The organism is Rhizobium sp. NLR10b (assembly GCF_019685435.1).
Lineage (GTDB): Bacteria > Pseudomonadota > Alphaproteobacteria > Rhizobiales > Rhizobiaceae > Rhizobium.
This window is the reverse complement of record NZ_JABDWV010000018.1, coordinates 56,102-112,524: the sequence shown is the minus strand read 5'-3', so window position 1 is coordinate 112,524 and position 56,423 is coordinate 56,102. Positions and strand designations below refer to the sequence as shown.

The 56,423-nt window shown below is 62.0% G+C and carries 53 protein-coding genes, 1 other RNA gene and 1 pseudogene (2 of these 55 running past the window's edge); 17 read left to right on the top strand and 38 right to left on the bottom strand.

Annotation, left to right across the window (positions count from 1 at the left end; translation table 11 throughout):
• Positions 1-395, bottom strand: the 5' portion of a protein-coding gene (gene rimP, locus HJB91_RS26135) for a ribosome maturation factor RimP (RefSeq protein WP_088396888.1). 211 nt of this gene lie to the left of the window's left edge; 395 of the gene's 606 nt are visible here — the first part of the coding sequence; it begins with the start codon at positions 393-395; its stop codon lies off the left edge, out of view.
• A 244-nt stretch (positions 396-639) separates the two neighbouring features.
• Between rimP and HJB91_RS26130 the strand changes: the two genes are divergently transcribed.
• Complete coding sequence (locus HJB91_RS26130; RefSeq protein ID WP_210629653.1) at positions 640-2,271, top strand: MFS transporter; 1,632 nt, start codon at positions 640-642, stop codon at positions 2,269-2,271.
• 8 nt (positions 2,272-2,279) lie between these two features.
• A complete protein-coding gene (locus tag HJB91_RS26125) occupies positions 2,280-2,735 on the top strand; it encodes a GNAT family N-acetyltransferase (RefSeq protein WP_221147662.1) in 456 nt (151 codons plus the stop codon).
• Between the two features lie 6 nt (positions 2,736-2,741).
• On the opposite strand, the gene HJB91_RS26120 is transcribed toward HJB91_RS26125, so the two are convergent.
• Positions 2,742-3,980 (bottom strand): lytic murein transglycosylase, encoded by a 1,239-nt coding sequence (locus tag HJB91_RS26120; protein WP_221123519.1) that lies wholly within the window; start codon positions 3,978-3,980, stop codon positions 2,742-2,744.
• An 11-nt stretch (positions 3,981-3,991) separates the two neighbouring features.
• Positions 3,992-4,597: a recombination mediator RecR gene (recR, locus tag HJB91_RS26115; protein WP_210629650.1), complete on the bottom strand. Its 606-nt coding sequence runs from the start codon at positions 4,595-4,597 to the stop codon at positions 3,992-3,994.
• Between the two features lie 57 nt (positions 4,598-4,654).
• On the opposite strand from recR, the gene HJB91_RS26110 reads away from it, so the two are divergent.
• Positions 4,655-5,272, top strand: coding sequence for an MOSC domain-containing protein (locus tag HJB91_RS26110; RefSeq protein WP_221156107.1), 618 nt, complete (start codon positions 4,655-4,657; stop codon positions 5,270-5,272).
• Positions 5,273-5,356: 84 nt separating this feature from the next.
• Here HJB91_RS26110 and HJB91_RS26105 read toward each other — a convergent pair whose 3' ends face one another.
• The 3 genes from HJB91_RS26105 to ffs form a co-directional block, all read right to left on the bottom strand.
• Entirely contained in the window at positions 5,357-5,680 is a 324-nt protein-coding gene (locus HJB91_RS26105; protein ID WP_221156106.1) for a YbaB/EbfC family nucleoid-associated protein, read from the bottom strand.
• Between the two features lie 22 nt (positions 5,681-5,702).
• Positions 5,703-7,568 (bottom strand): DNA polymerase III subunit gamma/tau, encoded by a 1,866-nt coding sequence (locus HJB91_RS26100; protein ID WP_210629647.1) that lies wholly within the window; start codon positions 7,566-7,568, stop codon positions 5,703-5,705.
• A 46-nt stretch (positions 7,569-7,614) separates the two neighbouring features.
• Positions 7,615-7,711, bottom strand: an RNA gene (gene ffs / locus HJB91_RS26095) — signal recognition particle sRNA small type.
• A gap of 89 nt (positions 7,712-7,800) precedes the next feature.
• Between ffs and HJB91_RS26090 the strand changes: the two genes are divergently transcribed.
• From HJB91_RS26090 to HJB91_RS26070, 5 genes are all read left to right on the top strand, one after another.
• Positions 7,801-8,211: an HIT domain-containing protein gene (locus HJB91_RS26090; RefSeq protein WP_210629646.1), complete on the top strand. Its 411-nt coding sequence runs from the start codon at positions 7,801-7,803 to the stop codon at positions 8,209-8,211.
• Positions 8,208-9,167, top strand: a complete 960-nt coding sequence (gene nudC / locus HJB91_RS26085) for an NAD(+) diphosphatase (protein ID WP_210629645.1) — start codon at positions 8,208-8,210, stop codon at positions 9,165-9,167. Before HJB91_RS26090 ends, nudC begins: the two co-directional genes overlap by 4 nt.
• Positions 9,168-9,171: 4 nt before the next feature.
• Positions 9,172-9,867, top strand: coding sequence for a YafY family protein (locus HJB91_RS26080; protein WP_210629644.1), 696 nt, complete (start codon positions 9,172-9,174; stop codon positions 9,865-9,867).
• 142 nt (positions 9,868-10,009) lie between these two features.
• Entirely contained in the window at positions 10,010-10,270 is a 261-nt protein-coding gene (locus tag HJB91_RS26075; RefSeq protein WP_210629643.1) for a hypothetical protein, read from the top strand.
• A 132-nt stretch (positions 10,271-10,402) separates the two neighbouring features.
• Positions 10,403-10,771: a VOC family protein gene (locus HJB91_RS26070; RefSeq protein WP_210629642.1), complete on the top strand. Its 369-nt coding sequence runs from the start codon at positions 10,403-10,405 to the stop codon at positions 10,769-10,771.
• Between the two features lie 19 nt (positions 10,772-10,790).
• On the opposite strand, the gene HJB91_RS26065 is transcribed toward HJB91_RS26070, so the two are convergent.
• Positions 10,791-11,645: a prephenate dehydratase gene (locus HJB91_RS26065; protein WP_221156105.1), complete on the bottom strand. Its 855-nt coding sequence runs from the start codon at positions 11,643-11,645 to the stop codon at positions 10,791-10,793.
• A 10-nt stretch (positions 11,646-11,655) separates the two neighbouring features.
• Complete coding sequence (locus HJB91_RS26060; RefSeq protein WP_210629640.1) at positions 11,656-12,411, bottom strand: 3-deoxy-manno-octulosonate cytidylyltransferase; 756 nt, start codon at positions 12,409-12,411, stop codon at positions 11,656-11,658.
• Positions 12,412-12,564: 153 nt separating this feature from the next.
• On the opposite strand from HJB91_RS26060, the gene HJB91_RS26055 reads away from it, so the two are divergent.
• Positions 12,565-13,128, top strand: coding sequence for a cytochrome c family protein (locus tag HJB91_RS26055; protein WP_210629639.1), 564 nt, complete (start codon positions 12,565-12,567; stop codon positions 13,126-13,128).
• Positions 13,129-13,249: 121 nt separating this feature from the next.
• Here HJB91_RS26055 and HJB91_RS26050 read toward each other — a convergent pair whose 3' ends face one another.
• Positions 13,250-14,197 (bottom strand): AEC family transporter, encoded by a 948-nt coding sequence (locus tag HJB91_RS26050; RefSeq protein WP_210629638.1) that lies wholly within the window; start codon positions 14,195-14,197, stop codon positions 13,250-13,252.
• A 524-nt stretch (positions 14,198-14,721) separates the two neighbouring features.
• On the opposite strand from HJB91_RS26050, the gene HJB91_RS26045 reads away from it, so the two are divergent.
• A complete protein-coding gene (locus tag HJB91_RS26045; protein WP_221156104.1) occupies positions 14,722-15,714 on the top strand; it encodes an adenosine kinase in 993 nt (330 codons plus the stop codon).
• On the opposite strand, the gene HJB91_RS26040 is transcribed toward HJB91_RS26045, so the two are convergent.
• Entirely contained in the window at positions 15,707-16,246 is a 540-nt protein-coding gene (locus HJB91_RS26040; RefSeq protein WP_210629636.1) for an SH3 domain-containing protein, read from the bottom strand. The two genes, HJB91_RS26045 and HJB91_RS26040, sit on opposite strands and share 8 nt — an antisense overlap.
• A gap of 185 nt (positions 16,247-16,431) precedes the next feature.
• Between HJB91_RS26040 and HJB91_RS26035 the strand changes: the two genes are divergently transcribed.
• Positions 16,432-17,433, top strand: coding sequence for a D-glycerate dehydrogenase (locus HJB91_RS26035; RefSeq protein ID WP_210629635.1), 1,002 nt, complete (start codon positions 16,432-16,434; stop codon positions 17,431-17,433).
• Positions 17,434-17,466: 33 nt separating this feature from the next.
• On the opposite strand, the gene HJB91_RS26030 is transcribed toward HJB91_RS26035, so the two are convergent.
• Genes HJB91_RS26030 through recF form a run of 3 tightly spaced genes read right to left on the bottom strand, consistent with a single transcriptional unit; the run spans position 17,467 to position 19,891 of the window.
• Positions 17,467-17,940, bottom strand: coding sequence for a GNAT family N-acetyltransferase (locus HJB91_RS26030; RefSeq protein WP_210629634.1), 474 nt, complete (start codon positions 17,938-17,940; stop codon positions 17,467-17,469).
• Entirely contained in the window at positions 17,937-18,770 is an 834-nt protein-coding gene (locus HJB91_RS26025) for a molybdopterin-synthase adenylyltransferase MoeB (RefSeq protein ID WP_405048799.1), read from the bottom strand. The genes HJB91_RS26030 and HJB91_RS26025 overlap by 4 nt, the downstream gene beginning before the upstream one ends.
• Positions 18,767-19,891, bottom strand: a complete 1,125-nt coding sequence (recF, locus tag HJB91_RS26020) for a DNA replication/repair protein RecF (protein WP_221156103.1) — start codon at positions 19,889-19,891, stop codon at positions 18,767-18,769. The genes HJB91_RS26025 and recF overlap by 4 nt, the downstream gene beginning before the upstream one ends.
• Positions 19,892-20,271: 380 nt before the next feature.
• On the opposite strand from recF, the gene HJB91_RS26015 reads away from it, so the two are divergent.
• Positions 20,272-20,637 carry a helix-turn-helix domain-containing protein gene (locus HJB91_RS26015; protein ID WP_210629632.1) on the top strand — a complete coding sequence of 122 codons (366 nt, stop codon included), beginning with the start codon at positions 20,272-20,274 and terminating at the stop codon, positions 20,635-20,637.
• A 124-nt stretch (positions 20,638-20,761) separates the two neighbouring features.
• Here HJB91_RS26015 and HJB91_RS26010 read toward each other — a convergent pair whose 3' ends face one another.
• From HJB91_RS26010 to HJB91_RS25985, 6 genes are all read right to left on the bottom strand, one after another.
• Positions 20,762-20,962 carry a hypothetical protein gene (locus HJB91_RS26010; protein WP_085776534.1) on the bottom strand — a complete coding sequence of 67 codons (201 nt, stop codon included), beginning with the start codon at positions 20,960-20,962 and terminating at the stop codon, positions 20,762-20,764.
• Positions 20,963-21,324: 362 nt separating this feature from the next.
• Positions 21,325-22,452 (bottom strand): molecular chaperone DnaJ, encoded by a 1,128-nt coding sequence (dnaJ, locus tag HJB91_RS26005; RefSeq protein ID WP_221147667.1) that lies wholly within the window; start codon positions 22,450-22,452, stop codon positions 21,325-21,327.
• Between the two features lie 85 nt (positions 22,453-22,537).
• Positions 22,538-24,454 carry a molecular chaperone DnaK gene (dnaK, locus tag HJB91_RS26000; RefSeq protein WP_221147668.1) on the bottom strand — a complete coding sequence of 639 codons (1,917 nt, stop codon included), beginning with the start codon at positions 24,452-24,454 and terminating at the stop codon, positions 22,538-22,540.
• Between the two features lie 282 nt (positions 24,455-24,736).
• Entirely contained in the window at positions 24,737-27,064 is a 2,328-nt protein-coding gene (locus HJB91_RS25995; protein WP_221156102.1) for a transglycosylase domain-containing protein, read from the bottom strand.
• 542 nt (positions 27,065-27,606) lie between these two features.
• Complete coding sequence (locus tag HJB91_RS25990) at positions 27,607-28,299, bottom strand: SH3 domain-containing protein (RefSeq protein WP_221156101.1); 693 nt, start codon at positions 28,297-28,299, stop codon at positions 27,607-27,609.
• A gap of 372 nt (positions 28,300-28,671) precedes the next feature.
• Positions 28,672-30,060 (bottom strand): M20/M25/M40 family metallo-hydrolase, encoded by a 1,389-nt coding sequence (locus HJB91_RS25985; RefSeq protein ID WP_210629627.1) that lies wholly within the window; start codon positions 30,058-30,060, stop codon positions 28,672-28,674.
• 211 nt (positions 30,061-30,271) lie between these two features.
• Here HJB91_RS25985 and HJB91_RS25980 point away from each other — a divergent pair, with 211 nt between their 5' ends.
• Positions 30,272-32,659, top strand: a complete 2,388-nt coding sequence (locus HJB91_RS25980) for an EAL domain-containing protein (RefSeq protein ID WP_221156100.1) — start codon at positions 30,272-30,274, stop codon at positions 32,657-32,659.
• A 6-nt stretch (positions 32,660-32,665) separates the two neighbouring features.
• Here HJB91_RS25980 and HJB91_RS25975 read toward each other — a convergent pair whose 3' ends face one another.
• Entirely contained in the window at positions 32,666-33,082 is a 417-nt protein-coding gene (locus HJB91_RS25975; RefSeq protein ID WP_221156099.1) for a MarR family winged helix-turn-helix transcriptional regulator, read from the bottom strand.
• A 404-nt stretch (positions 33,083-33,486) separates the two neighbouring features.
• Between HJB91_RS25975 and polA the strand changes: the two genes are divergently transcribed.
• Positions 33,487-36,486 carry a DNA polymerase I gene (gene polA, locus HJB91_RS25970; RefSeq protein ID WP_221156098.1) on the top strand — a complete coding sequence of 1,000 codons (3,000 nt, stop codon included), beginning with the start codon at positions 33,487-33,489 and terminating at the stop codon, positions 36,484-36,486.
• Positions 36,487-36,656: 170 nt separating this feature from the next.
• Positions 36,657-39,026 (top strand): DNA translocase FtsK, encoded by a 2,370-nt coding sequence (locus HJB91_RS25965; RefSeq protein ID WP_221156097.1) that lies wholly within the window; start codon positions 36,657-36,659, stop codon positions 39,024-39,026.
• A gap of 58 nt (positions 39,027-39,084) precedes the next feature.
• On the opposite strand, the gene HJB91_RS25960 is transcribed toward HJB91_RS25965, so the two are convergent.
• The 4 genes from HJB91_RS25960 to HJB91_RS25945 form a co-directional block, all read right to left on the bottom strand.
• On the bottom strand, positions 39,085-39,873 hold the full coding sequence (locus HJB91_RS25960) for an ABC transporter permease (protein WP_210629623.1): 789 nt from the start codon (positions 39,871-39,873) through the stop codon (positions 39,085-39,087).
• A gap of 1 nt (position 39,874) precedes the next feature.
• Positions 39,875-41,044 (bottom strand): ABC transporter permease, encoded by a 1,170-nt coding sequence (locus HJB91_RS25955; protein ID WP_221156096.1) that lies wholly within the window; start codon positions 41,042-41,044, stop codon positions 39,875-39,877.
• Positions 41,041-42,114 (bottom strand): ABC transporter ATP-binding protein, encoded by a 1,074-nt coding sequence (locus HJB91_RS25950; protein WP_210629621.1) that lies wholly within the window; start codon positions 42,112-42,114, stop codon positions 41,041-41,043. Before HJB91_RS25950 ends, HJB91_RS25955 begins: the two co-directional genes overlap by 4 nt.
• A 110-nt stretch (positions 42,115-42,224) precedes the next feature.
• Complete coding sequence (locus tag HJB91_RS25945) at positions 42,225-43,274, bottom strand: ABC transporter substrate-binding protein (protein WP_221156095.1); 1,050 nt, start codon at positions 43,272-43,274, stop codon at positions 42,225-42,227.
• 538 nt (positions 43,275-43,812) lie between these two features.
• On the opposite strand from HJB91_RS25945, the pseudogene HJB91_RS31185 reads away from it, so the two are divergent.
• Positions 43,813-43,974 (top strand): annotated as a pseudogene (locus HJB91_RS31185) (LysR family transcriptional regulator); the annotation flags it as partial.
• Between the two features lie 27 nt (positions 43,975-44,001).
• On the top strand, positions 44,002-44,712 hold the full coding sequence (locus HJB91_RS25940) for a LysR substrate-binding domain-containing protein (RefSeq protein ID WP_311044190.1): 711 nt from the start codon (positions 44,002-44,004) through the stop codon (positions 44,710-44,712).
• A 50-nt stretch (positions 44,713-44,762) separates the two neighbouring features.
• Here the strand turns inward: HJB91_RS25940 and HJB91_RS25935 are convergent, their stop codons facing one another.
• The 14 genes from HJB91_RS25935 to phnH all read right to left on the bottom strand — a co-directional run.
• Positions 44,763-45,266 (bottom strand): GrpB family protein, encoded by a 504-nt coding sequence (locus HJB91_RS25935; protein WP_221124358.1) that lies wholly within the window; start codon positions 45,264-45,266, stop codon positions 44,763-44,765.
• A 20-nt stretch (positions 45,267-45,286) separates the two neighbouring features.
• Positions 45,287-45,883 (bottom strand): phosphonate metabolism protein/1,5-bisphosphokinase (PRPP-forming) PhnN, encoded by a 597-nt coding sequence (phnN, locus tag HJB91_RS25930; RefSeq protein WP_210629619.1) that lies wholly within the window; start codon positions 45,881-45,883, stop codon positions 45,287-45,289.
• A complete protein-coding gene (locus HJB91_RS25925) occupies positions 45,880-47,019 on the bottom strand; it encodes an alpha-D-ribose 1-methylphosphonate 5-triphosphate diphosphatase (protein ID WP_210629618.1) in 1,140 nt (379 codons plus the stop codon). Before HJB91_RS25925 ends, phnN begins: the two co-directional genes overlap by 4 nt.
• A gap of 13 nt (positions 47,020-47,032) precedes the next feature.
• On the bottom strand, positions 47,033-47,728 hold the full coding sequence (locus HJB91_RS25920; protein ID WP_210629617.1) for a DUF1045 domain-containing protein: 696 nt from the start codon (positions 47,726-47,728) through the stop codon (positions 47,033-47,035).
• A gap of 141 nt (positions 47,729-47,869) precedes the next feature.
• The gene (gene phnE / locus HJB91_RS25915; RefSeq protein ID WP_221156094.1) at positions 47,870-49,213 is read right to left on the bottom strand and encodes a phosphonate ABC transporter, permease protein PhnE; all 1,344 of its coding nucleotides are present in this window, start codon (positions 49,211-49,213) and stop codon (positions 47,870-47,872) included.
• 7 nt (positions 49,214-49,220) lie between these two features.
• Positions 49,221-50,180 (bottom strand): phosphonate ABC transporter, permease protein PhnE, encoded by a 960-nt coding sequence (phnE, locus tag HJB91_RS25910; RefSeq protein ID WP_221156093.1) that lies wholly within the window; start codon positions 50,178-50,180, stop codon positions 49,221-49,223.
• A 64-nt stretch (positions 50,181-50,244) separates the two neighbouring features.
• Entirely contained in the window at positions 50,245-51,150 is a 906-nt protein-coding gene (gene phnD, locus HJB91_RS25905) for a phosphonate ABC transporter substrate-binding protein (protein WP_210629614.1), read from the bottom strand.
• 86 nt (positions 51,151-51,236) lie between these two features.
• Positions 51,237-52,082: a phosphonate ABC transporter ATP-binding protein gene (phnC, locus tag HJB91_RS25900; protein WP_210629613.1), complete on the bottom strand. Its 846-nt coding sequence runs from the start codon at positions 52,080-52,082 to the stop codon at positions 51,237-51,239.
• A 118-nt stretch (positions 52,083-52,200) separates the two neighbouring features.
• A complete protein-coding gene (locus tag HJB91_RS25895) occupies positions 52,201-52,818 on the bottom strand; it encodes a DapH/DapD/GlmU-related protein (RefSeq protein ID WP_221123525.1) in 618 nt (205 codons plus the stop codon).
• Positions 52,815-53,522: a phosphonate C-P lyase system protein PhnL gene (gene phnL / locus HJB91_RS25890; protein ID WP_210629611.1), complete on the bottom strand. Its 708-nt coding sequence runs from the start codon at positions 53,520-53,522 to the stop codon at positions 52,815-52,817. Before phnL ends, HJB91_RS25895 begins: the two co-directional genes overlap by 4 nt.
• Before the next feature lie 24 nt (positions 53,523-53,546).
• The gene (gene phnK, locus HJB91_RS25885; RefSeq protein WP_221123527.1) at positions 53,547-54,323 is read right to left on the bottom strand and encodes a phosphonate C-P lyase system protein PhnK; all 777 of its coding nucleotides are present in this window, start codon (positions 54,321-54,323) and stop codon (positions 53,547-53,549) included.
• Positions 54,320-55,195, bottom strand: a complete 876-nt coding sequence (locus HJB91_RS25880; protein WP_221123528.1) for an alpha-D-ribose 1-methylphosphonate 5-phosphate C-P-lyase PhnJ — start codon at positions 55,193-55,195, stop codon at positions 54,320-54,322. Before HJB91_RS25880 ends, phnK begins: the two co-directional genes overlap by 4 nt.
• Positions 55,192-56,298: a carbon-phosphorus lyase complex subunit PhnI gene (locus HJB91_RS25875; RefSeq protein ID WP_221123529.1), complete on the bottom strand. Its 1,107-nt coding sequence runs from the start codon at positions 56,296-56,298 to the stop codon at positions 55,192-55,194. Before HJB91_RS25875 ends, HJB91_RS25880 begins: the two co-directional genes overlap by 4 nt.
• A gap of 4 nt (positions 56,299-56,302) precedes the next feature.
• A protein-coding gene (gene phnH / locus HJB91_RS25870) for a phosphonate C-P lyase system protein PhnH (RefSeq protein WP_221156092.1) crosses the window boundary here: on the bottom strand, positions 56,303-56,423 show its end. Its footprint extends 488 nt past the window's final position; the window shows 121 of its 609 coding nt (coding positions 489-609); its start codon lies off the right edge, out of view — the gene reads right to left on this strand; the stop codon is at positions 56,303-56,305.

Sequence of the window (56,423 nt, the reverse complement as noted above, 5' to 3'; positions counted from 1 at the left end):
CGGAAGCGTTTGCGGTTGCCGATCATGATCGACGTTTCGCACTTTACAAGGTGGCCCTGCCAGCGGACGAAATCGGATTTCCGCACCATCGGACGGTCGATGCCGGGCGAAGACACCTCGAGATGATACTCTTTATCGATCGGATCTTCCACATCGAGGACGGGAGAAATCGCCATCGAGACTTCTTCGCAGTCCTGAACCGTCATCGTGCCGTCATTGCGCTCGGCCATCACCTGCATCGTGGCGCCGTTCTGGTTCAGCATGCGCACGCGGATCAGCCGGAAGCCCATGCCGACGAGAACCGGTTCGATGATATCGGCAAGACGCTGGTCGAGCCCGGTTTCGGTAATCAGCCGCGGCTCAAGTTCGTTGTCTGCGTTTGTCATGTCCGACAAGCGGCGCTCCTCGCAATTTCAAGCTGTTCAGGCGATCGAGCTAATAAAAAAGAGCGGGTCCTTGCGGCCCACTCTTCATCAAGCGATCAAGAATTTGAGAGCCATATAGTCGGGTTTTTCCGGAATTGCAAGGTCTGAGAGCGATTCCGCCAATTCATGCCGGGCGAGGAGAACGGACCTATGGCCAGCGATCGTCTTCCGCATATATTGCCGTTGGCACACAATAACAAAAGCGGGAGACATCGTGGGCTATACATCGTCGACACTGGCGCCCTTGCGGCACGATACCTACCGCACCATCTGGTTCGCCAGCCTTTCCTCGAATTTCGGCGGCCTGATCCAGGCGGTGGGTGCCGCCTGGATGATGACGACGATTACCGCCTCGGAGGACATGGTCGCGCTGGTGCAGACCTCGACAGCGCTGCCGATCATGCTGTTTTCACTGATATCGGGGGCGTTGGCCGATAATTTTGATCGCCGCCGGGTTATGCTGACGGCGCAGTGCATGATGCTGACGGTTTCGGCGTTGCTGACGGCGTCGGCCCTTCTTGGTTGGGTCACGCCCTGGCTGCTGCTCTTCTTCACCTTCCTGATCGGCTGCGGCACGGCGCTCAACAACCCCTCCTGGCAGGCCTCCGTCGGCGATATGGTGCCGCGCGCCGATCTGCCCGGCGCCGTCACGCTGAACAGCATGGGCTTCAACATCACCCGCAGCGTCGGCCCGGCGATCGGCGGCGTCATTGTGGCGGCAGCGGGTGCCGCCGCGGCCTTTGCGGTTAACACCGCAAGTTACCTCGCCCTGATCTACGCCCTGCTGCGCTGGCGCCCGAGCACGCCCGTCTCCACCCTGCCGCGCGAAGCGCTCGGCAGCGCCATCTTCGCCGGCCTGCGTTATGTCTCGATGTCGCCCAATCTTGAAAAGGTCCTCGTGCGAGGGCTGGTTTTCGGCATCGGCGCGAGCTCGATCCTGGCGCTGCTGCCGGTCGTCGCCCTCGATCTCGTTGCCGGCGGTCCGCTGACCTATGGCTTCATGCTCGGCGCCTTCGGCATCGGTGCGATCGGTGGTGCGGTGCTGAGTGCGAGAATTCGCCAGGCGCTGTCCAGCGAGACGATCATCCGCCTGGCCTTTGCCGGTTTCGCGCTGAGTGCCGTCATCGCCGCCTACAGTCCGAGCGCCGTGCTGACCTCCGCCGGCTTGCTCGTCTCCGGCGCCTGCTGGGTCTCGGCGTTGTCGCTCTTCAACACCATCGTGCAGCTGTCGACGCCGCGCTGGGTGGTCGGCCGCGCGCTGTCGCTCTACCAGACCGTCACCTTCGGCGGCATCGCCGGCGGCAGCTGGCTCTGGGGTGTCGCCGCCGATCGCTATGGGGTCGCCGATGCGCTGCTGATGTCATCTGTTGTCATGCTGCTCGGCATTGCGATCGGCCTGCGCTTTTCCATGCCGGCCTTCGCCTCGCTCAATCTCGATCCCTTAAACCGCTTCACTGCGCCGGCCTTGAGCCTCGACATCACCCCGCGCAGCGGCCCGATCGTCATTCAGGTCGACTACCAGATCGCCGACGACGACCTGGCGGAATTCATGGCGCTGATGGGCGAGCGCCGCCGCATCCGCATCCGGGACGGCGCGCGCAACTGGGCGCTGATGCGCGATCTCGAAAATCCCGGGCTGTGGACCGAGACCTACCATACGCCGACCTGGGTCGAATATATAAGACACAACCAGCGGCGCACGCAGGCCGACGCCGAAAACATCGACCGGCTGCGCGCGCTCCACCGCGGCGAAGGCCCGCCCCATGTCCACCGCATGATCGAGCGCCAGGCCATCCCGCCAGACGACGATGTCTTCCACAAGGCGCCGATCGATCTGCATCATTGAGACCAGCCATGCACAGTTTCAGGCTTGCCCACCGATCCGATCTCGCCGCCATCGTCCGGCTTCTCGCCGATGACGATCTCGGCGCCGCCAGAGAAATTGTCTCCGATCCCGTTGACGCGCGTTATCTCTCGGCTTTCGCGGCGATCGAGGCGGATGCCAACCAGCTGCTGGCTGTCGCAACCGACGCCTCCGACCAGGTCGTCGGTTGCCTGCAGCTGAGCTTTCTTCCCGGCCTCTCCCGGACCGGCATGTGGCGCGGTCAGATCGAAAGCGTCCGTGTCGCAAGAGAGCTTCGCGGTTCGGGTCTCGGCGCGCAGTTCATCGAATGGGCGGTCGCCCAATGCGTCGAGCGCGGCTGCGGCCTCGTGCAGCTGACATCGGACAAAACGCGGAAAGACTCGATCCGCTTCTACGAGAAGCTCGGCTTCGTCGCCAGCCATATGGGCATGAAGCGCAGCCTGTGAAGCCGGCTACTTCAGCTTGCCCTTCATGCTGGCTTCGGGAAAACATGTCGGCTTCATGCCGTTCTTCTCCTGCCACTGGCCGATCGAGCGCCGCGTCTTGTAGCCCGGCAATCCGTCGGAACCGCCGACGTCATAACCCTGGCGCTCCAGCGCCTTCTGCATGGCGGCGACATCCGAACGCAGCATCTTGCCGACATCGCCCCATTCGCCCTCGAAGGTGCCGCCGTTCGAGGCGATCCGGTCGGCGAGATTGCCGATATAGAGCGCGTAGAGGTCGGAGTTGTTATACTCCTTGATGATGTAGAAATTCGGCGTGACGATGAATTCCGGACCGTCGCGGCCGGCCGGCACCAGCATCATCCCTTGAGCCTTCATCTCACCTGAGGGAAAGGCCTTGCCGGAGATGCGCTCAATGCCGAGCGAGGCCCAGTGCGAAAGCGGCTTTGCGAGATCAGGCCCCTCCTGCGCGCAGGAGACCGCTTCGGGTATCGATACCTCGAAGCCCCAGTCACGATCGCGCTGCCAGCCCTTCTTGACCAGATAGTTGGCGATCGAGGCGAGCGTATCCGGCACCGAGGTCCAGATGTTGCGGTGGCCGTCGCCGTCGAAATCCACCGCATATTTCAGATAACTCGTCGGCATGAATTGCGGCTGGCCGAGCGCGCCGGCCCATGAGCTCTTGAAATCGACGGGTGTGACGTCGCCGCCGTCGAGAATGTGCAGTGCCGCCAGCAGCTCGGTACGGAACATCTCCTTGCGCGACGACATGAAGGCCTTGGTCGCCAGTACCTCGATCGCCGAATTCGGGATCTTCGCGGCCCCGAAGCCCGTCTCCCGGCCCCAGATGGCAAGCACGATCGAGCCCGGCACGCCATAGGTCTTCTCGATCCGCTTCAGCGTCGAGCCATATTGCGCGGCAAAGCCGCGTCCCGTTACGGCAAGTCTCTTCAGCCGGTCCTCGTTGAAATAGGGACCGGGCGAGGAAAATTCGGCCTGCGTCTGCTTCTGCTCCTTCGGCGACGGGAAGCCGGGCGGGGCGAGATCGGGCAGGTTCCAGTTCAGCGTGACGCCGGAGAAGGCGGCCTGGAAGGTCTTCTCGGAAATGCCGCCTGTCTTTGCTTCCGGCCAGAGGTCCTTCTGCACCCAGTTTTCGAACTGCGCCTCGACATCGGCTTTGGAAGGGGCCGCGTGGGAAGGGAGGGGGAGAAGCGCGGCTGTTACGGCGAGCGCGAATATTCGAAGCATAGACAAACCCCTCACATCACCGTCCGCGCCCGCAGCGCCGCCGCCAGCGTGCCCTCATCGAGATAGTCGAGCTCGCCGCCAACCGGCACGCCATGCGCCAGCCGCGTGATCTTCACCTCGAGTCCCTGCAACTGGTCGGTGATGTAATGCGCCGTCGTTTGCCCCTCGACGGTGGCGTTGACGGCGATGATCAGTTCGCGAATGCCGCCTTCGCCGATCCGGGCGACCAGCCCGCGAATGTTGAGGTCGTCGGGCCCGATCCCGTCGAGCGGCGACAGCGTGCCGCCGAGCACATGATAGGCGGCGTTCATCGCCCCCGCCCGCTCCAGCGCCCAGAGATCGGATACGTCTTCGACGACGATGATGACGGATTGATCGCGCTGCGTGTCGGTGCAGACGGTGCAGGGGTCGACCGTATCGACGTTGCCACAGCGCGAGCAGATCTTCACCCTGTTATAGGCTTCGCCCATCGCGTTCGACAGCGGCCCGAGCAACTGGTCCTTCTTCTTGATCAGATGCAGCGCCGCCCGGCGGGCCGAGCGCGGCCCGAGGCCCGGCACCTTCGCCAGAAGCTGGATGAGTTTTTCGATTTCGGGGCCGGTGACTCGTTTTGCCATGCGCTGTTCTTAACTGATATGGAACGAAAACGGAATCGCGGAAGGATCGGCTGCCCCATGAAAATCCTGGCGCTTTGTATCGGCAATCCGGAGAGGCTGGCCGGCAAGAGCTACAAGACCGGTATCTTCAAACGGCCCGTCAACGGCGCGGTGATGATCGACGCCGAGGGGCTGGTCGGCGATGCCATCTGCAACCGCAAACACCATGGCGGTGTCGATCAGGCGGTTTATATCGAGGGATCGCTGACGCTCGACTGGTGGAGCGAGGAGTTAGGCCGGTCTTACGAGCCCGGCACCTTCGGCGAAAACATGGTCATCTCCGGTCTCGACAATCGCGACGTTGCCGTCGGCGACCGATTCGTATCAGGCGATCTCATCCTCGAAGTCACCGCATGCCGCATTCCCTGCGCCACCTTCGCCGCCAGGATGCACGATCCGAAATTCGTCAAACGCTACACCGATGCCGCCCGTCCCGGCATTTACTCTCGTGTCATCAGGCGCGGTGTGGCCGAGGTCGGAACGGCGGTCGAGCATCAGCCCTTTTCAGGCAATAAGGTGACGATGCCGGAGCTGATGAGAACATTCGGCCGGCAGCTTTCGGAGGCGGACCGGTCGCGATATCTCGCCGCCCCCATTCACTACAAGCTGCGGGCGATGCTGGAAGCACAGCGTTAAGAGCGGCGTTCTGTAGGCATCGCCGGCTCGATAGCCGCATCGGCTATTGGAACCACCGTCAATATGAAGACCAATTGCCTGCTATCAGAATGGCAGCTTGAAGCCGGGCGGGATCGGCAGACCGGCGGTCAGCGCCTTGGTCTTTTCGGCGGCGAGCGCCTCGGCCTTGTCCTTGGCGTCCTTATGAGCGGCGACGATCAGATCCTCGAGGATCTCGACGTCGTCCTCCTTGAACAGCGACGGGTCGATCTTCAGGCTCTTGAGTTCGCCCTTGCCGGAGATGATGACGGTGACGAGGCCGCCGCCCGCCTTGCCTTCGGCCGTGAGCTCGGCGATTTCCGCCTGCATCTGCTCCATCTTGTCCTGCATTTCCTTGACTTTGCCCATCATGCCCATGATGTCGCGCATCGTCTCGCTCCTTCTTGAAACCTTAGAATTCTATGTCGTCGCCCGGCAGGATGTCGCCTTCCTCGGATTCGGCGACAGCCGGCGGTTTGACCTCGCCTTCCTCCTCCGGTTCGGGTGCCCGCACGCGCACGTCGATGATTTTCGCGCCCGGAAACTGCGCCAGGATTGCCGCTACGTCAGGGTCCTGGCGCGCGTCGCTCACACGCTGCTCCTGCGCCTTGGCTTCCGCCTCCACCATCGTCGGCCCGCCTTCTTCGCGGCTGGTGCTGACGATCCAGTGGATGCCGGTCCATTCCTTGAGCTTAACGGCAAGCTCGTTGAGCAGCGTATTCGGAGCGCCTTCGGTGAGGTTCACATCCAGCCGACCCGGCTCAAGACGGACCGGGCGCACGAAGTTGCGCACCAGTGCCTTCAGCTTGACGTCGCGCTTCTCGCTCGCAAGCTCGACGATGTCGGCGATGGAATTGACACGCACGAGCGGCTTCGGAGCCTCTGCGGGCCTGGCCTCGGTGCGGCCGATATTCTGCGGTTCCGGATTTGGCACGGCGCGGAGCATCGCGGTCGGCCCCGAAGGCTGCGGCCGTGGTGTCGGCTCCGTCGCCCGTGCCGTAACGCTGCTCTGATAAGGAACCCGTGTTCCGTTGCCGCCGCCATTGCCCGAAGGTGAGGAGGGCCGTTGGCCGACATTATCGCCGGAAAACTCCGTAAGCCGCCGCGCCGCATCCTCGGGCGCCGGCAGATGGGCCGCATGCGCAAGCCGGATCAGCACCATCTCGGCGGCACCCGCCGTGCGCGACGAGCCTTCCGTTTCGGGAATGCCCTTCAGCAGCATCTGCCAGATGCGCGACAGCGTCGTCACCGCAACACCCTTGGCGAATTCCGCCGCCTTGGTGCGCTCGATCTCGCTGAGAGAAGGGTCGTTTGCCGCATCCGGCACATATTTCAGTCGCGTTACCAGATGGGTGAAATCGGCAAGATCGGTGAGTACGACCACCGGATTGGCGCCGGCCTCGTACTGGTTCTGGAATTCGCCGAGGGCGGCGGCCACGTCGCCTTTGATGATATGCTGAAAGAGATCGACGATCCGGGCGCGGTCGGCAAGGCCGAGCATGCCGCGCACCGCTTCCGCCTGCACGGCGCCTGCGCCATGGGCGATCGCCTGGTCGAGCAGCGACAGGCCGTCGCGGGCAGAGCCTTCGGCGGCTCGCGCGATCATCGCCAGCGCGTCGCCTTCCGCCTCAATGCCCTCCTTGGCCGCGATTGTCGAAAACAGCCCGACGAGATCCGACGCGCTGATGCGGCGCAGGTCGAAGCGCTGGCAACGCGACAGCACGGTGATCGGCACCTTGCGGATTTCGGTGGTGGCGAAGATGAACTTCACATGCTCCGGCGGCTCTTCCAACGTCTTCAACAGGCCGTTGAAGGCCTGGGTCGACAGCATGTGCACTTCGTCGATGATATAGACCTTGTAGCGCGCCGAAACCGGCCGGTAGCGCACCTGCTCTATGATTTCTCTTATATCGTCGATACCGGTATGCGAAGCGGCATCCATTTCGATCACATCGACATGCCGGCCTTCCATGATTGCCTGGCAATGTTCGCCGGGCACACGCAGGTCGATCGTCGGCTTGTCGATTTCTGCCGTCTTGTAATTCAGCGCCCGCGCCAGGATGCGCGCCGTCGTCGTCTTGCCGACGCCGCGCACGCCGGTCAGCATATAGGCCTGGGCAATGCGGCCGGTCTCGAAGGCGTTGGTGAGCGTGCGGACCATCGGCTCCTGGCCGACCATCAGGTCCGTGAAATCCTTGGGGCGGTATTTGCGAGCCAGCACCCGGTACCCGGTGCCCGTCGAGGCGGCATCTTTTGATTGTCGCTCGGTATCGCTCATCGCCCTGCTTGTCGCCCGAAATTGTCGAGCATTTCGTGGAGAGAAGGTGGGAGGCTGGCACGATGACCCGTGCCGGGCTCGTTAGGGCTGCTTCCTTCCGGACCTGACCCGGTTGGCGAGTGGCTCGTCCACCACCAACCTCCCGGATGCACATATCGGCAATATCGTCATCAAAAGCAAGCCAACATCCAAAAAAACTGCTAGTCCTAGGAAAAGACAGGAGGAATGTCCCTTGGACGGTTTTGTGCTCGACCCCCGGCTGGAAAACGACAGCGTCAGCATCATGGTCACCGGTCTCTGTGATCTCAGATTATCCAAGGATGCCCGCTGGCCGTGGCTCATTCTGGTCCCGCGCCGGGCCGGCATTGCTGAAATTTTCGAGTTGACGCCGCTCGATCAGGTGCTGCTCGCCTTCGAGACGGAGCTTGTCGCCAAGGCCTTGAAGAACATCACCGGCGCGACAAAAATCAACATAGGGGCTCTTGGCAACATCGTCCGCCAGCTTCATGTTCATGTCATTGCCCGCTTCGAAGGCGATGCCAACTGGCCGGGTCCCATCTGGGGTTTCGAGCGCGCCGAGCCTTACGAGGACGCAAGGAGAGACGAATTCACAGCAAAGCTGCGGGAAGCCCTTTCATCATGAACCATTCGCTTTTCGATTCGGATGTGCCGCATCCGGAACCCAGCAATCTCACTGCCTTTGCCGCCAACGACCTCAATCGCGATTCCGAACATCGCGACGAACATTCCGTCGAAAGGGCGCTGGCAAAGGACGGTACCCATATCTTCGCCTTTGCCCGGGACAAGCTGGTGCTGAAACATGACGGCCAGGTGCTCGATCCGCTGTTTGCCCGTTACGAACTGCAGGAATTGCAGCCGAATTGGGACGAGACTGTGCTGCTCGGCTACCGCAAATCAGGCGAGCCGCGCCTTGCCGTTCCCGTCGGCATCGACGTCGAGGACCTTGCCAGCCAATACAAGCCGGCCGACGGCCGCACGCTGTTTCGCGAGATGCTGATCGACGAAGTCTTGCTCGGCGAATTCGCCCAGGCCGCAAGCCTCATCCGCTGGAATGGCGACAACCGCTTCTGCGGCCGCTGCGGCGCGGCGATGGAGATTCATATCGGCGGCTACAAGCGCGTCTGCGCCGCCTGCGAACACATGATCTTCCCTCGTACCGACCCCGTCGTCATCATGCTGACGATCGACGAGACGCGCGACCTTTGCCTGCTCGGCCGCAGCCCGCATTTTGCGCCCGGCATGTATTCCTGCCTTGCCGGCTTCGTCGAACCCGGCGAAACCATCGAGAATGCCGTGCGCCGGGAAACGTTGGAGGAATCGGGCATCCGCACCGGCCGCATCCGCTATCACGCCTCGCAGCCCTGGCCGATGCCGCATTCGCTGATGATCGGCTGTTACGCCGAGGCCAAATCCACCGAAATTACACGCGACGAGACGGAACTCGAGGATTGCCGCTGGTTCACCCGCGAGGAAACAATCGAGATGCTGGAACGCCCGAGTGCAACGGGCAAGGCCTCTCCACCGAAAGGGGCGATCGCCCACCGCCTGATGCGCGACTGGGCGGAGTGGAAGCGGTAACACGATGCCGGTCGCCCGCTCGGAACGGCTGCTGACGCTGCTCCAGACGCTCCGGCGTTATCGGCGGCCGGTGACCGGAACTGTTCTTGCCCAGGAAACCGGCGTCAGCCTGCGCACGCTCTATCGCGATATTGCCAGCCTGCAGGCCCAGGGGGCGATGATCGAAGGCGAAGCGGGCATCGGTTATGTGCTGAAGCCCGGCTTCATGTTGCCGCCGATGATGTTTTCCGAAGAAGAGCTGGAAGCCTTGGTGCTCGGTTCGCGCTGGGTGGCCCGCGCCGCCGAGCCGCGCCTTGCGGGCGCCGGCGCCGATGCGCTCGCCAAGATCGTCGCCGTGCTGCCGGCCGACATGCGTGAAACGGTCGATTCGGCGACACTGTTCGTTGGTCGCAAACGCCAGGACGAGGACAGGGCTGATGTTTCGGCTATCCGCAAGGCGATCCGCCTGGAGCGCGTGCTCGAACTGCATTACGGCGACGAGCAGGGCCGTATCTCCCGCCGCCGTGTCTGGCCCTTCGCGCTCGGCTATTTCGAGCATGTGCGCATCATCATGGCCTGGTGCGAACTGCGCCAGGATTTTCGCCATTTCCGCACCGATCGCATCATCGACATGGCGGTCCATGAGATGCGTTATCCCCGTCGCCGCACGGTGCTCCTAAAGGAATGGCGCGAGACGCAGGACGTGCCGCTGGAGACCTGAACGCTGCTGCCATAAACTGTCAGCAGGGAGAGTTATTATCAGCCTCACTTCACTACAGCGCCGCGCGTCTTCGGACACGCAGGAGGCTGTGACATCCAGGTTTTGCGCATCGTGCCGATGCGCTTGGGAAGGAGTACTGATCATGGTAACGCCTCCAATCATTCAACAGGCCGGCGATCGCTTCGCCTCCGATAGTTTTGCAGATATCATTTCGGCCGAAACTTTTGCCGACGTCCGGCAGTCGGCACGCTCCGGCCTGCTGCGCCTGGCTATGAGCCTTTTCCGGATCCCCGAGGCAAGCCGCTCGAAACTCGATGTCGAAGCCATGCCGGATTCCCGCAGGCGCGACCTCGGTTTCATGGATGGGCGCAACCCGCGCCTCCAGGACCGGTTCCCGCTCTAAATATCTGATTGTCCAGCTCATCCACTTGACGAGAACGGGGCGTTGCTTTCGCGGCGCCTTTCGTTTCCTGCTGCCACAAATTGGCAGCAGGACATCTCGCATGACCCAACTTACAGCAACGGGAGAATCGAAATGACCAGCCCCAATCTGATAATCCTCTATGTCAAGGATCCTGCCGAAAGCGCCAGCTTCTACCGGAACCTCCTGAACCGCGAGCCGGCCGTCGAAGCGCCGAATTTCGTCGCCTTCCCGCTCGATGGCGGCTTCACCCTTGGTCTCTGGCGGCGCAGCAAGGTCGAGCCGCAGCCTTCCGCCATCGGCAATCGAGGCGAAGTGGCCTTCATGGTGGCGGGAGAAAATGCCGTCGCCAGGCAATATGATGACTGGCGTCAGCGCGGCCTGCCGATTGCCCAGGAACTGACCGAACTCGATTTCGGCCCGACCTTCGTGGTGCTCGACCCGGACGGGCATCGGCTGCGCGTCTGCGAGCCGGATAAATAATGAGAGAGCGCGAGGCCTGTTAAAGCAGACCTCGCATCACATGCCCCTTGTAGACGCCGAGGATGCGCACCTTTTCGGAGAAGAAACGCAGCTCCTCCAATGCCCGGCGAACGTTCGGATCGTTCGGATGGCCCTCGATATCGGCGTAGAATTGCGTCGCCACGAATTTTCCGCCGAGCTGATAGCTTTCGAGCTTCGTCATGTTGATATTGTTCGTGGCAAATCCGCCGAGCGCCTTGTAGAGCGCGGCCGGAATGTTGCGAACGTTGAAGACGAAGGTGGTGACGACCTTTTCCTCGGCCGAACTGCGTTGCGCCCATTCCTCATCGCGGGACAGGATGACGAAACGGGTAACGTTGTTTTCGGTATCCTCGACGTTCTCGGCGACGATCTCCAGCCCATAGAGATCGGCGGCAAGGCGCGGCGCGAGTGCCGCCATCGAGCGATCGCCGGTTTCCTTGACGAGTTTAGCCGCCCCCGCCGTATCGCCGGCGATGACAGGCTTCCAGCCGTGAGCGCGCACGATCTTGCGGCATTGGCCGAGTGCGTGGATATGGCTGTGCACCGTGCGGATCTCGTCCTGGGCGACCCCGGGCAGCACCATCAGCTGGAAGCGGATCGGCATGAAATATTCGCCGATGATATGCAGCCGCGATTCCGGCAGCAGATGATGGATATCGGCAACGCGTCCGGCAATGGTGTTCTCGATCGGGATCATTGCGATATCGGCGTCGCCATTGTCGACGGCCGTGAAGGCATCCTCGAAAGTCTGGCAGGGCAGCGGCTCCATGGTCGGAAACATGTCGCGGCAGGCCATGTCGGAATTGGCGCCGAATTCGCCCTGGAAGGCGATCCTGTTGGTCTTGATGTTCATGATCGTCCTGTCAGTTCTGCCGTGCAGAGAGGATGCGCCGCGCTTTTTCGAGGTCGGCGGGAGTATCGACACCGAGCGGAACCGTGTCAACGATCTCGGCATCGATGCGCATGCCGGCCTCCAGTGCCCGCAGCTGCTCCAGCGACTCGCGCTTTTCAAGCGTCGACGGGCCGAGCGACACGAACCGTTCGAGCGCCGCGCGCCGATAGGCATAGAGGCCGATATGATGGTAGAGCGGCCCCTTGCCGTAGGGCGCCGTGGCGCGAGTGAAGTAGAGGCCGCGCAGGCGGGTGTCGGAAATCGGCGAACCGATGACCTTGACGATGTGCGGCGCGGTCTTGTCCTCCTCATTATCGATTTCGATGGTCAGCGTGCCGATATCGACCGCCTCGTTCTCGAGGGGGCGCAAGGCCGCCCGCACTGTTTCCGGCTCGATCGTCGGCAGGTCGCCCTGGACGTTGACGATGAACTTCGCCTTGCCGTCCGGATCGACCTTCGTCAACGCCTCGAAGATGCGGTCCGAGCCGGATTGATGATCCTTGCTGGTCATGACAACTTCGAAGCCGGCGGCGGCCACCGTATCGAACACCTGCGGATCGTCGACGGCGACGACGACCCGGCCGATTTCGGCTTCTCTTGCGCGCATCGCCACCTGCACGACCATCGGCAGTCCGCAAATATCGGCGAGCGGCTTGCCCGGAAGCCGGGTGGAGGCCATCCGTGCCGGAATCAATACGAGCACGTCGTCGAAATTTGAATCACGCATTGTTCGGGCCTTCTATTCCGGGCTGAAAAGTGTCAAAAAGTCTCACGCATAAGACCATTTAGACAGTTGCAACGAACAGTCAAAAGACATAGGTTCCGCGCGATTTCAAGATGGTCCGGTTCTTGTCTGCCGGCTGCAAGGGGAGCATTGCAGATGAATTCATACGTCAATACGGCCGTGGGGGCGCTGCTCGGAACGATTTTCGTTCTGATGTCGGTCTCCATCGCGTCCGAGGGGATCTTCCATTCCGAAGCGCCGGAGAAGGAAGGTTTCGCGATCGTTGCCGAAGAGGCGCCGGCCGCCGGTGGCGAAGCTGCGCCGGCCGCTGCCGTTCCGATCGCGCAGTTGCTCGCTTCTGCAGATGCCAAGGCCGGTGAAGCGGTCTTCAAGAAGTGTCAGGCCTGTCATGACGGCACCAAAGGCGGACCGAACAAGGTCGGTCCGAACCTCTTTGGTGTCGTAGATCGCCCGATCGCCTCGCATGAAGGCTTCGCTTATTCCGCTGCGATGAAGGATTTCTCCAAGGGTAGCAGCGAGAAGTGGACTTTCGAGAACCTCAACAAGTTCCTGCTGGCGCCGAAGAAGGATGTTCCCGGCACCGCAATGGGCTTCGCCGGTCTGGCGAAGGATCAGGATCGCGCCAACGTCATCCTCTACCTGCACACGCTCGCTGATTCGCCGGTGCCGCTGCCGGATCCGAAAACGGCCACGCAGTGAACGGCGGGATGATCGCCTGATTTTCAAAGCCCGGCCCGCGCGCCGGGCTTTTTGCTGCGCGAAGAGCGAGTTTTTGCGCGCGTCGTTATGACAAGACCGCCGCGCATTTCGGGTGACATGCTCAGGCGCCGAGGAAATAGGCCCAGAGCGAGACCGTGATGGCGCCGAGAGCCGTTGTCACCGTGATCGTCGAGGCGGCGAGGCTGTGACCGACGCCGAACCGGTTGGCGATCAGCCAGGCGTTGACGCCTGTCGGCACCGACGAGGTCAGCACGATCGCTGCCGTCCATGCAGGGTTGAGGCCGAGGAGATGGCTCGCCGCCCAGACGCAACCGGGCAGCAGCAGCAGCTTTAAGCTCGAGGTGACGCTGGCAATACCGAAATTGCCGGAGACGCCGTATCTCTCCAGCGCCATCCCGAGCGAGATCAGCGCTGCCGGACCGGCAATGCCGGCGATCTGATTGACGACCGTCGCCAGCGTTGCAGTCATGGTAAGGCCGGAAAGGTGCATGGCCATGCCCGCCGCAAGCCCGATCACCAGCGGATTGCGTATGAGATTGATGGCGATCTGGCGAAGCACGAACATCATGCTGCGGTCGCTTTTGCCGGCGATCTTGCGCTCCGCATGTTCCATCAGCACTGTGCCAGCGACCATCATGACAGGCAGATGCACGGCAAGTAGGATCGACAACGCCACCAGCCCTTCGTCGCCGATGGTCCGCTGAACGAGCGGCAGCCCGATGAAGACGTTGTTGGCGAAGGCTGAGGACACCCCGGCGAGAACGCCGATCCGTTCGTCGCGGCCGAAAAGCCGCGTGGCGGCGATATGCCCGGCCGTCCAGGTGATGGCGACGCCGGAGAAATAGACGATCCAGAGCCGGAAAGGCGAGGCGCCGTGGAAATCCGCTTCGGCGATGGTGCGGAAGAGCAGCAGCGGCACGGCGATCTTGAAGACGAATTCGCTGAGCGCGTCGCCGACATTCGACGTCATCAGGCCGCTGCGAACGATCACCCAGCCGATGAGGATCAGGATGAAGATGGGGAGGACGTCGAGAATGATGGCTGACATGAGGCAGGATGCTCTGCGGGGGAGGGGAGTATCCGACCTCTACAGCATCGGCCCGAAAATCGGAATCGATTTTCGGTAAGTCCGATGCGTAGATTTAAAGAGTGAGAGCGTCCTTTGCATCCGAACGGATGCACGGCGCTCTGGCAGCAAAAGGTTCGAATTGAAAAGGCAAGCGCCGCCCGCTCCGGCGCTCGGCTCTCCGCAAAGCAAAAAAAGCGGGCACAGCCCGCTTTTCCGCTCCGGCCCTGCCGGATATCCCGATCACGAAGCTGCCAGTTCATCCGTGGTCAGCATCGCGCCGGTAAGATCGAAGGGATCATCCCTCGGGCGCCCGGCCGCAACTGAAAGCTGCTCATGCCGGTTTTCCTGCGAGTTTTTGTAGATTTGGAAGATGTCAGCGGCGTGACGAATAAGCGGCACTTTTGCGAAGAAATAGATGCGCCATTCACCATTTGTCCTTCCAAACCGCAGAAATTTCGCTAAGACCGAACCCCGGCTATCACAAATCCGGGACCCCCCATTTCATGACAAGATTCGATGTTCTGACGGTCGGCAACGCAATCGTGGATATCATCGCCCGTTGCAACGACCAGTTCCTCATTGACAACCAGATCACGAAGGCGGCGATGAACCTCATCGACGCCGAACGCGCCGAACTCTTGTATTCGCGCATGGGACCGGCACTGGAAGCCTCCGGCGGCAGCGCCGGCAACACGGCGGCGGGCGTTGCCAACCTCGGCGGTAAGGCCGCCTATTTCGGCAATGTCGCCGCAGATCAGCTCGGAGACATCTTTACCCACGACATCCGCGCCCAGGGCGTCCACTATCAGACGAAGCCGAAGGGCACCTTCCCGCCGACGGCGCGTTCGATGATCTTTGTCACCGAGGATGGCGAGCGTTCGATGAATACCTATCTCGGCGCCTGCGTCGAACTCGGTCCTGAGGATGTCGAGGCCGATGTCGTCGCCAATGCCAAGGTCACCTATTTCGAAGGTTATCTGTGGGATCCGCCGCGCGCCAAGGAGGCGATTCTCGATTGCGCCCGCATCGCCCATCAACACGGCCGGGAAATGTCGATGACACTGTCCGACAGTTTCTGCGTCGACCGATATCGCGGCGAGTTCCTCGATCTGATGCGCTCCGGCAAGGTCGATATCGTCTTTGCCAATCGCCAGGAGGCGCTGTCGCTTTACCAGACCGACGATTTCGAAGAGGCGCTGAACAGGATCGCCGCGGACTGCAAGATCGCCGCCGTGACGATGAGCGAGAACGGCGCCGTCATCCTGAAGGGCCGCGAGCGTTATTACGTCGATGCGATCAGGATTCGGGAAGTTGTTGACACAACGGGCGCCGGCGACCTGTTTGCCTCCGGCTTCCTCTATGGCTACACGCAGGAAAGGTCCCTGGAGGATTGCGGCAAGCTCGGTTGTCTCGCCGCCGGCATTGTCATTCAGCAGATCGGCCCACGCCCGATGACCTCGCTTTCCGACGCCGCCAAACAGGCGGGGCTTATTTGAAGGCCTCGCCGGGATAGGCGCCCCAGATTTCCGACTGCGCCACCCAGCCTGCGGCGCCGTCGGTTTCTGCGTGGCACCAATCGCCGTTGCATTCGCCGATCGTCAGCATCACGCCGGGTTCCAGCTTGGCGACGATCGAGGCGGAGGGCTGCGCCTCGCGGCGCAGGTTGACATAGACGCCCTTGCCCTTCGCCTTCATCCAGGGTGCGGCGATCGCCGCGCGCTGGCCTGACAGCAGCGACTGATTGACCCAGCCTTCAGTGCCGTCGGCATCGCGGATGCGGCGCCAATTGTCGTATTCCTGGATGATTTCCACCGGCAGGCCGGATTTCAGATACATCCACGATACGGCGAAATCCGTTCCGGGGCCGATGCGCAGGTTGACGCGCTTCGATTTCAATGTGACGAAGCGCGGCAACGGCAGGCCGCTCGGCCCTTTGGCCGCCTGCGCATGAGCAAATTCTAAGGTTCCCATGGATGCGGCCAGAGCGATCGCGAGGGCGAGGCAGGACTTCAGGACTTTGCTGCGCATGGAGGCTTCCGTTTGCTCGAATTCGCGGGCAAGCCCGGCCTGCACGCGGTCCGGGCTTTGACATTCCCCGGCTGCACCACGAGTTTTGTTTGTCTTCGCGTGCGGGTCTGGTAGAAATTGCCCGGAACGGGAAAATTATCACCCCTCTTGGTTAAAGACCTCTGAACAAGGCACCGCAGGCAGCCATGACAGCGAAGAAAAAACCGAAGGTCTATATCACCCGCAAGCTGCCGGATGCCGTCGAAACCCGAATGCGGGAGCTGTTCGATGCCGAGCTGAACATCGATGACGCGCCGCGCTCCGTTCCCGAGCTTATCGCCGCTGTCCGGACTGCCGACGTGCTGGTGCCGACGGTCACCGATCGCATCGATGCGGCCCTGATCGAAGAGGCGGGGCCGCAGATGAAGCTTATTGCCAGCTTCTCCAACGGCACCGACCACATCGACGTCGAGGCGGCGGCGCGCAAGGGCATCACCGTCACCAACACGCCGAACGTCCTGACCGAGGACACCGCCGATATGACAATGGCGCTGATTCTCGCGGTTCCGAGGCGGCTCGGCGAAGGGGCGCGGATCCTGACCGACAAGCCGGGCGAGTGGGCCGGCTGGTCTCCCACCTGGATGCTCGGCCGGCGCATTCACGGAAAGCGCATCGGCATCGTCGGCATGGGGCGTATCGGCACGGCGGTGGCCCGCCGCGCCAAGGCTTTTGGTCTTTCGATCCACTATCACAATCGCAAGCGCGTCAATCCAGCCGTCGAGGACGAGTTGGAGGCAACCTATTGGGAAAGCCTCGACCAGATGCTGGCCCGTGTCGACATCGTCTCGATCAACTGCCCCTCGACACCGGCAACCTTTCACCTGATTTCGGCGCGCCGCCTGGCGCTGCTGCAGCCCACCGCCTATCTCGTCAATACAGCGCGCGGTGACGTCGTCGATGAAGCCCAGCTGATCAAATGCCTGAGGGAGGGCAAGATCGCCGGCGCCGGCCTCGACGTGTTCGAGAACGAGCCGGCCGTCAATCCGAAGCTCGTCAAGCTCGCCAATGAGGGCAAGGTCGTGCTGCTGCCGCATATGAGTTCGGCGACGATCGAAGGCCGGATCGACATGGGCGACAAGGTCATCATCAATATCCGCACCTTCATCGACGGCCACAGACCGCCGAACCGGGTGCTGCCGGGCCGGTGAGCTAATTCGGGGAGCGGATTCGGTCGATGCGCGTCAGCGAGTAAGGATCTTCCGCATCTCGACGAAGGTCGTCCTGGCAAAACCAGGATGGGCCTTTTCGGCGCTTCTGGAAAATCCCCAGGCGGCAAAGACGGCGTGATTGTCGGTGAGCTCGATGCGTGTCTCCAGCCGCAAAGCGGCAAAGCCGAGTTCTGCAGCCGTCTCCTCGGCAACTGCGAGCAAACGCCTGCCGAGGCCCTTGCCTTGCGCTGCCGGCAGAACGGCGAGCTTGCCGACATAGAGACAATCGGCCTCCGGCCGCAGAAACAGGCAGCCGGTCAGTTTGCCATCGTCGATGACGACATGGCCGATCTCGGCCTCAGCCTTTGCTGCCAGCGCCTCCGCCGTCAGACTGAGCGCCGAGGACGGCGGATCGATCCTCCCGTTCATCGAAGCGAAGGCCGTGAGGATGAGGGCGAGCAGCTCGTCCCAGCGCGTGAAGCTCCGATCAAGGCGGATAATCGTCATCCGGCCTGCCTTGCGCGGCGGCGCTTGTAGCGCACGGTTTCGAACCGGGCCGAGAGTGCGTCGTAAAGCAGCAGCCGCCCGATCAGCGGCTCGCCGGCGCCGGTGACGAGCTTGATCGCCTCCATCGCCATCATCGTGCCGATGACGCCGGTGAGCGCGCCGATGATGCCGGCTTCGGCGCAGCTGGGGATCAGGCCCGCCGGTGGCGCCTCGGGAAACAGGTCGCGGTAGCCTGGGTTGGGCGCTCCGTCCTCGGCCGTCGCGTAAGGTTTTAGCACCGTCAGCGAACCGTCGAAACGACCGACGGCTCCGGTGACGAGTGGGATACGTGCTTCCTCCGCCGCATCGGCCGCGGCATAACGCGTATCGAAATTGTCGGAGCCGTCGATCAGGAGATCGAAGCCGGACAATTGACGCCGGGCAGTCTCGCGAGAAAAGCGTTCCTCGAAGCGGATGAGCCGCACATGCGGGTTGAGCCTGGCAATGGCCAAGGCGGCGCTTTCGGTTTTCCGCTCGCCGATCGTGCCGGAATCATGGATCACCTGGCGCTGCAGATTGGACAGCGACACCCGGTCATCGTCGACGATGCCGAGCGTGCCGATACCGGCGGCGGCGAGATATTGCAGAATCGGCGCACCGAGCCCGCCGGCGCCGATCACCAGCACGCGGGCGGCCTTGAGTTTCTGCTGGCCTGCGCCGCCGATTTCGGGGAGCAGGATATGGCGTTGATACCGGGCGATTTCATCGGGGCTGAGAGGTTCCATGGCGGCGATGGTAGCATGGCCCCCGACATCGGGAAAAGCGACATCGGGAAAAGCTGTCTCCCTCATCCGAACACCCTTCCGTCCGCAACCGTAAAGAACTGCGCCCTGTCGCCGAGGGCCGAGAACATTCCCCGATCCGTTCCGGTCATGAAGGCCTGACCGCCCAGTCCGTCGATGAGGTCGAACAACGCGGCGCGCCTGTTCTCGTCGAGATGCGCGGCGATTTCGTCGAGCAGCAGGATCGGCGCATGGGCGGTAAGATTGCCGACGAGTCGTGCATGGGCAAGCACCAGGCCGACAAGCAGCGCTTTCTGCTCGCCGGTGGAACAACGCGCCGCCTCCATCGCCTTTTCGTGGTGGTGGACGATGAGGTCAGCCCGGTGCGGTCCCTCCAGCGTGCGCCCCGCGCCGGCATCGCGGTAGCGGCTCTCGGCCAGCATCGCCGCGTAGTCGTCCTCGAGGTCGACCGATGGGCGCGAGAACTGGCCGTCCATGAAGCCCGAGAGCTGCAGTGAGGCCGAGGGGAAAGGCGAGCTCTCCAGTGTTTCCTCGATCAGCCGGCTCAAAAGGCCGAGCATTTCCTGGCGGGCGAGCGCCATGGCAATACCGAGGCTTGCCATCTGTTCTTCGATACCCGCAAGCCAGGAAGGGTCGAAGCGGCTCTCGTCCAGCAGTTTGTTGCGGCTGCGCATGGCACGCTCGAAATCGCTGGCGCGGCGGCCGTGGGCCGGATCGAGCGACAGCACCAGCCGGTCGAGAAAGCGCCGGCGGTCGGAGGAGGCGCCGGTGAAGAGCCCGTCCATCGCCGGTGTCAGCCAGAGAAGACGCAGGTGATCGGTCAACTCGTCGGCGGTTTTTGCCGGGGTGCCGTTGATGCGAAGCCGGCGGGCTGTGGTCTCCTCACCCGCTTCTATGCCGGTTCCGATCTCGACCTCGCCCTCCATGCCATCCAGCGCCGCGAAGATCGAAAAGCCGCCGGCCGCGCCGACGCGGGTAATGTCGCCATAGGCGGCTCGGCGCAGGCCGCGGCCGGGCGAAAGCAGCGAGACCGCCTCCATGAGATTGGTCTTGCCGGCGCCATTGTCTCCGGTCAGCACGGCATGCCGACCATCGAGGCTAAGGCTCGCGGCCGCATAATTGCGGAAGTCCGTCAGCTTCAGACGGGAGAGAGAAACCTTATGCGGCATTGCGTATCCGGGTCCGTGAAGCGTGACAGCTAAGCCGAAGCGGCGCAGATGGCAAGCGCGCAGCTTCGCGCGCGGATCGCGCCCGCTTGACAGGGAGCATCGTAAACACGGTCAATTCCGGAACTTTTCGGTACGGTTTTCTCGAACCCTCGAAAAATACAACCGAATCCGAGGCGTCGAGATTGGCCGTCCTTACCGACGACAGCTGTCGTCGTCGCGCTCCGATCACCTGGATGACAGGGCTTCTGCGGCATTTCTCGGCGTTTGCTGACGTAACGTGACGCCTGCAAAAAGTCGGTTGAATTTTGCAACTACAGGATTGCCTTATCTCGGGAAAACGATATGGTGAACAAAAGGTTCATGTATAAGAGAGTGGTGAAGTGCCAGATCCGGTCGATATCATCGTTGGTCGCAACATCAGACAGCTTCGCGCCATTCGTCGTGTTTCCCAGCTCGAGCTCGGTGAAGCACTCGGACTGACTTTCCAGCAGATCCAGAAATATGAGAAGGGAACGAACCGGGTTTCAGCCAGCAAGCTGCATCAGATCGCGGTTTTTCTCGGCGTCGAGATCGCCGCCCTCTTCGAGGGGACCGATATATCGGAATTCGGCGGACGTATCGAACTCAGCCCTGATGCCTATGCCCTTGCGCTGAGCTACGACAAGCTGAATTCGGCGGCAGGCAAGGAAGCGGTCAAGACAATCCTTACACTGATGAGCGGCGAAGCGGTCGATAGCGCCGCCTGACTCCGCTGAAGCGGTTAGCTGACCTTCGGGAGAAGCAAGACTTCTTCAGACAGGGATGACCTCCGAGCGATGTCGGGGGCTGCCTGTCCCCAGCGGTAGACGCATTTCGCGACGCGTTGGTGAATCAGTGAATCTCGCACCCATGCAACGCCGTTAGCAGGTCGTCCTGCGTCTGGTGGCCGGCGTGGTAGAGGTCGATCGCGATACTGGCGATGGAAAGGCCCTGCTGGCTGCGAAGCTTGATATTGCGCTCGGCACACCATGTGTAAATGGCGCCGGCGAGAACGTCGACATCTTCGGACTGAGAGGAAAAGGCTGGCGCCATGATGAATACTCTTGCTTCGTGGTCCCCGTTAGAGCGCCTGCGTCCAATTGGACGCGCGGGAAACGCTCTGTCGCTCTGAAACTGCGCATCACCCCCCTGACATCGATTCCGAGCTCCTGGGTCATGCGCTGACAGCAGAGATTGGAGTCATTTTAAAAACTTGCAAGCGGCATCATCGGGCTGCGTTAACGCAAGTTCCTGTTCCGAGCGGGCACCGTGTCGATCTGGAACAGATTGCGCGGCAGATCTGGAACAGATCGCCTGGCATGAACTGCCCATGTCCCAAATCAGGATTTGCGGGTGCAAAAAAAGCCGGAGACGTTTCCGTCCCCGGCTTTCGCGATTGCCTATCGATCGACGGCTCAGCCTTCGAAGAATTCCTTCATCCGGGCAAAGAAACCCGTCGACTCCGGATTGTTCTCCTTGGAAGAAATCTGCTCGAATTCCTGCAGCAGTTCGCGCTGACGCTTGGTGAGCTTTTGCGGTGTCTCGATCTGGATCTGGATATAAAGGTCGCCCGTCTGCGCCGAACGCAGCACCGGCATGCCCTTGCCCTTGAGACGGAACTGTTTGCCGGCCTGCGTGCCCTCAGGCACGCTCACCCGCGATTTGGTGCCGTCGAGTGTCGCTACGTCGAAGGTTCCGCCGAGAGCAGCCGTCGTCATCGAGATCGGCACGGCGCAATAGAGGTCGGCTCCGTCACGCTGGTAGAATTCATGCGGCTTCACCGACAGGAAGATATAAAGATCGCCGGCCGGTCCGCCGCGAGCCCCGGCTTCGCCCTCGCCCTGTAGGCGGATGCGCGTGCCGTCCTCGATGCCGGCGGGAATATTGACCGAGAGTGACCGCTCTTCCGTCACCCGGCCCTGGCCGTGGCACTTCGGACACGGATCGGGAATGATCTGGCCACGGCCGTGGCAGGTCGGGCAGGTCCGCTCGATCGAGAAGAAACCCTGCGCCGCGCGCACGCGGCCCGTGCCCTGGCAGGTGCCGCAGTTCTTCGGTTGCGTGCCGGGCTTGGCGCCTGAACCCGAACAGACGTCGCAGGTGATGGAGGTGGGAACGCGGATCTGCGCCGTCTTGCCCGAGAAAGCCTCTTCCAGCGTTATTTCCATATTGTAGCGAAGATCGGCGCCGCGTTCGCGGCCTCCCGACGAGCGCTGGCGCGCCCGTCCGCCGCCCATCATCTCGCCGAAAATATCCTCGAAGATGTCGGAGAAGCCGCCGCCGGCAAAGCCGCCGCCACCGCCGCCCATGCCGCCATGCTCAAAGGCTGCGTGGCCATAACGATCATAGGCTGCCCGCTTCTGCGGGTCCTTGAGCATTTCATAGGCTTCGTTGATTTCCTTGAACTTCCGTTCGGCTTCCTTGTCATCCGGGTTCTTGTCCGGATGATATTTCATCGCCAGCTTTCGGAAGGCGCTCTTCAGCTCTTTCTCGTCCGCCGATTTGGCTACACCCAGAGTTTCGTAAAAGTCCGCTTTTGCCATTAAGGATTAAACCCCGGAAATGGATTTCCGGCTGCCATGGTGAGCAGCCGGATCAGGTGTTGAAGCATAACCACGCCGCCGCGGATTACGCGGACTTCTTGCGGTCGTCGTCCTTGATTTCCTCGTAGTCGGCGTCGACGACATTGTCGCCGCCTTCCGCGGAGGTATCGGCAGCAGCGCCGCCTTCGGCCTGCTGTGCTTCATAGATCGCCTGGCCGAGCTTCATGGAAACTTCCATCAGCGTCTGGGTCTTGGCCTTGATGTCTTCGGCGTCGGCTTCGGTTGCCTCGGTCGAGGACTTCAGCGCGGCGATCGCATCCGAGATGGCGGTGCGGTCGGCTTCGGAGACCTTGTCGCCGTAATCCTTCAGCGACTTTTCCGTGGAGTGGATCAGGCTCTCGGCCTGGTTCTTGGCTTCCACGGTTTCGCGGCGCTTCTTGTCTTCGGCAGCGTGGGATTCGGCATCCTTCACCATCTTTTCGATGTCGGCGTCGGAGAGGCCGCCGGAAGCCTGGATGCGGATCTGCTGTTCCTTGCCGGTGCCCTTGTCCTTGGCCGAAACCTGCACGATGCCGTTGGCGTCGATGTCAAAGGTGACTTCGATCTGCGGCACGCCGCGCGGCGACGGCGGCAGGCCGACGAGGTCGAACTGGCCGAGCAGCTTGTTGTCGGCAGCCATTTCGCGTTCGCCCTGCGAAACGCGGATGGTGACGGCCTGCTGGTTGTCTTCGGCGGTCGAGAAGGTCTGGCTCTTCTTGGTCGGGATTGTCGTGTTGCGTTCGATCAGACGGGTGAAGACGCCGCCGAGTGTCTCAATGCCGAGCGACAACGGGGTGACGTCGAGCAGCAGGACGTCCTTGACGTCGCCCTGCAGAACGCCGGCCTGGATGGCGGCGCCGAGCGCAACCACTTCATCCGGATTGACGCCCTTGTGCGGCTCCTTGCCGAACAGCTGCTTGACGACTTCCTGCACCTTCGGCATGCGGCTCATGCCGCCGACGAGGACCACTTCGTCGATTTCGGCAGCGGTGACGCCGGCATCCTTGAGAGCCGCTTTGCACGGAGCGATCGTGCGCTGGACGAGATCGTCGACCAGGCTCTCGAGCTTGGCGCGGGTCAGCTTCAGCGTCAGGTGCTTCGGACCGGAGGCGTCAGCCGTGATGAACGGCAGGTTGATTTCGGTCTGCTGCGAGGACGACAGTTCGATCTTCGCCTTTTCGGCAGCTTCCTTGAGGCGCTGCAGGGCAAGCTTGTCGTTCTTCAGGTCGATGCCGTTGTCCTTCTTGAATTCGGCAACGAGATATTCGACGAGGCGCATGTCGAAGTCTTCACCGCCGAGGAAGGTATCGCCGTTGGTGGACTTCACTTCGAAGACGCCGTCGCCGATCTCGAGGATCGAAATATCGAAGGTGCCGCCGCCAAGGTCGTAGACGGCGATCGTCTTGCCGTCCTTCTTGTCGAGGCCGTAGGCGAGAGCGGCAGCGGTCGGCTCGTTGATGATGCGCAGCACTTCGAGACCGGCGATCCTGCCGGCATCCTTGGTTGCCTGGCGCTGCGCGTCGTTGAAGTAGGCGGGAACAGTGATGACGGCTTTCTCGACCTTTTCACCGAGATAGGATTCGGCGGTTTCCTTCATCTTCTGAAGGATCATCGCGGAAATCTGTGCGGGCGAGTAGCCCTTGCCATTGGCTTCGACCCAGGCGTCGCCATTGTCGCCCTTGACGATGCTGAAGGGAACGAGATGCTTGTCCTTCTCGACGGTCGGGTCTTCGTAGCGGCGGCCGATCAGGCGCTTGACCGCAAAGAGCGTGTTCGTCGGGTTGGTGACCGCCTGGCGCTTGGCCGGCTGGCCGACGAGGCGCTCGCCATCGTCGGAAAAGGCCACCATGGAAGGGGTCGTGCGCGCACCTTCCGCATTCTCGATGACCTTTGCGTCCTTGCCGTCCATGACTGCGACGCAGGAATTCGTCGTTCCAAGGTCGATACCAATTACTTTTGCCATGTCATTCTCTCCTTGAAGCAAGCTGTCGGAACCCCCAGAAGGCATTTCCCTGACAGCCCCTTACGGGATGGGTCTATTTGAGATTACGCAATCGTGATTGCGGTGATGCGGCGTATATAAGGAGCGGTTTTCTGGACTGCAAGGCGGGAAATAGCCCGGAATCCAGCAAAACGAATGTGTTGCCTTCAATTTTCGCAGCAGCCGCGAAAGAGGCCGCCCGATCCCCCGGAAGCGTGCGATTTCTAGGAAATGTGGCTTGCGCCGGGCATGCAGCACGGAATCTCATTGACCCATGATCAGATCGAGCAGAGTCGTGCGCCGAGGCTGCACCGACGAGGTCGTCTGCGGCCCACCGACATCGCCGGGCGGCACGATGCCGTCGTAGCTTGAACCGTCGCCTTCGGCAACGTCTGCAGGAGGAACAGGGCCGTTTCCGGGGCTTGCCCGCGGTTGCCGGACAGGCGCCTGCGGATAACGCTCGGCATTCTCGCCGCCGCCGAAGACGCCGGAAATGATGCCGCCGATCGTCGTTGGCGGCGGCACTTCGGCCGTGACCGGCTGCCCGCCGTCGGGCGTTGCCTGCGCCATCGGCTGACCGCTGTTCGGATTGTCGATCAGCTGGCCGTTACCGAAGAGCGGTGCCGGCGAAAGACCCTTGTGGGCGGCGATCATGAATTCCTTCCAGGCCTTGGCAGGAAGACCGCCGCCGGTCACCTTTTTCATTGGTTTGCCGTCGTCATTGCCGAACCAGACGCCTGTCGTGAGATTGCTGGTGAAGCCGACGAACAGCGCGTCGCGCGAATTCTGCGTCGTGCCGGTCTTGCCCGCCGCCTGCCAGCCGGGAATCTTAGCACTCTTGCCGGTGCCGTTCTCGATGACGCCCATCATCATCGTATCCATTTGCGCGGCGATCTGCTCGGAAAGCACGCGCGGCGGACTGTCATAAGTATTTTCGTAGAGAACCTTGCCCTCGGCGGTCGTCACCCGGTGGATGACGTGCGGCGTCGCCTTGTAGCCGCCGTTCATGAAGGCGGCATAGGAGGCGGTCAATTCCATCAACGACACTTCGGACGTCCCGAGCGCAATCGAGGCGTTCGGCTGCAGCTCGCTTTCGATCCCGAGCCGGTGGGCGAGCTTGATCACCTGATCCGGCCCGTCATACATCACCAGCTGCGCGGCCACCGTGTTCAGCGACTTGGCGAGCGCGGTCGCCAGCGTCACTTCGCCATTGTATTTCTTTTCGTAATTCTCCGGCGTCCAGTCGCCGATGCGGATCGGCGCGTCGTTGAACACCGAAAAAGGCGTCAGCCCTTTTTCCAGCGCCGCGGTATAGACGAAGGGCTTGAACGAAGATCCCGGTTGACGCTTGGCCTTGACGGCGCGGTTGAACTGGCTCGTCGCATAGTCTCTGCCGCCGACGAGTGCCCGGATCGCCCCGGTGCCGTCGATCGAAACCAGGGCCGCCTGTGAGGCATCGAGCTTGCCGCCCTCCTTGTCGAGCACGTCGACCAGCGACTGCTCGGCCTTCTTCTCCAGCGATTTGTCGATCGTCGTATCGACGATGATGTCTTCCTTGACGTCGCCGATCAGGCCCGGCAGCTCGTCCATGACCATGTCGGCGACGTAATGCCCGGCGCCCGACCAGTAGCTCTTGGCCGAAGCCGGGGTCTGCGACATTGCTGTCTTGACCTCGGAATCGGTGATGAAACCCTGCTCGCGCATGGCCGCGAGCACGAGCTGGGCGCGCGCATTCGCCGCTTCCGCGTCGCGGGCCGGCGAAAGCCGCGACGGCGCCTTGAGCAGGCCTGCCAGCACTGCTGCCTCGCCGAGGTTCACATCCCGCGCCGATTTGTTGAAATAGCGCCTCGACGCTGCCTCGACGCCATAGGCGTTCGATCCGAAGAACACCCGGTTGAGATACATCGCAAGGATCTGGTCCTTGGTATATTTCTGCTCCAGCCACAGCGCGAGCAGAACCTCCTGCACCTTGCGCTCCAGTGTTCTCTCGGGAGAGAGGAAGAGGTTCTTGGCAAGCTGCTGGGTCAGCGTCGAGCCGCCCTGCACCATGTGGCCGGCCGTGAAGTTGGTGACGATCGCCCGGCCGAGGCCGAGCGGATCGACGCCGAAATGCGAATAGAAGCGCCGGTCCTCGATCGCGATGACGGCCTCCGGAATATAGGGCGACATGTTTTCCAGCGACAGCGCCTCGCCGCCGGTGGCGCCGCGATTGGCAATGACGCTGCCGTCGACGGCGGTGATCTTGACGTTCGGCGGCCGCTCGGGAATCGCCCATGTGCTGGCGCTCGGCATGCGCGAGCCGTAGTAGAGGACGAGCCCGGCAATGCCGATGCCGGCCCAGATGAAAAGCACGACGCACCAATAGACCACGCGGCGCAAGAAGCCGAAAAGGCCGCCGCCCTCACGCTCCCGCGGCTCGCGCCGCCGCTGGCGGGCGGCACGCTGCGGCGGCGGCTTGGAGCCGCCGCGGCGCACGGATCCACTTCCGATGACGCGGTCACCGGCGTCGAGCGAAAATTCATCATCTTCGCGGGCCGGGCGGCCGCTGAAGGACGGTTCGATTCTGTCGCCTGATTTGCCTCTGCCTGCCATCGCGGACCGGTCGCATCCCCTGTTCGATCGCGAAGCCCACTTCGCATAACGGCGCCCCTATTACAGCGCCGGGCGTGTCTTTAGACGCGCGAAGGACGCTGTAGCACTTTGAAGTGCTGCATAATTTTTTCCTTAAACTGGTTTCGATTTAAGGAACTATGCAGCGGGCGACGCGATCATCCGAGTGAACTGTAATTGCGGCGATTTAACGGGGTGTTAAAGGCCGACAAGCGCCCGGCGCATTGTCGAAGCCGCATGGTCATGACCAGAGAGATAGGGACGCGTTGCGCCGGCCGAGCAAACAGGATTTCCGGTCTAAGGAATTATGCGGCGAGCGGAACCAATAGGCTCGACGATTGTTTATGGGGAAGCGGGACAGCCCCTCACGTCCCGCGATTGATCGGCCGTCTCCCCTCAACGCGCGCCGATCGACATCAGGCCCGGTGCATCCCCCCAAGGAGCGCCGGGCTCTTTCTTAGCTCCATTTTCGCAAGAGCACCCCGTGACGCAGAAAGGGCGGCATCGCTGCCGCCCTCAATGTTTCAGTCGCAGGCGGGATCGCCCGGACGGCAGACGAAAGGCGAAGCCCTTGGATCCGGACGATTGTGGGTGTCGGCCTTACCACCTCTGAACTGCGGCAGGTCACGGAAATCCGTGTCGGTTTTCCGACGCTCGGGCCGGCGGACTTCCTCTCTGCGATCATCGTCGCGCCAGTCCCGGTTGCGTTCCCGGTAGTCGCGGTCGCGGGAATAATAACCGCGATCGCGGTCACGGTAATAATCGCCGTCGCGGTTGCGGTAATAATCGCCGTCGCGGTTGCGGTAATAATAGTCGGGGCCGCGGCTCCAGCGGTCGCGCTCGCGATAGAAATCGCGATGGCGGTAGTAACGGTCCCAATAATTGCCGACGCTGAAGGTGACCATTGGAATGCCCAGCGGGCGATAATATTCCGGCCCGACATAGACGCGGCGTTGCTGGTAGACTGCCTGCACGTACTGGCCCGAGACCCAGCCGCGGCCGCCATAGAACTCGACGTCACACCAGTTGACGTTGGAAAGGCAGCCGCGAATTTCGACCGATGATCCGGCGGGTATGACGGCGACGGCGGGATACCGGGTGCTCGGACCCGCACGCATATTGACGTTTGCCATCGAGTAACCCTCGGCGGCCTGCGCGATTGCCGGAGCCAGCAACAGCAGCGCGGCCCCGGCTATCTTGACGATCAGGTTTTTCACGCTTCTTACTCCTCGTTGGCGTGTTTTCAGGCAGCACTCGGCTGCGTTTCCTTGGCATATGCCATCTGGAACAAAAGATAGAGCGATCGCCGGCATTTGTTAGGGCGTCATCATTCGCTTGTCTTTCAATGTTTTATAGATTGAGCGCGATGAACGTAGCTTGAACGGGGGGAGATTTGTGCTCTCATGCTCGTCCCGGAAATCGGTTGCGTTCGAAGCGTTAACGCTCTGTTAACCTTGCGGCTGCAATCTGGCGTCAATACCTGCTTGCTCCTTGACCACGGATGAACTGGCACCGAGCCGAGCGGATGACGAAAGGCCGGGCGACCGGCCTTTTGTTTTTGTTTTCCTGGTCCGGCACGCCATTGCCCTTCAGCCGGCCAGTGCCTGAAGGATACGCACCCAGGAGCGGATGCCCTTGTGATAGGAAACAAGCTCGTATTTCTCGTTCGGCGAATGGATGCGGTCGTCGCTGAGACCGAAACCGACGAGCAGTGATTCCATGCCGAGCATCTTCTGGAAATCGCCGACGATCGGGATCGAGCCGCCCATGCCGATGACGATGGCAGGTTTCGGCCATTCGTCGGAAAGCGCCGTCTTCGCCTTGGTCAGAACAGGCGAATCATAGGAGAGACGAATCGCCGGCGAGCCGCCATGCGGATGGAATTCCACCGAGCAGTCGGCCGGAATTTTCGACCTGACATAGCTGCGGAAAGCTTCGCGGATAGCAGCCGGATCCTGGGTACCGACGAGCCGGAACGAAACCTTTGCCGAGGCCTTGGCGGCGATGACCGTCTTGAAGCCTTCGCCGGTATATCCGCCCCAGATGCCGTTGACTTCGGCCGTCGGCCTTGCCCAGGTGAGTTCCAGCACCGACCGGCCCTTTTCGCCGGAGGGAATGGAAAGGCCGACTTCACCGAGGAAGCTCTCGGCCGTCTTGCCGAGCGTCTCCCATGACGCCTTGATGTTGTCGGGCGTTTCCTCGACGCCGTCGTAGAAACCGTCGAGCGTGATGCGGCCCGTCTCGTCATGCAGGCCGGCAAGCGCCTCGACGAGAATATGGATCGGATTGGCCGCAGCACCGCCGAAGAGGCCGGAATGCAGGTCGCGGTCGGCGGCCGTCACGACCACCTCCTCGCCGACGAGGCCGCGCAGTGCCGCGGCGATTGCCGGCGTATCGCGGTCCCACATGCCGGTATCGCAGACAAGCGCATAATCGGCCTTGAGTTCGGAGGCGTTTGCTTCGAGGAAAGGCTTCAAGGACGGTGAGCCCGATTCCTCCTCACCCTCGAACAGAATGGTGATGCGGCAGGGAAGTGCGCCGTTGATCTCCTTATAGGCGCGGCAGGCTTCGACGAAGGTCATCAACTGGCCCTTGTCGTCGGAGGTGCCGCGCCCGGTCAGGATCTTGCGGCCATCGCCGACATCCTTGATCGATGGCTCGAAGGGATCGTTTTCCCAGAGCTCGATCGGGTCGACCGGCTGCACGTCATAATGGCCGTAGAAAAGCACATGCGGCGCGTCGGCGGAAGCGCCGCCATGGTGGGCGACCACCATCGGATGGCCCGGAGTGTCACGCACCGAGGCGGTAAAGCCAAGGCCTTCGAGATAGGCGACCAGCCATTCGGCTGCCTTTCGGCATTCGGCCTTGTAGACGGGATCGGTGGAAATCGACTGGATGCGCAGAAGCTCGAACAGCTTTTCGAGGCTTGAGGAAAGGTTGTGATCCGCGCGCGCAAGCACCTGTTGTAGATCCGCCATTGTCGACTCCTTTTTGAAATTTGGCCGGACGATAGACCAAACGAGGAAGGCAGGCGAGGCGGAAAAGCAAAATGGGCGACGCGAACGCGGCCATATCCGGATCGGGGTGCAAGAAGATTGCCGGTTAATATAGAAGAAGCTTCTAATTCAATTTACAGTTATTTAGTACAACCTAAATAATCTGACTGAATTCAGCTGTTCGGGGGGACGGATGTTTTCGGTCATTACATGTATTCGGGACGATCATGATTGGCGGCTGGTACTTGCGGCCGCCGCGGTTTGTCTGGTCGGCGCGATGGCAGCAATGCTGCCGCTTTCGCGCGCTCAAGAATGCGATGCCGGGCGCCGCAAGCTCTGGATCGGCGCCTCGGCTTTCGCCTTCGGCACCGGCGTATGGGCAACGCACTTCATCGCGATGCTGGCCTATGACGGCGGCATGCCGATCAGCTACCAACTGGGGCTGACGGCGCTTTCCTTCCTCCTGTCGGTTGCCGGTTCGTGGGCGGCGATCGTCGTCGCTTCGGAGAGCCGCGGCAGGTTTTCGCGCATCCGCGGCGGCGTCCTGATGGCGCTCGGCATCGCCTCGATGCACCTGACCGGTATGCAGGCGATCGAGACACAGGCGGTAATCGTCTATGATCCCTACATGACGCTGAGTGCGGTTCTGGCGGGGGCGCTGCTGTCGAGCGCTGCCTTCCACGCCTTCTTCCGGTGGAGGGGCCCGAGGCGGCTCCTCACCTCGTCCGTCACCTTCGTCCTTGCAATCTGCGCTCTCCACTTCATTTCGATGGCAAGCATCACGCTCGTGCCGGATCCCGGCAAAGAGGTTCCGGCGATGGTGCTCGATACCAGTCTGCTGGCGGCGATCGTGGTGGTAGCGGCGACCGCTCTCATTCTGACCGCTATCGCGGTGGTCTTTATCGAAAGCCATCTGACGGATCTGAGAGGGCTCGCCAATGCCTCACAGGAAGGATTGCTGATCCTGCGCGATGGCAGGATCATCGATGCCAATGAACGCTTCCAGGCTCTTTCCGGCTGGAAGCTTGCCGATCTTGCCGGCAAGGCGGCGTCCGCTGCCTTGACCGTCATCCAGGGGCAGAACAGGCCCGGCGAGACCTTGCTCAGCACCAGCAGCGGCAAGGAGATCGCCGTCGAAGTGAATACGAGCCGGATCGTCTATCGCGGTCACAATTGTGACGTGCTGGCGGTGCGCGATCTGACGGAGCGCAGGCAGGCCGAAGAGATGATAGAACATCTCGCCCACCACGATGTTCTGACCGATCTTCCCAACCGGTCGTTGTTCGATACGCGCATCCGCCAGGCGCTGCAGATGGCCGAACGAAAGAGCAGCAAGGTGGCTCTCTTCTACATCGATCTCGATCGGTTCAAGAGCGTCAACGATATTTTCGGCCATGCCGAGGGCGACCGAATTCTCCGCAAGGTCGCCTCGATTCTCCGTCGCGTCGCTGATGAAAGCGATACGATCGCCCGTCTCGGTGGCGATGAATTTGCCATCATCCAGCCCGCCGGACAGCAACCGGCGGCCGCACAGAAGCTCGCAGCCGCGATCCTCGACGAATTCGCCGCCGAGATGGATACGGCGCGCGACCCCACCGCCGTCGGCGTCAGCCTCGGCATCGCCCTTTACCCGGCCGACGGACGTGATGTCGACGAGATCTGCAACAATGCCGATATCGCACTCTATCGGGTCAAACACGGCGGCCGCGGAAAGGCCTGTTTCTTCGATGCGGAAATGGACGAGGCCACGCGAGCCCGCCGCCAAATCGAAAGCGAACTGCGCCACGCCATCACCCGCAATCAGATCCATGTCTGCTATCAGCCGATTTACGGTGCGCTTAGCGGCGAGGTCAGCGGTTATGAGGCCTTGATGCGCTGGAACCGGCCGGGGCACGGCATCAGCGAGCCGGATGTCTTCATTCCAATCGCCGAGGAAAGCGGATCGATCGTCCAGCTCGGCGAATGGGTGCTGCGCGAGGCCTGTACAGAGGCTGCGCGCTGGCCGCATCCGCTGACGATCGCCGTCAATGTCTCGCCGGTGCAGTTCATGCTGCCGAACCTTTGCGAGCGGATCGAGGCAATCCTCGAGGAAACGGGGCTCGCGCCCGACCGGCTGGAAATCGAAATCACCGAAGCCGCTCTCATCCGTGACCGCGATCGGGTGATGGCCACGCTGCAGCGCCTGCGCAGTCTGGGTGTTCACATCGTCATGGACGACTTCGGCACCGGTTTTTCCTCGCTTTCCAACCTGCGAACCTTCCCGTTCGACAAGATCAAGGTCGACCGCAGCTTCACCGGCATGCTGGAACATGACGCTGCGTCACGTTCGATCGTGCGCGCAATCATCGGTCTCGGCCACAGCCTCGGCATGCCTGTCGTAACGGAGGGCGTCGAAACCGAGACGCAGCGCCAGATCGTCGTCGAAGAAGGCTGCGCCCAGGTACAGGGCTTTTTGCTCGGCAAGCCGGATATCGAGCCGAGCATCAAGCTCGCCGCCCGCAAAAGTCTTCTGTCCTCGACGGCCGACTCCGACGCGCTGTCAACACCGTGGCGGCGACCTACGCGTCTTGCCTGCGAGTAGTCCCGGTCAGAGCGCCTTGGCGTTTTCCAGCAGCCTGCGGATATATTCGAGCGTCAGCTCGCGCTCGAATCCGCGAAAGCCGTTGAACAGCGCCAGGTCCGCCTCACGCGCGGTCTCGATCGCCTCAGCCTCCATGGCACGGGCCTTCGGCGTCAGGAAAATCAGCTGCGCCCGCTTGTCGGACGGATGCGGCCGGCGTTCGATCAGCCCGTCGCGGACCATGCGCGAAAGCGTGTTGGCCATGGTCGCCTGCTCGATAGCAACTCGGTCGAGAAGCTGTTTCTGGGTCAGCCCATCCTCGGCCCAGAGTTCCAGCAGGATGGGAAACTGGCCGGGAGAGAAACCGAGCCCTACCGCGCGCTGGTGCAGCGAGCGGGCAAAACCCTTCGCCAGCTGGCTGGCAAGGTAAGCTCCCGAATCCATGCGGTTAAATCCCATGATTGCAAGTTAGGCTCAAAACCGTGCCGGAGACAATGCAGCAAATCGCAGAGGATGCTGCAAAAAATGTAAGCCGGAACTGCGCGGACCTGGAAAATAAAAGTCGCCATGACCTGGAGGTTGGCCATGGCGACTTTAAAATGGGGACAAAGGCCCGGAGAGGGGGATAAGGCCTTTGTCCAAGCCTGATGCGGCGGGGGACAAGCCGGTAATCAGACCCGCGACGCGATCAAGCGCCGGTGACATGGATTTGTGGCTACGAATGTGGTTTTTCAAGGGTCACGGTACGTTACAAATTGGTAACAGTTTGGTGAGCGGAAATCCGTTCCGCTCCTGGTGCACCGAACTTTATATGGACCTGGTTTCCTGCCCGCGCTATCCATGCACGCATGAAAAAAGGCGATCATCTCTTCCTAGTCGACGGTTCCGGCTTCATCTTCCGGGCGTTTCACGCATTGCCGCCGCTGACACGCAAGACCGACGGTCTGCCGGTCGGCGCCGTTTCCGGTTTCTGCAACATGCTGTGGAAGCTCTTGAGGGATGCGCGCAACACCGATGTCGGCGTAACGCCGACCCATCTTGCCGTCATTTTCGACTATTCCGCCAAGACCTTTCGTAAGGATCTCTATGACGCCTACAAGGCGAACCGCTCGGCCCCGCCGGAAGAGCTCATCCCGCAATTCGGCCTGATAAGAGAGGCGACCCGCGCCTTCAACCTGCCCTGCATCGAGACCGAAGGCTTCGAGGCCGACGATATCATCGCCACCTACGCCCGCCAGGCCGAGGCGGCGGGCGCCGATGTCACCATCGTTTCCTCCGACAAGGATCTGATGCAGCTCGTCACCTCAAATGTCCACATGTACGACAGCATGAAGGACAAGCAGATCGGCATTCCCGATGTCGTCGAGAAATGGGGCGTGCCGCCGGAAAAGATGATCGACCTGCAGGCGATGACCGGTGACTCCGTCGACAATGTTCCCGGCATTCCCGGCATCGGCCCGAAAACGGCTGCCCAGCTCCTTGAGGAATATGGCGATCTCGACACGCTGCTCGATCGCGCCACCGAGATCAAGCAGGTCAAACGCCGCGAGACGATCCTTGCCAATATCGAGATGGCGCGGCTTTCGCGCGAACTCGTGCGGCTGCGCACCGACGTGCCGCTTGATCTCGATCTCGACGCGCTGGTGCTGGAACCGCAGAACGGCCCGAAGCTCATCGGCTTCCTGAAGACGATGGAATTCACGTCGCTGACCCGACGCGTCGCCGAAGTCTGCGATTGCGATGCGAGCGCCATCGAACCGGCGGTCGTCCCTATCGAATGGGGTAAGGCGGCCCATGGTCCCGATCTCGATGCGGCCGAGCCGGAGCCCGTTGCCGGCGGCATCCCCGACGTTTCGGGCGAATCGGTGCCCGTGCCGCCGCGCGCGAAGGCAAAGAGCGGTGTCGAAGGCGCTTTTTCGCCGGCGGATCTAGCCAAAGCGCGGGCCGAGGCTTTTGCGGCGCTGCCTTTCGATCATTCGACCTATGAGACGATCCGCGATCTGGCGGCGCTCGACCGATGGATCGCCGATGCGCGCGACACCGGCCTCGTAGCTTTCGATACCGAGACCACGTCGCTGGATGCGATGCAGGCCGAGCTTGTCGGTTTTGCGATGGCGATCGCCGACAATGTCAGCGATCCCACTGGAACGAAGATTCGCGCCGCCTATGTGCCGCTTGCCCACAAGAACGGCGTCGGCGATCTGCTCGGCGGCGGCCTGGCCGACAACCAGATTCCCATGGGTGACGCCTTGCCGCGGCTGAAGGCATTGCTGGAGGACGAATCGGTCCTCAAGATCGCCCAGAACCTGAAATACGACTACCTCTTGATGAAGCGCTACGGCATCGAGACGAAGAGTTTCGACGACACGATGCTGATCTCGTATGTGCTCGACGCCGGCACCGGCGCTCACGGCATGGATCCGCTCTCGGAAAAATTCCTCGGCCATACGCCGATCCCCTACAAGGATGTGGCGGGCAGCGGCAAGGCGAACGTCACCTTCGATCTGGTCGATATCGACCGCGCCACCCATTATGCCGCTGAAGACGCCGACGTGACGCTGCGCCTGTGGCTGGTGTTGAAGCCGCGGCTGGCGGCGACGGGGCTGACCAGCGTCTACGAGCGGCTGGAGCGGCCGCTGCTGCCGGTGCTGGCGCGTATGGAAGCGCGCGGCATCACCGTCGACCGGCAGATCCTGTCGCGGCTGTCAGGCGAACTGGCTCAGGGTGCGGCGCGCCTGGAAGACGAGATCTACCAGCTCGCCGGCGAGCGTTTCAACATCGGTTCGCCGAAGCAGCTGGGCGACATCCTGTTCGGCAAGATGGGACTTGCCGGCGGCAGCAAGACGAAGACCGGACAATGGTCGACCTCCGCCTCGGTGCTCGAGGACCTCGCCGCCGCCGGTTTCGAGCTGCCGCGCAGGATCGTCGACTGGCGCCAGCTCACCAAGCTGAAATCCACCTATACCGACGCGCTTCCGGGCTATGTCCATCCGGAAACCAGGCGGGTCCACACCTCCTATTCGCTGGCTTCGACGACCACGGGGCGCCTGTCCTCGTCCGAACCGAACCTGCAGAACATTCCGGTGCGCACCGCAGAGGGCCGCAGGATCCGCACCGCCTTCATCTCGACGCCGGGTCACAAGCTGATCTCCGCCGACTACAGCCAGATCGAACTGCGGGTGCTCGCCCATGTGGCCGAGATCCCGCAGCTGACCAAGGCCTTCGAGGATGGCGTCGACATTCACGCCATGACGGCCTCGGAAATGTTCGGCGTGCCGGTCGAAGGCATGCCGGGTGAGGTGCGCCGCCGCGCCAAGGCGATCAATTTCGGCATCATCTACGGCATCTCCGCCTTCGGCCTCGCCAACCAGCTTTCGATCGAGCGCTCGGAAGCCGGCGACTACATCAAGAAATATTTCGAGCGCTTCCCCGGCATCCGCGACTATATGGAAAGCCGCAAGGCGATGGCCCGCGACAAGGGTTATGTCGAAACGATCTTCGGCCGCCGCATCAACTATCCCGAAATCCGCTCCTCCAACCCTTCGGTGCGCGCCTTCAACGAACGGGCGGCGATCAACGCGCCGATCCAGGGCTCTGCTGCCGACGTCATCCGCCGGGCGATGATCAAGATGGAGCCGGCGCTGGCCGAAGCCGGTCTTGCCGAGCGTGTGCGCATGCTGCTGCAGGTGCATGACGAGCTGATTTTCGAGGTCGAGGACGAGGACGTCGAAAAGGCGATGCCGGTCATTGTCTCCGTCATGGAAAACGCCACGATGCCGGCGCTCGAAATGCGCGTGCCGCTCAAGGTCGATGCTCGCGCCGCCAGCAATTGGGACGAGGCGCATTAACCGCCTGCCCAAAACGAAAAAGATTTTTCCGCTTCCCCTAACTTATTGAATTCACGACGATGTGCTTTCCTGGTTCGTATCGGAACGATACGGCTGGAAGGAACTTATTAACCTTCCTTTTCTATCCCGGTAGGGTCGTAATTTGTTAGGCATGAGTGAGTAGCGGACGCATGCGTTTTCCCAGAACCAATTTGACGGATGCCGCAGATTTTTCCAGCGGCATTGAAACGGAGCTTCCGGAGGAAAATCCAGGCGAGAGGCCGCCGGCGCCGATCTGGCAGAGCAACTTCTCGCTCGCGCCGAATGTTCGCTTCACCCGCACGCCCGAAACGCTGATCAGCCGCCGCCGCCCGTCGAACGACCCCGTTCGCAGCGAACCGGAAGCGGAACAGCAGGCGATACGGATAGAACCGGTCACGCTAGAGGTGCCCTTCGATATCTACCTGCCGGAGCCCGCTGAAGCTGCCGCAGCACCGGCTCAGGCGACCGAGACGCCGCAGCCGCCGGCCGCCGCGCTGGAGGCTCCTACCCTGCGCGTCGCTTCCGAACTGTCTTCGATTTCCGATTTTGCCTTCTGGGAAGTCATGGCCTTCGAGGAGGGCGAACCGGTGCGCGCGCCCTCGATCATTCTTCCGAAGATCGAGACCGCACCCGAATCAATTACCTCGCTGTTTCGCATCATGGAATGGCGCCCGGGCGCGCCGAAGCCCACTCAGGCAGCGTCCCGACCGGTCCAGCCGCCGGCTGCAGCGCCCGCGCCGATAGCTCCGCGCCCGCCGGCGGCCATTTCCCTGGAAAGGCCCGTCCGTACCCGCGAGGCGGCGACTGCACCGGCGCCGCAGGCCGCGCCCCAGACTGCGCCGATGCCTCAGGTCACGCCGGTGCCTCAGGCCGCCCCAGAGTCTCAGACTGCCCTCGTGCCCCAGGCCGCCCCCGTGTCTCGGCCTACGCCCCCGGTCGCCGCAGTCCTGCCGTCGCCGCGCCTTGCGGCGAGACCTGAAAAGATCGATGCATCGGGTTATGAATTCCCGCCGCGCGCTCTTTTGCAGGAGCCGCCTGAACGTCTCGGCGAGATCATGTCGCAGGAGACGCTGGAGCAGAATGCCGGCCTTCTGGAAAGCGTGCTTGAGGATTTCGGCATCAAGGGAGAGATCATTCATGTCCGCCCCGGCCCCGTCGTCACCCTTTATGAATTCGAACCGGCGCCCGGCGTGAAGTCGTCGCGGGTCATCGGCCTGGCCGATGATATCGCCCGCTCGATGTCGGCGCTGTCGGCTCGCGTCGCCGTCGTTCCCGGCCGCAACGTCATCGGCATCGAGCTGCCGAATGTCACCCGTGAAACAGTTTATTTCCGCGAGATGATCGAGAGCCAGGATTTCGACAAGAGCGGCTATAAGCTGGCGCTCGGACTCGGCAAGACCATCGGCGGTGAGCCTGTGATCGCCGAGCTCGCGAAGATGCCGCACCTGCTCGTCGCCGGCACCACCGGCTCGGGCAAATCGGTCGCCATCAACACGATGATCCTGTCGCTGCTCTACCGCATGACGCCGGAGCAATGCAGACTGATCATGGTCGACCCGAAGATGCTTGAGCTTTCCGTCTATGACGGCATTCCGCATCTGCTGACGCCCGTCGTCACCGATCCGAAGAAGGCGGTCATGGCGCTGAAATGGGCCGTGCGCGAAATGGAGGAGCGTTATCGCAAGATGTCGCGCCTCGGCGTGCGCAACATCGACGGTTACAATGGCCGCGTCTCCCAGGCGCGCGAAAAGGGCGAGACCATCCACATCATGGTCCAGGTCGGCTTCGACCGGCAGACCGGCGCGCCGATCGAGGAAAGTCAAGAGCTGGATCTTGCGCCGATGCCCTATATCGTCGTGATCGTCGACGAAATGGCCGATCTGATGATGGTCGCCGGCAAAGAGATCGAGGGCGCGATCCAGCGTCTGGCGCAGATGGCGCGTGCCGCGGGCATTCATCTGATCATGGCGACCCAGCGCCCGTCGGTCGATGTCATCACCGGCACGATCAAGGCGAATTTCCCGACCCGCATCTCCTTCCAGGTCACCTCGAAGATCGACAGCCGCACCATCCTCGGCGAGCAGGGCGCCGAACAGCTGCTCGGCCAGGGCGACATGCTGCATATGCAGGGCGGCGGACGCATCGCCCGCGTCCACGGTCCCTTCGTCTCCGATGCCGAAGTGGAGAAAGTCGTTGCGCACCTGAAGACGCAGGGGCGCCCCGAATATCTCGACACCGTGACGGCCGACGAGGAGGAAGAGCCGGAAGAGGAAGACGCCGGCGCCGTTTTCGACAAGAGCGCCATGGCTTCGGAGGATGGCAATGAGCTTTACGAGCAGGCCGTCAAGGTCGTCATGCGCGACAAGAAGTGCTCGACCTCCTATATCCAGCGCCGCCTCGGCATCGGTTACAACAGAGCCGCTTCGCTCGTCGAGCGCATGGAGAAGGAAGGTCTCGTCGGCCCGGCAAACCATGTCGGCAAGCGCGAGATCGTTTCCGGACGGAGCGAGGGCGATTGATCGGCATGAGCAGCGCCATCACGGCTCGACGTGAGGCGCTGCACTCCATAGCCCCGGATCATCCCACGATTGTGGAACGGGCGGCGCGTTTGTGCACGACGGCCAGCAGGCCTCCGAGAAAGACCGTTCCGAGGATGAAGAGAAATGCCGCAGCGACGATGGCCGGGCTGATGTTTTCGCGAATCGACGAGAACATCTGGCGCGCGAGCGTCAACTGATTTGGGCCGGCAACAAACAATGTCAGCACGACTTCATCAAGCGAGGTGGCAAAAGCAAGCACCGCGCCCGACAGCACGCCCGGCATGGCGAGCGGCAGCGTCACTTTCCAGAAGACCTTTGCCGGGGAAGCCCCCAGGCTCGTCGCCGCCCGCTCGACACGATAGTCGATACCTTCAAGCGATGCGGTAATGCTGATCAGCACGAAGGGGACGGCGACAACGGTATGCGCTATGATGACGGCCGCAAAGGTATTCGGAAATCCGAGCTTGGCAAATAGGATTTGAAGCCCGACGCCGAGCACGACCGCTGGAACGACCATCGGCAGAAGGAACATTGTCCGCAGCGTTGAGCCGAAGACAATGCGCCTGCGCAGCGCAAGCGAGGCCAGCATGCCGAGCACGGTTGAAAGCAGAGTGGTCCCCGTACCGATCAGCAGGCTGTTGACGATGGACCGGCGCCAGGCGTCCTCGTTTGCGAGTTCCGCAAACCAGCGGGTCGAAAAAGAAGGGATGGGATAGGCCAGGAAACTGCTGGAGGTAAATGCGATCGGAAGGATCGCCAAAAGCGGGGCCAGCAGAAAAATCACCGTTGCCGCGCCGTACAGAGATTTAAGCAAACGAACTATCATGTCATGCACCTGCCGTCTTCGTCGTGAGCCGGCCATAGACGCCATAGAGCACGATGGTCGCGGCAAGCAGCACGATACCGAGCGCGCCGGCCATGCCCCAATTGGCGGAGCCGGTGGCGTAGAAGGCAATCACCGAACTGATCATCTGGTCTTTCGGCCCGCCGATGAGCGCCGGCGTGATGTAATAACCGAGTGCTGCCATGAAAACGAGCAGCCCGCCGGAAGCGATACCGCGCAATGTCAGAGGCAACAGGATATGCAGGAAGGCCCGGATCGGTCTCGCACCGAGGGAGGCTGCCGCCGGCATGAGATTTCGAGGGATTGCGATGAGGACACTGTAGATCGGGAGGACCATGAAGGGCAGCAGAACATGCGTCATGGCGATAATGACACCCGTTCGGTTGAAGAGAAGTGGCAACGCGTCGCTGACGAGGCCGAGCGACAGGAGGGAGGAGTTGATAAGCCCCTTGTCCTGCAGGAGAATGTACCACGCCGCGGTGCGCACCAGCAGCGATGTCCATAGCGGCAGGAGCACCGCGGCAAGGAGAAGCTGTCGCCGCCAGCCACTGGTGGCTGCGACCAGCATCGCATATGGCAGGCCGGTCAGGCATGTCGCCAAGGTCACGACGGCAGCCACACCGAAAGTTCTTAGAAGAATCGCCTGATTGGCCGACTCTCCATCCGGCATCGCCACGATCGCTCCCGATGTGTCGTGCTGAAGATCAACCGCGGCAAGGAGATTGCGATCGGTATAAGGATTGGTCGCTTCGGCGATCGCTCTCCAGAACGCAGCATCGTTCCATCGCGGGTCCACCTCGCCGAGGGTTGCCGCCCCAGCGCCGTCTTTCACCGCGGCGACGGTCTTTCTCATCAGAGTGCGGAAGCCCGGCTGGGCGCTGTTCAGTCTTCTGACCACCTCGCCCAGCTTCTGATCGTCGTCGATCGATTTCAGGTCGTCGACAAGCGCTGTCTGCATGTCGTCGGAGGGTGGGGAAATACGGTTCCAGGTTGAGGCCGCGGCGGTCGTCCGGGGCAGGTTTTGGCTGACGACAGGATCGGACACCGCCTGCTCGAGCACTGTCAGAAGTGGCCACATGAAGAAGACACCCAGGAACAGGGTAAGAGGAAGGACGAGGGCGAGGCTGCCCACGCTTTGACGGAAAGCGCTCATGCCGCAATCACCCAGCAATCGTCCGGTGCGAAATGCGCCACCACTTCGGCGCCGGCTGGCCACTCCACCGATCGCCTGTCGGTCCGAACCACGAAGCGGAAGGCATCGTGGTCAAGCTGTACCCGCAAGTGATCGCCCTGGTATACGCTGTCGAGTATTTTCGTCGGCAAGGCATTCATCGCAGAGCCGGTGCCGCGGGCCATAAGAGAAATCCGCTCGGGGCGGACCGAAATATGGACGCGGCTTCCGACCGAGAGGGAGCCGTTGCCGGATACCATCACATGCCGTCCATCGGCGATCTCGATGGAAGCCCCGGCTGCTCCCGTCGTCTTCACCGTTCCTTCTATCAGATTGGTTTCGCCGATGAATTCGGCGACGACGCGTGTTTGCGGGCGGTCATAGATATCACGCGGCGAACCGATCTGCTCAATGTTCCCATGGTCGAAGACCGCAATGCGATCGGACATGGTAAGCGCCTCGGCCTGATCGTGGGTTACGAACACCACGGTCAGCTCCAGACGTTTGTGGAGTGCGCGGATATCGAGTTGCATCTGTTCCCGCAACTGCTTGTCAAGCGCACCAAGTGGCTCGTCCATCAGCACGACGGCCGGCTCGAACACCAGGGCGCGGGCAAGTGCCACGCGCTGCTGCTGGCCACCGGAGAGCTGGGCCGGCTTGCGGCTGCTCATTGCAGACAGCTGCACCATGTCGAGCGCTCGTTTTACGCGATCCTCGATCTCACTGCGGCCGGTACCGCGCATCTTCAGCGGAAAGGCGATGTTGTCGGCGACCGACATATGCGGAAAGAGTGCATAATTCTGGAAAACGACACCCATTTCGCGCCGATGCGGCGGCAGATGGTCGATACGGCGGCCGTCGAGACAGATGCTGCCGCCGGTTGGGTTTTCGAAACCCGCCGCCATCATCAGCAAGGTTGTCTTGCCGGAACCCGAAGGTCCGAGAAGGCTGACGAATTCGCCTCTCTCGATGTCGAGCGACAGGTCTTTGACGACCTGAAGCGTGCCATAGGATTTGGAGACTCTATCAAAGCGTATGCGCGGCGTAGCCAAGGCGGCCCTCCGTTCGGATTATCGGTGCTCAAGGAGACGAAGTGACGAGGATGTGCGGAAGCCCCCATGGATCCTCGGCACGAGCGATCCGTGGGGGCGATATTGTACCGCTACTGTGCCAACCAGGCGTCGAATCTTTTGGTCAGCGCTTCCGAATTGTCGATCCAGAAGTCTGTATCGAGGCTGACGGCGCCCTGCATGTTGGCCGGGGTCGTCGGCAGGTCCGCCAGTTGGTCGGGCGGCAGGGTCTTGCCGGCTTCTGTGTTCGTAAGACCGTAGGCGATATATTGCGGCAGTTTGGCCTGATTTTCCGACTTGCTGGCGAAGGCAACGAAGTCAAAGGCCGCATCCTTGTTTTCGGCACCCTTGAGGACGACCCAGCTGTCCACGGCGTAGATGCTGCCCGGCCAGACAACCTTGAACTTCCTGCCTTCCGAGCGGTTGATGCCGGTGATGCGGCCGTTATAGGCGCTGGTCATGGCAACCTCGCCGGAGGCAAGCAGTTGCAGCGGCTGGGCGCCCGAGGTCCACCAGACGAGGCTCGGCTTCAAGGCGTCGAGCTTGGCGAAGGCGCGGTCGACGCCTGCCGATGTCGCCAGGACCTCGTATACCTGATCTGCCCGCACGCCATCGGCCATCAGTGCCGATTCGAGCGTGTATTTCGGCCCCTTGCGCAGCGCACGCTTGCCCGGAAATTTCTTCACGTCCCAGAAATCGGCCCAGGATTCGGGGCCCTTGGCAATCTTTGCGCCGTCATAGGCGATTGCTGTCGACCAAACGATGGAGCCGACGCCGCAATCGCTGACGGCGGATGGGAGGAATGCATCCTTGCCGCCGAGCTTGCTCCAGTCCACCTTTTCAAAAAGACCGTCTGCACAGCCGAGCGCAAGCTCGTCTGCCTCGACCTCCACGGCGTCCCAGGAAGGATTGCCGGTTTTGACCTTCGCTTGAAGTACACCGATACCGCCATCCCAGGCCTCATCGAGCAAGGGCTTGCCGGTGACTTCAGAAAAGGGTTGGAAAAAAATCTTTCGTTGAGCATCCTGAAAGTTCCCACCCCAGGAAGCTATGGTGAGGTCCCTGGCCACGCTCGGCCCGGCAGCGACTGCCAATGACAGCAGTCCCAGAGCTGCAATCGTAGACCTGTTCTTGAGTTTCATTCGCTTCCCCTGTTTGTTGAGCGTCTCAGACGCCTGGTTGACAGCCACGATCTTCTGAATCGTTGGCGATCTCGTCAGCCGCGCCTGTGGGATAAGCAAAGCCCGGCTGCAGCAGGCTTGCCGTGTGTCATCTCCAAGAGGCGGACGGTTTTGCTAGGGACAATGCTTGGCGGATGTCCCAAGGGGCGGAAAGGCGCTTTTTGTTGCCCTCGGTGGAGACGTGGATGCACCGCTCCCAATCGACCTCCACGGCCAGGCATTGCTCAAGCCCCAGAATTCGACGGGACTCGCCGGTGAAAAAGGGGCCGGTAGCGCAATTGTCAAGTAACCGGTAAGTGGTGCATCATATGCACCACCGTGCACCACTCTTCGTTACACCGAAGGTCCGAAGCCTGTGTAATATGGAAGGCGTAGACGGCATTCCGACTTCGGTTCGGTCGAACCACTTTCCTTGTGAGGGACAGGATTGCGCAGAGGGAAATCGTTGGCAGATGAACCGGCAGGGGTTCAGAAACGCGGACGTTTGCCACCATTATCCATGGTGCGCGCTTTCGAGGCGGTCAGCCGGCTGGGCTCGATGCGCAGGGCCGCGGACGATCTCAATCTCAGCCACACCGTCATATCCCGTCACGTCCGCAACCTCGAAGCCTGGCTTGGCACACGGCTTGTCGATGCCGGACCGCGCGGCATCAGGCTCACGGCGGAAGGCCGGATTTTTGCCGAGACCGTGGGGATCGCTTTCGACCTCATTGCCAAGTCGACGGCGGAATTGCGCCCAGCGGTCAACCGCACCGTGTTGCGCATCTGGTGCGTGCCGGGCCTCGCAACGCGTTGGCTGACGCCGCGCTTCAATCAGCTCCAGCTTGCCTTGCCCGGAATCGATTTCGTGATGCGCGCAACCGATCTGGAACCGGATTTCACGCGTTATGAGGCCGATGTGGACATTCGCTACTCTGACGAGCCAAGAGGAAATGTCCGCTGGATCTTGCTGGAGAGGCCCCGCATGTTTCCGGTTACAAGCCCCGAATGGATCAGCAGGAACGCCCCAATACGCACTCTCGATGATCTGGTGTGCCAGCCGTTGATCCATGAGGAAAGCCGCGACCAATGGCGCCAATGGTTCCACAAGGCCGGCTTCGAGCATGAAGTCGTTTTGAATGGTCCGCGCCTCTGGTCGGCCAATCTGACGGTCGATGCGGCGGTCGCGGGCCAAGGAATAGCGCTTGCGACGCGTTTGATCGCTGCGGATGACCTGCGCGCTGGGCGGCTGGTCGAATTGCTCGAAACGGATGTTCGGCTCGGCGGCTACTATTTCGTCGGATCGCGAGAACGCTGGAATGAAGTGACCTTGGCGCGGTTCCGCGCATGGATGCAACAGTCAATCGCTGAAACTATTGGCGGTCATTCGTCTGATGAAACCAGCAAGCCGGGGCGATAGGAGGGGGTGGAACACGCTTTCCTCGTTTGAAAAAGGGCGCACAGCCGATCTCACGCTCCCGATATGGCCAGCCGCACCGTCTCACTGACGAACCCGGTCTTCCCGCCGGTGTAGAAATCCCAGTCGCCGCCTGCCGCCACAGCCAGCCGGCGTTTCAGCTCGGCATAGGCCCGGGCTCTTTCCGGGTGCTCCCTGAGATAGTCGCGAAACAGGATGCGCTCGCGGTGCGCGCGATTATCGGCTCCGCAGAGATAGAGCTTGAATCCGTAACCCGGGTGATCCCGGGTGAAGGCCCAGCGTTTCTCTCCCCGATCGCCGTGGAAGACGAAAGCGGCCGCGCGCATCGCATCGATCGCCGTCGGTAGAGCGTCGTCGGAGATCGTGACGATATCGAGGTCGATCTTCGGCTTGGCGGCCAGGCCGGGAACCGACGTACTGCCGATATGATCGATGGAAAGCACGAGATTGCCGAGCAGGATGGAGATCTCGGCGCTGATTTCGGCAAAGAGCCGCAGCCAGGACGGGTTGTAGTCGACCACTTTGACGGCGCGCATGCCCTTCCTCGCGATTGTCGTCAGCGCACTTCGGCCAACAATCCGTCCAGGATCGCGATCATCTTCTGCTCAGCTTCTTCGAGCGAGCCGCTATTGTCGAGCTCCGTGACGTCGTAGTCGCCACGCACGGTCAGCGGCCCGCGGGCGAGCCTGGCCATGATGTCCTCATGTGTCTCGCGGCCGCGCGCTTCCAGCCGGCTGGCGAGCACTTCGGGACGGGCCGTGACGTTGATGACCTTCAGCCGCGGGAAAGCGGCTTGGAAGCGGTGAAGCGCCGAGCGCGAGCCGTTGGCAACGACGACGTGGCCTCGCGACAGCGCCACCGAGACTTCGGCCGGAATGCCGTATTTCAGGCCATGCGCTTCCCACCAGACGGCGAAGGAGCCTGACTGCTCCATGGCGGCAAAGCCTTGGAGAGAGACGGAAAGATGATCCTCGCCGCCGGCGTCACGGTGGCGGGTGATGACGCGGCGGGCGAAATGCACATTGTCGCGGCCGGCAAAACGTCGCGCAGCGAGGTTCATCAGCGTGTCCTTGCCGGCGCCGCTCGGCCCAACGACGACGACCATGATGCCCCGTTCGGCTCCGGCTGCTGCATGTGGTTCGTGCGGGGTCATGCGACACGGCGTCCCTGGCGCCAGACGGAGCGTGTGACCGGCACGCCGTGCGAACGGTGGACACGGACGAGATCGGCGCGCAGCCCGGTCGCGATCCGGCCGCGATCGTCGAGGCTGACCGTGCGGGCGGGCGTCGATGTCACCATCGCGATCGCTTTCGGAAGGGTGATGCTCTCCACCTCGTCGGCGAGGATGAAGGGTGCATGCAGCAGGCTGAGCGGCACGTAGTCGGAGGACAACACGTCGAGCACGCCCATTTCGGCGAGATCGCGGGCGGCGATGTTGCCGGAATGGGATTTGCCGCGCACGATATTCGGTGCGCCCATCAGCACGCTCATGCCGTGCTCGTGCGATGCCCGGGCGGCATCGAAGCTGGTCGGAAACTCGGCGAGGCGCACGCCATTGTCGATCGCCTCGTCGACATGAGAGAGCGTGGCGTCGTCATGGCTTGCGACGGTGATGCCGCGCTCGGCGCAGACCTTGGCGATGGCATTGCGATGAGGCGTCGAATTGCGCGCCGATTCCGCCTGGCGCTTGGCGACGAAACGGGCAAAAGCCTCATCGCTCAGGCCCCGCTTCTTCTGGTAGTAGAAGATATACTGATCCATCGTCTGGAACTGCCGCTGGCCGGGCGCGTGATCCATCAGCGAGACGAGCCGCACATGCGGATCCTTTTCGAAATCGGCGAAATGTTCGAGCACGTTGTCGGCCGAGACCTCGCAGCGCAGGTGCAGGAGGTGCTCCGCGCGCAGCCTGCCTTCCTTCTCCGCCGATTGGATGGCGTCGGCCATCTCGCGCATCTCGCCATGTTCGAAGCCGCCGTCCTCGTCCGCGCCCATGCGCAGGCAGTCGAAGACCGTGGTGATGCCCGATGTGACGATCTGGGCGTCATGCGCCTGGACGGCAGCCGTCTTGTGCCAGCGGATGCCCGGACGTGGCTGATAATGGCCTTCGAGATGGTCGGTATGCAGCTCGACAAGGCCGGGAATGACGTAGTCGCCCTCGAAATCTTCGCCGGCTACCGAATTGCCTTCGGAGATATCGACGATCTTGCCGTCGCGGATGAGGATCGATCCTGAAAGGACGTCCTCCTCGAGAACGATGCGGGCGTTGGAAAAGACGGTCTCTTTGCTCATATCGTCAGGTCTTTCAGCTTTTGGCGCCGGAAAGCGGCAGCCAGGAATGAACTTTGAACGGGGCGCCGCGCGTCTCCTCGATGAAGACGGCGAGGCCGGAAATCGAAAGCGGCCGGCCGGTAAAACCGGCAAAACGCTCCGCCAGGACCGTTTTCATCACCTCCGCGCGTGTCTCCGGCACCTGGCCGCTCAGAGTCATGTGGAACCCGAAATCCTCCATGACGTAAGGATAGCCCCAGCGTTGCAGATTGGCGCGCTGGCTGTCGCTGAGCTTCTCCGGGTTGCGTCGCGCGATATCAGTCTCGGAAAGCGTAGCGCGGAACGGTTCGAAGGATTTTACCACCTTTCCGGCGAAATCCTGAAGAGGTTGGTAAAGAGAACCGGGAACCAGTGCAAAAAAACGGCCAAGCTGGCCGAGCACGAGTTCAGGAATCTTGAAGGCCGGGGTGCGCGCCGCGAAATCCTCGGCAAAGGTGATGAGATCCCGTTCGGTGACGGAAGCGGCAAGCGAAAACGGCGCCTTGATCGTCGCGTGAAAGCCGTAGCGGCGTGGGTCGGCGGTCAGCTCGAACTGCTCTGCCGCACTGAGTGTCTCATGTTCGGGTGCAGGATAGGTTTTGCCGGTGAAAGCATCGCGGCCGAGCCAGAGCGAAGCCGCGCCGGTCAGGGGATCATCCTTCGGCGGCGAGAAATAGAGAGCGTAGCGCAAGGCTTTTATCCTGGGGATCGTCGAAACGGGGAGCGCAATGTGCAGTGATTTGGCGGCGAACCGCAAGCAGGCTCCCGGCTAAAAGATTTCCGTGACAGAATGATGATGGCGGCAGCGTCGCCGTCGCCCCTCGTCGAACGGTCAGTGCGTCTTCGTGCCCATCAGCCGGTGGCGCAGGACGTTCGAGGCGGCGTCAAACAGGAAGACGACGATCAAGATCAGAATGACCATATAGGCGACGTTTTCCCAGTTGGCGTTGGTGCGCATCGCCTCCCAGAGTTTGAGGCCGATGCCGCCCGCGCCGACAGCGCCGATGATGGTCGCGCCGCGCACGTTCGATTCCCACTGGTAGAGCGTCTGGCTGACGATAACCGGAACGATCTGCGGCATGATGCCGTAACGATGGACGAGCACCGTTTGGGCGCCGGTTGATTTGATGCCTTCCCGCGGCTTGTTGTCGATATTCTCGAGCCCCTCGGAATAAAGCTTGCCGAGCGTGCCGGTCTCGGTGAGGAAGATCGCGCCGCTGCCGGCGAGCGGCCCGGGGCCGAAGGCGCGCGTCAGGAACAGCGCCCAGATCAGCATGTCGACCGAGCGCAGGAAATCGAAGAAGCGTTTCAGGATCTGGTTCAGGAGGCGGTTCGGCGTGATGTTGCGCGCTGCCAGGAAGGCGAGGGGGAAGGCGGCAAGCGCGCCGAGCAGCGTTCCGAGAAAGGCCATGACGATCGTCTGGAAAAGCTTGGTCCAGACGTCGCCATGCTGCCATTCGCTGTTGTTCCAGATATCCTCGAAGGCGAGCGATAGGTTGGTTTGGTCGGGCTTGATGCGCGGGCCGGAAACAACGAGGCCGATGACTTCGCCGACCGGTTTGTCGAAGAAGGAGGATTGCGTGTCGAAGATGAAATTCGCCCAGCCGAGGAAGCGTTTGCGGACCTTCACGCGATCGACGGAAATGCTGACGTCGCCGGCAAAGCCGAGATCCGCAAGCACGTTGTCGTCATAAACAGTCATCCAGCTCGGCACCGGCCCGACCACCTCAGGCGCGCCGCTCGATACGTCGACGGGGACGCTGACGCCGTGCGCGGTCACGATCGTTTCGCTCTTTGAGACGGTGACGCTGCGGCTGATGCCGCTGATGGAAACGGTGATGCTGCCGTCGGGATTGTTGAACACCCAGTCCGGGTGCGGATGATCGCCGAGCGGTGAGAAGCGGGGATAACGCACCTCGATCGAGCCGTCGTCCTGGATGCGGAGGTCCGGCTGGACATCGTAGCTCACCCATTGGCTGAGATAGATGCCGACGCGTTCCCAATGGGCCTCGGCGAAGAGCTTGGGCAGGTCGAAGAACCAGACGGCATAGAGCCCGTAGAGCAGCGTCGCAATGAGGATCATCAGCCCGCCGAAACGCTGGCGGAACGATCGGTGGAAATATTCCGGATAGCGCGCGTCGATCTCATGCATGCGGTTTGCGTCAATCACCGTCATGGCGGCCTCAATGTTGCAGAAGGAAAGCGTGCTCGCCGACGAGACGGCGACGCAGCCATGCGGAGAACTGGTCGACGGCGACGATCGTCACGAAGAGCAGCAGAACGAGCGCCATCGTCTTGGCGCCGAAGCCGCGCGAGATCGAAAGCTTCAGCTCCTCGCCGATGCCGCCGCCGCCGACGGCCCCGATGATGGTCGAGGCGCGCACGTTGATCTCCAGGCGTAAGAGCGCATAGGAGGTGAAATTCGGCAGCACCTGTGGCAGGGCGGCGAAGCGCACGCGCTCCCACCAGTTGGCGCCGACGGCCTTCATCCCCTCATGCGGCTTCATGTCGATGTTTTCGGCGACTTCGTAGAAGAGTTTGCCGAGCGCGCCGATCGTGTGCAGGGTGATGGCTATGATGGCGGCGACCGGCCCGATCGACAGGATCGCCGAAAACAGGCCGGCAATGACAATCTCGGGGAAAGCGCGCAGGAACTCCATCAGCCGCTTGGTGACGATGCGCAGCGGCCATGAATTCGTGAGATTGCGCGCGGCAAAGAAGCTCAAGGGAACCGCAAAGATGAAGGCGATGATGGTCGAGATGAGCGCTACGTTGATCGTGACGATCATCAGCTCGAAATATTCCGGAATGTAGAAGGCACCCCAGACGTAGACGCGGCCCTTGTCGAAGTTGAATTCCTCGCCGCCTCTGTCGTTGACGCTGGCTATGTCGAACAGCGCGCGCCAGACATCGTTCCAATCCTTGGGAATGAGCCAGCTCAGGAAGTCGAAAAGATGCGGCAGACGCTCGAAGAAATGGCCGGCATTGCTCTCATCGGCGAACCGGACGGAGCTGACGAATGCCACAACGAGGATGACCAAGCCAAGGACGGTATAAAAGCGGCGCTTCGCGACCATCCGATCCCAGGCGGTGGCGATCTCCTGCGTGCTCTGCACGTGCGGCTGTGTATCGGCAATGGTCATGGACGCTCCCCGCGGTAACAAACAAAGGGCGGCCGTTGCCGGCCGCCCCGCATTGAAAAGGCGATCAGCCGCCGATGGCCGCCTTGCGAACCTCGACGACAGCATTGTAGAAGTCGTGCTTGACCGGGGCATAGCCCTTGTAGTCGCCGCCTTCGACAGCCGAGAAGCACTTGTGATCCTTTTCCGGCAGGGCCGTGAAGAAGGCTGCGAGCTTCGTCTGCCACTCTTGGCCGAGAGCGTTGCGCACGACGAGCGGGCCGTTCGGGATCAGCGGCGAACGCCAGACTTCAACGAGCTTGTTCGGGTCCACGGCGCCCTTGTCGACTTCCTTGCGGAAGGTGCCGGAGGTGTAGCCGTCCTTGAAATCGCCGATGCCCGACGAGTCATCGACTGCGACGTCGACCTTGCCGTCATAGGCGGCAAGCAGGTTGTTTTCATGCCCGCCGTTGAACTGGGTCGAGGCAAAGAACTTGTCATTCGGCATGCCGGTGTCCTTCGGGATCTGCGTCAGCGGAACGAGGTAACCGGAGGTGGAGTCCGGATCGGCGTAGCCGAGCTTCTTGCCTTTGGCGTCCTTGATGGTCTTGATACCGGAGGACTTCAGTGCAAGGCCGATCGAGTAATAACCCGTCGAACCATCTTTCTGCTGCGTCGTCAGGATCGGCGTAACGGCCTTCGAATCCTTGAGGTAGACGGAGGCGTAGCCGGAAGCGCCGAGTTCGGCGAAGTCGAGCGTGCCGCCGAGCAGACCCTGGATAACGCCGTCATAATCGGCGGCCGGGAAGAGCGAGACCTTCTCGAAGCCGAACTCCTGCTTCAGATGGTCCGCAAGGCAGGCATAATTGCGCAGGCGATCGGTTTCGTTTTCGCCGCCAAGGATGCCGATGCGGAATTCCTTGAGGTCTGCGGCATTGGCGGCGCCGGCGAGCGCGAACAGCGCCGTTGCCGCAAAGAGTGCTTTCTTCAACATGCGTTCTCTCCTATCGACCGGTGTTCCGGCCTTCCCATTACGAAGAATGTGCCCTTGACGCGGGCGTTCGATCGCGGCCGTCCCGCTCAGAGACCGGCCAATGCCAGCGGTTGGGCGCCGGCGGATGGATTGTCTGCCCGCTCGGCAGCGATATTGATGGATGTCGACGTCATGGTTTCGTCGATGCCGGCGCCATCCTTGTCCGTTCCGTAGATTGCCTTCACGGCTTCGGCCGTCAGCTCCGAGGGCTTGCCGTCAAAGACGACGCGGCCGCCGGCCATGCCGACGATGCGCTCACAATAGTTGCGGGCAGTGTCGAGCGTATGCAGATTTGTGATGACGGTGATGCCCTCGCGCTCGTTGATGTCGCGCAGCGCATCCATGACGATCTTGGCGTTCAGCGGGTCGAGCGAGGCGATAGGCTCGTCGGCGAGTACCATCCTCGGGTTCTGCATCAGCGCCCGGGCGATCGCCACGCGCTGCTGCTGGCCGCCGGAAAGCGTGCCGGCCGGCTGCAGCGCCGTCTGCTCGATGCCGAGGCGCTCCAGTGCGGCGATCGCATGAACGCGTTCTTCCCGGGTGAAGATGTTGAGAAGGCTCAGAAGCGTCGAGCGGTGATTGAGGCGGCCGAGCATGACATTTGTGAGAACATCGAGGCGCGGCACCAGGTTGAACTGCTGAAAGATCATCGCACAGTCGCGCTGCCAGTTGCGCAATGCCTGACCGCGAAGCCCGGAGACCTCGACGCCGGCGAAATGAATGGAGCCGGAGCTCGGTTCCTGCAGCCGATTGATCATGCGCAGCAGCGTCGACTTGCCGGCGCCGGAGCGGCCGATGATGCCAACCATCTGGCCCTGGGCAACGGTGAGCGTCACGGCATCGACGGCGAGCTTGTTTCCGAAACGGCGGGTGACATCCTTCAGCTCGAACATCATGCTCTTCCCTTGCACTCCAGGCCTTGGTCAGCATCGCATTAGTCCCGCTTCATGAACCTCCAATGTCATATTTGTGTAAGAGGTGTCACAAATCTCCGTGTCTCGGCGGTGGCGTCTAGCATTCGTAGCGGGCCAGAAAATCTTCCGCGCTAAGGTTGCGGAAATCCTGCAAGGCCAGGCGCAACCGGTCGTGTTGCCAATCCCACCAGGAAAGCCTGTCCATGCGTTCGCCGATCTCTTTCGGGAAACGTTCGCGGATCAGCTTCGCCGGCACACCGCCGACGATCGTGTATGATGCAACGTCCTTCGATACGACCGCGCCGGCCCCGATGACGGCGCCATTGCCGACGTTGACGCCGGGCAGGATGGTCGCGCCATGGCCGATCCAGACGTCGTGGCCGATCGTCACCCGGTTCGAGCGCCGCCAGGCGAAGAAATCCGTCTCCATATCGGCGTCCGGCCAGTAATTGGCGGCGCGATAGGTGAAATGATGCAGAGTCGCGCGCCAGGTCGGGTGGTTGGTGGCGTTGATGCGCACGGCGGCGGCGATATTGACGAACTTGCCGATCGTTGCGCACCAGACGGCGCCGTCCTGCATGATGTAGGAATAGTCTCCGAAGGTCGCCTCGCTGATGCGGCAGCGTTCGCAGACTTCCGTATAGCGCCCGAAGGTGGAATCGCTGACCTCGGCCGTTTCGTGGATGGCGGGCTCGATACCAAGCTTGCGGCTCATGCGGCAATCATCCTCGGCGAGAACTGCTGGACGTCGAGGATGCGGTCGGCGACGGCCTCGCGCACTTCCTCGTCATGGAAGATGCCGAGAAGGGCGACGCCCGCCTTCTTCTTCTCTGCGATCATGCCGACGACGACGGCGCGGTTTTTCGCATCCAGCGAGGCTGTGGGTTCATCGAGAAGCAGGATCGTATGCTCGGTGATGAAGCCGCGGGCGATGTTGACGCGCTGCTGCTCGCCGCCGGAAAAGGTGGCGGGCGGAAGTTGCCAAAGCGCCTCCGGCAGGTTGAGCCTGGCAAGCAGGGCGCCTGCCTTTTCGCGTGCAACGACGATTTCTTCGCCGCGCGCCACGAGCGGCTCGGCCACCACGTCGATTGCCGCCACGCGCGGTACGGTGCGCAGGAATTGGCTGACATAGCCGAGCGTATCGCGGCGAACATTGAGCACGGTGCGCGGATCGGCGGCGGCGAGGTCGACGATCCGCCCGTCGTGGCGGACGAGGATCTGGCCGGTGTCGACGGCATAATTGCCGTAGATCATCTTGAGCAGCGAGCTCTTGCCGATGCCTGAGGGGCCGCCGAGAACGACGCATTCGCCTGACGACACGGAGAAGGCGACGTCGGAGACGACGGGCAGCCTGATGCCGTCGCGCAGGTGCATGGTGAAGCTCTTCGAGACTTCGGAAACGACGAGGGGCGTTGGCATGATATGGTTTTCCTGGTTTCTAGCTCAGACCTGCAGGATCGAGGAGACGAGCAGCTGCGTGTAAGGCTCTCTGGGATCGTCGAGCACGCGGTCGGTGAGGCCCTGTTCGATGACGTAGCCGTCCTTCATCACCATCATGCGGTGCGAGAGCAGGCGGGCGACGGCGAGATCGTGGGTGACGATGATGGCCGAGAGGCCAAGATCGTTGACGAGGCCTCGCATCAGATCGAGCAGGCGCGCCTGCACCGAAACATCGAGGCCGCCGGTCGGCTCGTCCATGAAGACCAGACGCGGACCGGTGACGAGGTTGCGGGCGATCTGCAGGCGCTGGCGCATGCCGCCGGAAAAGGCGCGCGGCTGATCGTCGATGCGATCGGCATCGATCTCGACGCGTTCGAGCCAGTCGATGGCGGTGGAGCGGATCTTGCCATAGTGCCGGTCGCCGATCGCCATCAGCCGTTCACCGACATTGGCGCCGGCAGAGACGCTCATGCGTAGCCCGTCGGCCGGGTTCTGATGCACGAAGCCCCAGTCGGTGCGCATCAGGAAGCGGCGTTCGGCCTCGTTCATGTGGTAGAGGTCGCGGTAGCCGCCGTCGCGCATGTGGTACTCGACGCTGCCGGTCGTCGGCATCAGCCGGGTGGAGATGCAATTGAGCAGCGTCGTCTTGCCCGAACCGGATTCGCCGACGATGGCGAGAACCTCGCCGGGCCAGAGCTCGAAGGAGACGTTCCGGCAGCCGATGCGCTTGCCGTAGAACTTCGAGAGGTCGTTGACCTTGAGAAGCGGGATATTGGTCATTCTGCAGCCCCCCGGGCCAGCATTTTGCCGGCATGCCCTTGGGCCCGGCGATCTTCGCAATGGTCGGTATCGGAGCAGACGAACATGCGCCCGCCCTTGTCATCGAGGATGACCTCATCGAGGTAGACCTCCTCAGCGCCGCAGAGCGCGCAAGGCCTGTCGAAGCGCTGGATCTCGAAGGGATGGTCCTCAAAATCCAGGCTGACGACATCGGTATAGGGCGGCACGGCATAGATGCGCTTTTCGCGACCGGCGCCGAAAAGCTGCAGCGCTTCCGACCTGTGCATCTTCGGATTATCGAATTTCGGCGTCGGCGAGGGATCCATGACATAACGCCCATGTACCTTGACCGGATAGGCATAGGTGGTGGCGATGCGGCCGTTGCGGGCGATATCCTCGTAGAGTTTCACATGCATAAGGCCGTATTCTTCCAGCGCATGCATCTTGCGCGTCTCGGTCTCGCGCGGTTCGAGGAAGCGCAGCGGCTCGGGGATAGGCACCTGGTAGACGAGCACTTGGCCAGGCCCGAGCTTCTCTTCCGGGATGCGGTGGCGCGTCTGGATGATCGTCGCTTCGCTGGTGCGCGTCGTCACCGCGACATTGGCGACCTTCTGGAAGAAGGCCCGGATCGAAACGGCATTGGTCGTGTCGTCGGCGCCCTGGTCGATCACCTTCAGCACGTCATCAGGCCCGATGATCGAGGCCGTCACCTGCACGCCGCCGGTGCCCCAGCCGTAAGGCATCGGCATTTCTCTGCTGGCGAAGGGCACTTGGTAGCCCGGAATAGCGATCGCCTTCAGGATGGCGCGGCGGATCATCCGCTTGGTCTGCTCGTCGAGATAGGCGAAGTTGTAGCTGGCGAGATCGCTCATTCGGCGGCTTCCTTCATGTCTTCGCCGGCATTGCGGGCGGCTTCGAATTCGCGGCGCATGCGGCGGACGAGATCGAGTTCCGCCTGGAAGTCCACATAATGCGGCAGCTTCAGGTGCTCGACGAAGCCGGTCGCCTGGACATTGTCGGAGTGCGAAATGACGAATTCCTCGTCCTGTGCCGGCGCGGTGATATCCTCGCCGAGTTCTTCGGCGCGAAGCGCGCGATCGACCAGCGACATCGCCATTGCCTTGCGCTCGCTCTGTCCGAAGACCAGGCCGTAACCGCGGGTAAACTGCGGCGGCGCCTTGGCCGAGCCCTTGAACTGGTTGACCATCTGGCATTCGGTGATCTGGATTGTGCCAAGCGAGACGGCGAAACCGAGCTCCGGCACGTCGAATTCCACCTCGGCTTCGCCGATGCGGATCTCGCCGGTGAAGGGGTGGTTTCGGCCATAGCCACGCTGAGTGGAATAACCGAGCGCTAGCAGGAAGCCCTCGTCGCCGCGGGAAAGCGCCTGCAGGCGCAGGTCGCGGGTCATCGGAAATTCCATCGGCTCGCGGGTCAGGTCTCCGATCTCGTGATCTTCGGGCATGTCGCCGTCGGCCTCGATCAGGCCCTCTTCGCCGAGGATTTCGGAGACGCGCATGACGCGGCCGGTCTCGGCCGGGCGCCGGGCCGGCGCCTCGACCAGTTCGTCCTGAAGCAGCGACGGATCGAGAAGGCGATGAGTATAGTCGAAAGTAGGCCCAAGCAGCTGGCCGCCCGGCAGATCCTTGTAAGTCGCCGAGATGCGCCGTTCGATCGTCATGTCAGCTGTCTCGAGCGGCTTGGAATAGCCGAAGCGCGGCAACGTCGTGCGATAGGCGCGCAGCAGGAAGATCGCCTCGATCATGTCGCCGCGCGACTGGCGCACGGCGAGGGCGGCGAGCGTGCGGTCGAAAAGCGAGGCCTCCGCCATGACGCGGTCGACGGCGAGGGCGAGTTGTTCGACGATCTGCTCAATGCCGATCGCCGGCAACGAACGGTCGCCGCGGCGGCGGTCGGCAAGCAGCCGATGGGCATTGGCGATGGCGGCCTCGCCACCTTTGACGGCAACATACATGAGCTCAGATCTCCGTTGCTGTGATCTTGGTGGTGCGCGGCAGGCAGACGAAGTGTCTGCCTGAGGTCAACACGATGTCGACGCCGCGCGGGAAGAGCGCCCGGTTCTCGCTCCAGAGTCTGAGG

Excerpts from the sequence above, each read along its gene's own strand:
- HJB91_RS26035 (WP_210629635.1), top strand. The coding sequence starts at position 16,432 with ATGACAGCGAAGAAAAAACCGAAGGTCTATATCACCCGCAAGCTGCCG.
- phnC (WP_210629613.1), bottom strand. The coding sequence starts at position 52,082 with ATGTTCGAGCTGAAGGATGTCACCCGCCGTTTCGGAAACAAGCTCGCC.
- HJB91_RS26065 (WP_221156105.1), bottom strand. The coding sequence starts at position 11,645 with ATGAACATCAAGACCAACAGGATCGCCTTCCAGGGCGAATTCGGCGCC.
- HJB91_RS26040 (WP_210629636.1), bottom strand. The coding sequence starts at position 16,246 with ATGCGCAGCAAAGTCCTGAAGTCCTGCCTCGCCCTCGCGATCGCTCTG.
- HJB91_RS25985 (WP_210629627.1), bottom strand. The coding sequence starts at position 30,060 with ATGGCGGATCTACAACAGGTGCTTGCGCGCGCGGATCACAACCTTTCC.
- HJB91_RS26070 (WP_210629642.1), top strand. The coding sequence starts at position 10,403 with ATGACCAGCCCCAATCTGATAATCCTCTATGTCAAGGATCCTGCCGAA.
- HJB91_RS25875 (WP_221123529.1), bottom strand. The coding sequence starts at position 56,298 with ATGTATGTTGCCGTCAAAGGTGGCGAGGCCGCCATCGCCAATGCCCAT.
- HJB91_RS26125 (WP_221147662.1), top strand. The coding sequence starts at position 2,280 with ATGCACAGTTTCAGGCTTGCCCACCGATCCGATCTCGCCGCCATCGTC.
- HJB91_RS26010 (WP_085776534.1), bottom strand. The coding sequence starts at position 20,962 with ATGGCGCCAGCCTTTTCCTCTCAGTCCGAAGATGTCGACGTTCTCGCC.
- HJB91_RS26060 (WP_210629640.1), bottom strand. The coding sequence starts at position 12,411 with ATGCGTGATTCAAATTTCGACGACGTGCTCGTATTGATTCCGGCACGG.
- HJB91_RS26080 (WP_210629644.1), top strand. The coding sequence starts at position 9,172 with ATGCCGGTCGCCCGCTCGGAACGGCTGCTGACGCTGCTCCAGACGCTC.
- HJB91_RS26055 (WP_210629639.1), top strand. The coding sequence starts at position 12,565 with ATGAATTCATACGTCAATACGGCCGTGGGGGCGCTGCTCGGAACGATT.
- HJB91_RS25935 (WP_221124358.1), bottom strand. The coding sequence starts at position 45,266 with ATGCGCGCCGTCAAAGTGGTCGACTACAACCCGTCCTGGCTGCGGCTC.
- HJB91_RS25975 (WP_221156099.1), bottom strand. The coding sequence starts at position 33,082 with ATGGATTCGGGAGCTTACCTTGCCAGCCAGCTGGCGAAGGGTTTTGCC.
- HJB91_RS25955 (WP_221156096.1), bottom strand. The coding sequence starts at position 41,044 with ATGAGCGCTTTCCGTCAAAGCGTGGGCAGCCTCGCCCTCGTCCTTCCT.
- HJB91_RS25960 (WP_210629623.1), bottom strand. The coding sequence starts at position 39,873 with ATGATAGTTCGTTTGCTTAAATCTCTGTACGGCGCGGCAACGGTGATT.
- HJB91_RS25965 (WP_221156097.1), top strand. The coding sequence starts at position 36,657 with ATGCGTTTTCCCAGAACCAATTTGACGGATGCCGCAGATTTTTCCAGC.
- HJB91_RS26100 (WP_210629647.1), bottom strand. The coding sequence starts at position 7,568 with ATGAGCGATACCGAGCGACAATCAAAAGATGCCGCCTCGACGGGCACC.
- HJB91_RS26045 (WP_221156104.1), top strand. The coding sequence starts at position 14,722 with ATGACAAGATTCGATGTTCTGACGGTCGGCAACGCAATCGTGGATATC.
- HJB91_RS26025 (WP_405048799.1), bottom strand. The coding sequence starts at position 18,770 with ATGAGGGAGACAGCTTTTCCCGATGTCGCTTTTCCCGATGTCGGGGGC.
- nudC (WP_210629645.1), top strand. The coding sequence starts at position 8,208 with ATGAACCATTCGCTTTTCGATTCGGATGTGCCGCATCCGGAACCCAGC.
- phnN (WP_210629619.1), bottom strand. The coding sequence starts at position 45,883 with ATGACCCCGCACGAACCACATGCAGCAGCCGGAGCCGAACGGGGCATC.
- phnE (WP_221156093.1), bottom strand. The coding sequence starts at position 50,180 with ATGACCATTGCCGATACACAGCCGCACGTGCAGAGCACGCAGGAGATC.
- HJB91_RS25925 (WP_210629618.1), bottom strand. The coding sequence starts at position 47,019 with ATGAGCAAAGAGACCGTCTTTTCCAACGCCCGCATCGTTCTCGAGGAG.
- phnK (WP_221123527.1), bottom strand. The coding sequence starts at position 54,323 with ATGACCAATATCCCGCTTCTCAAGGTCAACGACCTCTCGAAGTTCTAC.
- dnaJ (WP_221147667.1), bottom strand. The coding sequence starts at position 22,452 with ATGGCAAAAGCGGACTTTTACGAAACTCTGGGTGTAGCCAAATCGGCG.
- HJB91_RS26105 (WP_221156106.1), bottom strand. The coding sequence starts at position 5,680 with ATGCGCGACATCATGGGCATGATGGGCAAAGTCAAGGAAATGCAGGAC.
- HJB91_RS25895 (WP_221123525.1), bottom strand. The coding sequence starts at position 52,818 with ATGAGCCGCAAGCTTGGTATCGAGCCCGCCATCCACGAAACGGCCGAG.
- HJB91_RS25945 (WP_221156095.1), bottom strand. The coding sequence starts at position 43,274 with ATGAAACTCAAGAACAGGTCTACGATTGCAGCTCTGGGACTGCTGTCA.
- recF (WP_221156103.1), bottom strand. The coding sequence starts at position 19,891 with ATGCCGCATAAGGTTTCTCTCTCCCGTCTGAAGCTGACGGACTTCCGC.
- HJB91_RS25995 (WP_221156102.1), bottom strand. The coding sequence starts at position 27,064 with ATGGCAGGCAGAGGCAAATCAGGCGACAGAATCGAACCGTCCTTCAGC.
- HJB91_RS26110 (WP_221156107.1), top strand. The coding sequence starts at position 4,655 with ATGAAAATCCTGGCGCTTTGTATCGGCAATCCGGAGAGGCTGGCCGGC.
- HJB91_RS26030 (WP_210629634.1), bottom strand. The coding sequence starts at position 17,940 with ATGACGATTATCCGCCTTGATCGGAGCTTCACGCGCTGGGACGAGCTG.
- dnaK (WP_221147668.1), bottom strand. The coding sequence starts at position 24,454 with ATGGCAAAAGTAATTGGTATCGACCTTGGAACGACGAATTCCTGCGTC.
- HJB91_RS26050 (WP_210629638.1), bottom strand. The coding sequence starts at position 14,197 with ATGTCAGCCATCATTCTCGACGTCCTCCCCATCTTCATCCTGATCCTC.
- phnL (WP_210629611.1), bottom strand. The coding sequence starts at position 53,522 with ATGCCAACGCCCCTCGTCGTTTCCGAAGTCTCGAAGAGCTTCACCATG.
- phnD (WP_210629614.1), bottom strand. The coding sequence starts at position 51,150 with ATGTTGAAGAAAGCACTCTTTGCGGCAACGGCGCTGTTCGCGCTCGCC.
- polA (WP_221156098.1), top strand. The coding sequence starts at position 33,487 with ATGAAAAAAGGCGATCATCTCTTCCTAGTCGACGGTTCCGGCTTCATC.
- HJB91_RS25880 (WP_221123528.1), bottom strand. The coding sequence starts at position 55,195 with ATGAGCGATCTCGCCAGCTACAACTTCGCCTATCTCGACGAGCAGACC.
- recR (WP_210629650.1), bottom strand. The coding sequence starts at position 4,597 with ATGGCAAAACGAGTCACCGGCCCCGAAATCGAAAAACTCATCCAGCTT.
- HJB91_RS25980 (WP_221156100.1), top strand. The coding sequence starts at position 30,272 with ATGTTTTCGGTCATTACATGTATTCGGGACGATCATGATTGGCGGCTG.
- phnE (WP_221156094.1), bottom strand. The coding sequence starts at position 49,213 with ATGACGGTGATTGACGCAAACCGCATGCATGAGATCGACGCGCGCTAT.
- HJB91_RS26120 (WP_221123519.1), bottom strand. The coding sequence starts at position 3,980 with ATGCTTCGAATATTCGCGCTCGCCGTAACAGCCGCGCTTCTCCCCCTC.
- HJB91_RS26075 (WP_210629643.1), top strand. The coding sequence starts at position 10,010 with ATGGTAACGCCTCCAATCATTCAACAGGCCGGCGATCGCTTCGCCTCC.